The sequence below is a fragment of the Leifsonia sp. NPDC080035 genome, assembly GCF_040050925.1.
Lineage (GTDB): Bacteria > Actinomycetota > Actinomycetes > Actinomycetales > Microbacteriaceae > Leifsonia.
This window is the reverse complement of the sequence record NZ_CP157390.1, coordinates 3,423,024-3,476,716: the sequence shown is the minus strand read 5'-3', so window position 1 is coordinate 3,476,716 and position 53,693 is coordinate 3,423,024. Positions and strand designations below refer to the sequence as shown.

General features: G+C 72.0%; 64 protein-coding genes (2 of these 64 cut by a window edge). 32 read left to right on the top strand and 32 right to left on the bottom strand.

From position 1 onward, the window contains the following. The 4 genes from AAME72_RS16930 to AAME72_RS16915 all read left to right on the top strand — a co-directional run. Positions 1-487: the 3' portion of a 3-oxo-5-alpha-steroid 4-dehydrogenase gene (locus AAME72_RS16930; protein WP_348787702.1), read on the top strand. Its footprint begins 266 nt before the window's first position; only the last 487 of its 753 coding nucleotides appear in the window; its start codon lies off the left edge, out of view; its stop codon occupies positions 485-487. A 138-nt stretch (positions 488-625) separates the two neighbouring features. Next, complete coding sequence (locus AAME72_RS16925; RefSeq protein WP_348787701.1) at positions 626-1,693, top strand: zinc-ribbon domain-containing protein; 1,068 nt, start codon at positions 626-628, stop codon at positions 1,691-1,693. A gap of 96 nt (positions 1,694-1,789) precedes the next feature. Further along, positions 1,790-2,218: a VOC family protein gene (locus tag AAME72_RS16920; RefSeq protein ID WP_348787700.1), complete on the top strand. Its 429-nt coding sequence runs from the start codon at positions 1,790-1,792 to the stop codon at positions 2,216-2,218. Then, positions 2,215-2,724, top strand: coding sequence for a universal stress protein (locus AAME72_RS16915; protein WP_348787699.1), 510 nt, complete (start codon positions 2,215-2,217; stop codon positions 2,722-2,724). The genes AAME72_RS16920 and AAME72_RS16915 overlap by 4 nt, the downstream gene beginning before the upstream one ends. Before the next feature lie 34 nt (positions 2,725-2,758). On the opposite strand, the gene AAME72_RS16910 is transcribed toward AAME72_RS16915, so the two are convergent. After that, positions 2,759-2,992, bottom strand: coding sequence for a hypothetical protein (locus AAME72_RS16910; protein WP_348787698.1), 234 nt, complete (start codon positions 2,990-2,992; stop codon positions 2,759-2,761). 118 nt (positions 2,993-3,110) lie between these two features. Between AAME72_RS16910 and AAME72_RS16905 the strand changes: the two genes are divergently transcribed. The 6 genes from AAME72_RS16905 (at position 3,111) to AAME72_RS16880 (ending at position 9,180) form a co-directional block, all read left to right on the top strand. After that, complete coding sequence (locus AAME72_RS16905; RefSeq protein ID WP_348787697.1) at positions 3,111-3,953, top strand: class II glutamine amidotransferase; 843 nt, start codon at positions 3,111-3,113, stop codon at positions 3,951-3,953. Positions 3,954-4,017: 64 nt separating this feature from the next. Continuing rightward, a complete protein-coding gene (locus AAME72_RS16900) occupies positions 4,018-5,055 on the top strand; it encodes an alpha/beta fold hydrolase (protein WP_348787696.1) in 1,038 nt (345 codons plus the stop codon). Next, positions 5,052-6,560 (top strand): NAD(P)/FAD-dependent oxidoreductase, encoded by a 1,509-nt coding sequence (locus tag AAME72_RS16895; protein ID WP_348787695.1) that lies wholly within the window; start codon positions 5,052-5,054, stop codon positions 6,558-6,560. Before AAME72_RS16900 ends, AAME72_RS16895 begins: the two co-directional genes overlap by 4 nt. 4 nt (positions 6,561-6,564) lie before the next feature. After that, entirely contained in the window at positions 6,565-8,193 is a 1,629-nt protein-coding gene (locus AAME72_RS16890) for a hypothetical protein (RefSeq protein WP_348787694.1), read from the top strand. Positions 8,194-8,269: 76 nt separating this feature from the next. Next, a complete protein-coding gene (locus AAME72_RS16885; protein WP_348787693.1) occupies positions 8,270-8,737 on the top strand; it encodes a hypothetical protein in 468 nt (155 codons plus the stop codon). Between the two features lie 50 nt (positions 8,738-8,787). Beyond that, positions 8,788-9,180, top strand: coding sequence for a RidA family protein (locus AAME72_RS16880; RefSeq protein ID WP_348787692.1), 393 nt, complete (start codon positions 8,788-8,790; stop codon positions 9,178-9,180). Between the two features lies 1 nt (position 9,181). On the opposite strand, the gene AAME72_RS16875 is transcribed toward AAME72_RS16880, so the two are convergent. Beyond that, complete coding sequence (locus AAME72_RS16875) at positions 9,182-9,655, bottom strand: DUF805 domain-containing protein (RefSeq protein ID WP_348787691.1); 474 nt, start codon at positions 9,653-9,655, stop codon at positions 9,182-9,184. A gap of 128 nt (positions 9,656-9,783) precedes the next feature. Then, on the bottom strand, positions 9,784-10,998 hold the full coding sequence (locus AAME72_RS16870) for a cytochrome P450 (protein WP_348787690.1): 1,215 nt from the start codon (positions 10,996-10,998) through the stop codon (positions 9,784-9,786). An 86-nt stretch (positions 10,999-11,084) separates the two neighbouring features. Here AAME72_RS16870 and AAME72_RS16865 point away from each other — a divergent pair, with 86 nt between their 5' ends. From AAME72_RS16865 to AAME72_RS16855, 3 genes are read left to right on the top strand one after another with little or no spacing between them, the layout of a single operon-like run. After that, entirely contained in the window at positions 11,085-12,170 is a 1,086-nt protein-coding gene (locus AAME72_RS16865; protein WP_348787689.1) for an acyl-CoA dehydrogenase family protein, read from the top strand. Further along, positions 12,167-13,441: a PIG-L family deacetylase gene (locus tag AAME72_RS16860; RefSeq protein WP_348787688.1), complete on the top strand. Its 1,275-nt coding sequence runs from the start codon at positions 12,167-12,169 to the stop codon at positions 13,439-13,441. The genes AAME72_RS16865 and AAME72_RS16860 overlap by 4 nt, the downstream gene beginning before the upstream one ends. Continuing rightward, positions 13,438-14,121: a glycosyltransferase gene (locus AAME72_RS16855; protein ID WP_348787687.1), complete on the top strand. Its 684-nt coding sequence runs from the start codon at positions 13,438-13,440 to the stop codon at positions 14,119-14,121. Before AAME72_RS16860 ends, AAME72_RS16855 begins: the two co-directional genes overlap by 4 nt. Positions 14,122-14,213: 92 nt before the next feature. On the opposite strand, the gene AAME72_RS16850 is transcribed toward AAME72_RS16855, so the two are convergent. Beyond that, positions 14,214-14,801, bottom strand: coding sequence for a DNA starvation/stationary phase protection protein (locus AAME72_RS16850; RefSeq protein WP_348787686.1), 588 nt, complete (start codon positions 14,799-14,801; stop codon positions 14,214-14,216). Between the two features lie 137 nt (positions 14,802-14,938). Between AAME72_RS16850 and AAME72_RS16845 the strand changes: the two genes are divergently transcribed. Both AAME72_RS16845 and AAME72_RS16840 read left to right on the top strand, forming a co-directional pair. Further along, a complete protein-coding gene (locus AAME72_RS16845; RefSeq protein ID WP_348787685.1) occupies positions 14,939-15,535 on the top strand; it encodes a dihydrofolate reductase family protein in 597 nt (198 codons plus the stop codon). Continuing rightward, positions 15,532-16,083, top strand: a complete 552-nt coding sequence (locus AAME72_RS16840) for an isochorismatase family protein (protein WP_348787684.1) — start codon at positions 15,532-15,534, stop codon at positions 16,081-16,083. Before AAME72_RS16845 ends, AAME72_RS16840 begins: the two co-directional genes overlap by 4 nt. A gap of 31 nt (positions 16,084-16,114) precedes the next feature. Here the strand turns inward: AAME72_RS16840 and AAME72_RS16835 are convergent, their stop codons facing one another. The 9 genes from AAME72_RS16835 to AAME72_RS16795 form a co-directional block, all read right to left on the bottom strand. Then, positions 16,115-17,401: an MFS transporter gene (locus tag AAME72_RS16835; RefSeq protein WP_348787683.1), complete on the bottom strand. Its 1,287-nt coding sequence runs from the start codon at positions 17,399-17,401 to the stop codon at positions 16,115-16,117. Between the two features lie 95 nt (positions 17,402-17,496). Next, on the bottom strand, positions 17,497-18,354 hold the full coding sequence (locus AAME72_RS16830) for an endo alpha-1,4 polygalactosaminidase (RefSeq protein ID WP_348787682.1): 858 nt from the start codon (positions 18,352-18,354) through the stop codon (positions 17,497-17,499). A 9-nt stretch (positions 18,355-18,363) separates the two neighbouring features. Continuing rightward, a complete protein-coding gene (locus AAME72_RS16825) occupies positions 18,364-20,403 on the bottom strand; it encodes a heavy metal translocating P-type ATPase (protein WP_348790165.1) in 2,040 nt (679 codons plus the stop codon). A 201-nt stretch (positions 20,404-20,604) separates the two neighbouring features. Further along, positions 20,605-22,881, bottom strand: a complete 2,277-nt coding sequence (locus AAME72_RS16820; protein WP_348787681.1) for a heavy metal translocating P-type ATPase — start codon at positions 22,879-22,881, stop codon at positions 20,605-20,607. 128 nt (positions 22,882-23,009) lie between these two features. Further along, positions 23,010-23,219 carry a heavy metal-associated domain-containing protein gene (locus AAME72_RS16815; protein ID WP_348787680.1) on the bottom strand — a complete coding sequence of 70 codons (210 nt, stop codon included), beginning with the start codon at positions 23,217-23,219 and terminating at the stop codon, positions 23,010-23,012. Between the two features lie 364 nt (positions 23,220-23,583). Further along, entirely contained in the window at positions 23,584-23,799 is a 216-nt protein-coding gene (locus AAME72_RS16810) for a CDGSH iron-sulfur domain-containing protein (protein ID WP_348787679.1), read from the bottom strand. Beyond that, positions 23,796-24,833, bottom strand: a complete 1,038-nt coding sequence (locus AAME72_RS16805; RefSeq protein WP_348787678.1) for an iron-containing redox enzyme family protein — start codon at positions 24,831-24,833, stop codon at positions 23,796-23,798. The genes AAME72_RS16810 and AAME72_RS16805 overlap by 4 nt, the downstream gene beginning before the upstream one ends. Positions 24,834-24,865: 32 nt before the next feature. Beyond that, positions 24,866-25,858 (bottom strand): glycosyltransferase, encoded by a 993-nt coding sequence (locus AAME72_RS16800; protein WP_348787677.1) that lies wholly within the window; start codon positions 25,856-25,858, stop codon positions 24,866-24,868. A 31-nt stretch (positions 25,859-25,889) separates the two neighbouring features. Continuing rightward, the gene (locus AAME72_RS16795) at positions 25,890-26,138 is read right to left on the bottom strand and encodes a hypothetical protein (RefSeq protein WP_348787676.1); all 249 of its coding nucleotides are present in this window, start codon (positions 26,136-26,138) and stop codon (positions 25,890-25,892) included. A gap of 183 nt (positions 26,139-26,321) precedes the next feature. Between AAME72_RS16795 and AAME72_RS16790 the strand changes: the two genes are divergently transcribed. The 3 genes from AAME72_RS16790 to AAME72_RS16780 are packed head-to-tail and all read left to right on the top strand — an operon-like array spanning position 26,322 to position 27,705. After that, positions 26,322-26,465 carry a hypothetical protein gene (locus AAME72_RS16790; RefSeq protein ID WP_348787675.1) on the top strand — a complete coding sequence of 48 codons (144 nt, stop codon included), beginning with the start codon at positions 26,322-26,324 and terminating at the stop codon, positions 26,463-26,465. Continuing rightward, a complete protein-coding gene (locus tag AAME72_RS16785; RefSeq protein WP_348787674.1) occupies positions 26,462-27,229 on the top strand; it encodes an alpha/beta hydrolase in 768 nt (255 codons plus the stop codon). Before AAME72_RS16790 ends, AAME72_RS16785 begins: the two co-directional genes overlap by 4 nt. Further along, positions 27,226-27,705, top strand: a complete 480-nt coding sequence (locus AAME72_RS16780; RefSeq protein WP_348787673.1) for a GNAT family N-acetyltransferase — start codon at positions 27,226-27,228, stop codon at positions 27,703-27,705. Before AAME72_RS16785 ends, AAME72_RS16780 begins: the two co-directional genes overlap by 4 nt. Here the strand turns inward: AAME72_RS16780 and AAME72_RS16775 are convergent. After that, on the bottom strand, positions 27,692-27,970 hold the full coding sequence (locus AAME72_RS16775; protein ID WP_348787672.1) for a hypothetical protein: 279 nt from the start codon (positions 27,968-27,970) through the stop codon (positions 27,692-27,694). The genes AAME72_RS16780 and AAME72_RS16775 overlap by 14 nt on opposite strands. A gap of 186 nt (positions 27,971-28,156) precedes the next feature. Next, complete coding sequence (locus AAME72_RS16770; RefSeq protein WP_348787671.1) at positions 28,157-28,378, bottom strand: hypothetical protein; 222 nt, start codon at positions 28,376-28,378, stop codon at positions 28,157-28,159. A 45-nt stretch (positions 28,379-28,423) separates the two neighbouring features. Between AAME72_RS16770 and AAME72_RS16765 the strand changes: the two genes are divergently transcribed. The 3 genes from AAME72_RS16765 (at position 28,424) to AAME72_RS16755 (ending at position 29,580) form a co-directional block, all read left to right on the top strand. Next, the gene (locus tag AAME72_RS16765; RefSeq protein WP_348787670.1) at positions 28,424-29,191 is read left to right on the top strand and encodes a nucleotidyltransferase domain-containing protein; all 768 of its coding nucleotides are present in this window, start codon (positions 28,424-28,426) and stop codon (positions 29,189-29,191) included. A 124-nt stretch (positions 29,192-29,315) separates the two neighbouring features. Further along, positions 29,316-29,438 (top strand): hypothetical protein, encoded by a 123-nt coding sequence (locus tag AAME72_RS16760; RefSeq protein ID WP_348787669.1) that lies wholly within the window; start codon positions 29,316-29,318, stop codon positions 29,436-29,438. After that, entirely contained in the window at positions 29,428-29,580 is a 153-nt protein-coding gene (locus AAME72_RS16755) for a hypothetical protein (protein ID WP_348787668.1), read from the top strand. The genes AAME72_RS16760 and AAME72_RS16755 overlap by 11 nt, the downstream gene beginning before the upstream one ends. On the opposite strand, the gene AAME72_RS16750 is transcribed toward AAME72_RS16755, so the two are convergent. Then, the gene (locus AAME72_RS16750) at positions 29,577-30,269 is read right to left on the bottom strand and encodes an alpha/beta hydrolase (protein WP_348787667.1); all 693 of its coding nucleotides are present in this window, start codon (positions 30,267-30,269) and stop codon (positions 29,577-29,579) included. The genes AAME72_RS16755 and AAME72_RS16750 overlap by 4 nt on opposite strands. 49 nt (positions 30,270-30,318) lie before the next feature. On the opposite strand from AAME72_RS16750, the gene AAME72_RS16745 reads away from it, so the two are divergent. After that, positions 30,319-31,017, top strand: coding sequence for a WYL domain-containing protein (locus AAME72_RS16745; protein ID WP_348787666.1), 699 nt, complete (start codon positions 30,319-30,321; stop codon positions 31,015-31,017). A 30-nt stretch (positions 31,018-31,047) separates the two neighbouring features. On the opposite strand, the gene AAME72_RS16740 is transcribed toward AAME72_RS16745, so the two are convergent. Continuing rightward, entirely contained in the window at positions 31,048-31,617 is a 570-nt protein-coding gene (locus AAME72_RS16740) for a GNAT family N-acetyltransferase (protein ID WP_348787665.1), read from the bottom strand. A gap of 144 nt (positions 31,618-31,761) precedes the next feature. Between AAME72_RS16740 and AAME72_RS16735 the strand changes: the two genes are divergently transcribed. Together AAME72_RS16735 and AAME72_RS16730 are read left to right on the top strand one after the other, a co-directional pair. After that, complete coding sequence (locus AAME72_RS16735; protein ID WP_348787664.1) at positions 31,762-32,652, top strand: universal stress protein; 891 nt, start codon at positions 31,762-31,764, stop codon at positions 32,650-32,652. 214 nt (positions 32,653-32,866) lie between these two features. Next, positions 32,867-33,613, top strand: a complete 747-nt coding sequence (locus tag AAME72_RS16730; RefSeq protein WP_348787663.1) for an alpha/beta hydrolase — start codon at positions 32,867-32,869, stop codon at positions 33,611-33,613. Positions 33,614-33,707: 94 nt separating this feature from the next. Here the strand turns inward: AAME72_RS16730 and AAME72_RS16725 are convergent, their stop codons facing one another. Beyond that, positions 33,708-34,703 carry a transporter gene (locus AAME72_RS16725; protein ID WP_348787662.1) on the bottom strand — a complete coding sequence of 332 codons (996 nt, stop codon included), beginning with the start codon at positions 34,701-34,703 and terminating at the stop codon, positions 33,708-33,710. A 74-nt stretch (positions 34,704-34,777) separates the two neighbouring features. Between AAME72_RS16725 and AAME72_RS16720 the strand changes: the two genes are divergently transcribed. Next, positions 34,778-35,233, top strand: a complete 456-nt coding sequence (locus tag AAME72_RS16720) for a CGNR zinc finger domain-containing protein (protein WP_348787661.1) — start codon at positions 34,778-34,780, stop codon at positions 35,231-35,233. On the opposite strand, the gene AAME72_RS16715 is transcribed toward AAME72_RS16720, so the two are convergent. Continuing rightward, positions 35,206-35,805 carry a dihydrofolate reductase family protein gene (locus tag AAME72_RS16715; protein ID WP_348787660.1) on the bottom strand — a complete coding sequence of 200 codons (600 nt, stop codon included), beginning with the start codon at positions 35,803-35,805 and terminating at the stop codon, positions 35,206-35,208. The two genes, AAME72_RS16720 and AAME72_RS16715, sit on opposite strands and share 28 nt — an antisense overlap. 128 nt (positions 35,806-35,933) lie before the next feature. On the opposite strand from AAME72_RS16715, the gene AAME72_RS16710 reads away from it, so the two are divergent. Next, positions 35,934-36,470 (top strand): MOSC domain-containing protein, encoded by a 537-nt coding sequence (locus tag AAME72_RS16710; RefSeq protein ID WP_348787659.1) that lies wholly within the window; start codon positions 35,934-35,936, stop codon positions 36,468-36,470. A 104-nt stretch (positions 36,471-36,574) separates the two neighbouring features. Here AAME72_RS16710 and AAME72_RS16705 read toward each other — a convergent pair whose 3' ends face one another. From AAME72_RS16705 to AAME72_RS16695, 3 genes are read right to left on the bottom strand one after another with little or no spacing between them, the layout of a single operon-like run. Further along, positions 36,575-37,174 (bottom strand): N-acetyltransferase, encoded by a 600-nt coding sequence (locus AAME72_RS16705; RefSeq protein ID WP_348787658.1) that lies wholly within the window; start codon positions 37,172-37,174, stop codon positions 36,575-36,577. A 29-nt stretch (positions 37,175-37,203) separates the two neighbouring features. Next, positions 37,204-37,974 carry a CPBP family intramembrane glutamic endopeptidase gene (locus AAME72_RS16700; protein WP_348787657.1) on the bottom strand — a complete coding sequence of 257 codons (771 nt, stop codon included), beginning with the start codon at positions 37,972-37,974 and terminating at the stop codon, positions 37,204-37,206. A gap of 31 nt (positions 37,975-38,005) precedes the next feature. Next, positions 38,006-38,602 carry a dihydrofolate reductase family protein gene (locus AAME72_RS16695; RefSeq protein WP_348787656.1) on the bottom strand — a complete coding sequence of 199 codons (597 nt, stop codon included), beginning with the start codon at positions 38,600-38,602 and terminating at the stop codon, positions 38,006-38,008. 288 nt (positions 38,603-38,890) lie between these two features. Between AAME72_RS16695 and AAME72_RS16690 the strand changes: the two genes are divergently transcribed. Continuing rightward, entirely contained in the window at positions 38,891-39,784 is an 894-nt protein-coding gene (locus tag AAME72_RS16690; RefSeq protein ID WP_348787655.1) for a hypothetical protein, read from the top strand. Between the two features lie 61 nt (positions 39,785-39,845). Here the strand turns inward: AAME72_RS16690 and AAME72_RS16685 are convergent, their stop codons facing one another. Next, the gene (locus tag AAME72_RS16685; protein ID WP_348787654.1) at positions 39,846-40,382 is read right to left on the bottom strand and encodes a hypothetical protein; all 537 of its coding nucleotides are present in this window, start codon (positions 40,380-40,382) and stop codon (positions 39,846-39,848) included. Positions 40,383-40,504: 122 nt separating this feature from the next. Here AAME72_RS16685 and AAME72_RS16680 point away from each other — a divergent pair, with 122 nt between their 5' ends. Further along, the gene (locus AAME72_RS16680; protein WP_348787653.1) at positions 40,505-41,143 is read left to right on the top strand and encodes a DUF308 domain-containing protein; all 639 of its coding nucleotides are present in this window, start codon (positions 40,505-40,507) and stop codon (positions 41,141-41,143) included. Positions 41,144-41,188: 45 nt separating this feature from the next. On the opposite strand, the gene AAME72_RS16675 is transcribed toward AAME72_RS16680, so the two are convergent. Together AAME72_RS16675 and AAME72_RS16670 are read right to left on the bottom strand one after the other, a co-directional pair. Next, complete coding sequence (locus AAME72_RS16675; protein ID WP_348787652.1) at positions 41,189-43,186, bottom strand: S9 family peptidase; 1,998 nt, start codon at positions 43,184-43,186, stop codon at positions 41,189-41,191. Continuing rightward, on the bottom strand, positions 43,183-43,953 hold the full coding sequence (locus AAME72_RS16670) for an SDR family oxidoreductase (protein ID WP_348787651.1): 771 nt from the start codon (positions 43,951-43,953) through the stop codon (positions 43,183-43,185). The genes AAME72_RS16675 and AAME72_RS16670 overlap by 4 nt, the downstream gene beginning before the upstream one ends. Positions 43,954-44,061: 108 nt before the next feature. On the opposite strand from AAME72_RS16670, the gene AAME72_RS16665 reads away from it, so the two are divergent. The 4 genes from AAME72_RS16665 to AAME72_RS16650 all read left to right on the top strand — a co-directional run bounded on the left by AAME72_RS16665 (position 44,062) and on the right by AAME72_RS16650 (position 46,738). Next, complete coding sequence (locus AAME72_RS16665; RefSeq protein ID WP_348787650.1) at positions 44,062-44,562, top strand: NfeD family protein; 501 nt, start codon at positions 44,062-44,064, stop codon at positions 44,560-44,562. Then, positions 44,559-45,521: an SPFH domain-containing protein gene (locus AAME72_RS16660; protein WP_348787649.1), complete on the top strand. Its 963-nt coding sequence runs from the start codon at positions 44,559-44,561 to the stop codon at positions 45,519-45,521. The genes AAME72_RS16665 and AAME72_RS16660 overlap by 4 nt, the downstream gene beginning before the upstream one ends. Beyond that, positions 45,518-46,270: a glycerophosphodiester phosphodiesterase gene (locus AAME72_RS16655; RefSeq protein WP_348787648.1), complete on the top strand. Its 753-nt coding sequence runs from the start codon at positions 45,518-45,520 to the stop codon at positions 46,268-46,270. The genes AAME72_RS16660 and AAME72_RS16655 overlap by 4 nt, the downstream gene beginning before the upstream one ends. Positions 46,271-46,366: 96 nt before the next feature. Continuing rightward, positions 46,367-46,738, top strand: coding sequence for an RNA polymerase-binding protein RbpA (locus tag AAME72_RS16650; protein ID WP_348787647.1), 372 nt, complete (start codon positions 46,367-46,369; stop codon positions 46,736-46,738). Between the two features lie 31 nt (positions 46,739-46,769). Here the strand turns inward: AAME72_RS16650 and lnt are convergent, their stop codons facing one another. The 7 genes in view from lnt to AAME72_RS16615 are tightly spaced (at most 43 nt apart) and all read right to left on the bottom strand, a layout consistent with a single transcriptional unit that may run on beyond the window. Beyond that, entirely contained in the window at positions 46,770-48,320 is a 1,551-nt protein-coding gene (gene lnt / locus AAME72_RS16645) for an apolipoprotein N-acyltransferase (RefSeq protein WP_348787646.1), read from the bottom strand. A gap of 37 nt (positions 48,321-48,357) precedes the next feature. Continuing rightward, the gene (locus AAME72_RS16640; RefSeq protein ID WP_348787645.1) at positions 48,358-50,790 is read right to left on the bottom strand and encodes a DEAD/DEAH box helicase; all 2,433 of its coding nucleotides are present in this window, start codon (positions 50,788-50,790) and stop codon (positions 48,358-48,360) included. A gap of 43 nt (positions 50,791-50,833) precedes the next feature. After that, entirely contained in the window at positions 50,834-51,625 is a 792-nt protein-coding gene (gene tatC / locus AAME72_RS16635) for a twin-arginine translocase subunit TatC (protein WP_348787644.1), read from the bottom strand. A gap of 4 nt (positions 51,626-51,629) precedes the next feature. Further along, positions 51,630-51,878, bottom strand: coding sequence for a Sec-independent protein translocase subunit TatA (gene tatA / locus AAME72_RS16630; protein WP_348787643.1), 249 nt, complete (start codon positions 51,876-51,878; stop codon positions 51,630-51,632). Between the two features lie 2 nt (positions 51,879-51,880). Then, positions 51,881-52,231: a hypothetical protein gene (locus tag AAME72_RS16625; protein WP_348787642.1), complete on the bottom strand. Its 351-nt coding sequence runs from the start codon at positions 52,229-52,231 to the stop codon at positions 51,881-51,883. Positions 52,232-52,240: 9 nt separating this feature from the next. Then, positions 52,241-53,215, bottom strand: a complete 975-nt coding sequence (locus AAME72_RS16620) for a WYL domain-containing protein (RefSeq protein WP_348787641.1) — start codon at positions 53,213-53,215, stop codon at positions 52,241-52,243. Next, positions 53,208-53,693 carry the end of a WYL domain-containing protein gene (locus AAME72_RS16615; RefSeq protein ID WP_348787640.1) on the bottom strand. 567 nt of this gene lie beyond the right edge of the window, so only the last 486 of its 1,053 coding nucleotides appear in the window; its start codon lies beyond the right edge, outside the window; it ends in the stop codon at positions 53,208-53,210. The genes AAME72_RS16620 and AAME72_RS16615 overlap by 8 nt, the downstream gene beginning before the upstream one ends.

The following is a 53,693-nucleotide window of genomic DNA, read 5'->3' as shown; positions in this document are numbered from 1 at the left end:
GCGGGCGTTCGTCTACCCGTTCCTGATGCGGTCCGGCTCGCGGATGCCCGTGCTCGTGATGCTGCTGGCCATCCTCTTCAACCTGCTGAACGCGTGGATCAACGCGCGCTGGGTCTCCGAGTACGGGACGTACGCGCTGACCTGGCTCGCCGATCCGCGGTTCTGGATCGGTCTCCTGCTGTTCGGCTGCGGGTATGCGCTCAACGTCGGCTCCGACCGCATCCTGCGCGCACTGCGGCGCGGGGGCGAGGGCTACCGCATCCCGTCCGGCGGCGGGTTCCGGTACGTGTCCAGCCCGAACTACCTGGGCGAGATCGTCGAGTGGATCGGCTGGGCCATCGCGACCTGGTCGGTCGCGGGGGCCGCATTCGCGCTGTACACGATCGCGAACCTGGCCCCGCGGGCGATGGCGAACCACCGCTGGTACACGGAGACGTTCCCCGACTACCCGCGCGACCGCCGGGCGCTGGTGCCCTACCTGCTGTGACCCGCCGAGCGCGCCGAGCGTGACTGCGGCGCCGCGGAACGTCTGCTGGTGCGCGCGCGGCCGCAATCATGACATGGGGGCGCAGTCGCCTTCGCATCGGCCGAGACCGCTGTCGGCGGCCGCGGTTAGCCTGGCGGCGTGACGGAGAGCGTCGAACTGTGGTGGGCCAGACGGCAGTGGTCCAAGGGCACGCCCGTGCCCTACGCCGTCGGGCGTTACCGCGGTGACTGGGAACGGTATCCCGTGCTGATCCGCCAGTACCACCCGGACCTGAATCACGGGATCGTGCTCAGCCAGGTGCCCCCGGCCGCCGACGTCTACCTGCTCTGGGAGTGCGACGCCGGACACCGCTTCGTGGCCACGCCCGACGAGCAACGCTCGCGGCCGGGAGGGACGCGGCGCCGGTCCGCGTGGTGCCCGGACTGCGCAGCGGGAGCCGTGCCGCGGCGGATCCGGCGGCCGGAGCCGGACGCGGGCGTTCACACCTGCGGCCACGCGCGCGACCCGCGCCGCATCGAGAACGACCCCGACGACGACCGCTGCTACCTGTGCCGTCGCCTCGACCGGTCCGGGCTCAGCCGCGAGGCGCTGGTGACCCTGGCGGCCCCCGGTTCCCGCGTCGCCGTGTCCGCCGAGAACGGCACGGCCGGGCGCTACTCGTGGCAGTGCGCGGAGGGCCATCCCGCCTACCAGGCGACCATCGAGAAGATCCTGGGCGGGCGGCGCTGCCCGGTGTGCAGGCACGCGGCGGGCGGCGCGGCCCTGGTCCCGGCCGGGGAGGCGTTCCTCAGCCGGTGGGCGCCGAGGGCGGCGTCCGCAGCCGAGCCGGAGCTGAAGCGCCGGATCGGCGACCGGCTCGACGTGGACCTCGGGATGAACGCCGTTCGGGTCGCGACGCCGTTCTACTCACACCTGGAGGTCTGGCCCGACATCGTGCTGCCGGAACTGCGGGTGGCGATCGAATACGACACCGTCGGCCGGCACGGCCTGGAGCACGTGGGTCCGCGGGAGGCCTCCGACCGGAGGAAGGACCGGCTGCTCCGCGCCGTCGGCTGGGAGGTCGTACGCGTGCGCTGCGGCAAGCTGCTCCCGATCGGCCCGTACGACGTGTCCGCGGGCGGCGTCACCGACGCGGTGGTCGATCGGATCGTGGAGCGGCTGGAGGAGATCCGCGGCGCGCTGTTCGTCTCCGCGTACCTGCGCTGAGCACGGATGGCTGGGCGCCACCGACGAGGGGCTCGTGCACGCGGACATCGATCGCTACGCTGGCCGCGTACGGGCAGCGCGACGAAGGGAGCCCCCATGCCATCGATCCTCAATCCGTACCTGAACTTCCGGGCGAAGGCCCGCGAGGCGATGGACTTCTACCAGTCGGTGTTCGGTGGCTCGCTGCAGCGCAGCACCTTCGCCGAGTTCGGCATGGCCGAAGACCCAGCGGAGTCCGAGCTGATCATGCACTCCCAGCTGACCACGGACTCCGGCTTCACCATCATGGCCGCCGACGTCCCGCAGCGGATGGAGCTGAAGGAGGGCGGGCAGATCTCGATCTCGCTGAGCGGTGACGACGAGGCCGAGCTCTCCGGCTACTACGACCGGCTCGCCGACGGCGGCACCGTGATCGAGCCGCTCGCCAAGGCGCCCTGGGGTGACAGCTTCGGGATGCTGGTCGACCGGTACGGCATCCAGTGGCTGGTCAACATCGCCGGTTCGCCGCCGCCGCAGGCCGGATGAGCGCCCCGGGAGACGGCGGTCCCGTGATCGCCGCCGTCCACCCCGGACAGTCGACCGCGGTCGTCGCCGAGGGCGCGCGCCTGGCGGCGGCGCTCGGACGGCCGCTGCTCTGCGCCCACGTGGCCGAGGACAGCTACCTGACCGAGTGGGACCGGCCGGAGGTACGCGAGGAGGCGTCCCTGCATCCCCCGACGGCGGCGGAGTCGGACGCGCAGACGGCCCGCGCGGAGCTGGAGGCGAGCATCGCGGCGGTCATCGACGGCGCAGACGCGGCGTGGTCGCTCCGCGTGCTCGGGGGCGACCCCGCGAAGGCGCTGGCCCGCGTCGCGGAGGAGCTCGACGCCCGGCTCCTCGTCGTCGGCACCCGGCAGAAGGGTTTCGGCGCCGCGCTGGAGGAGTTCCTCACCGGCTCGGTCGCGGCGAAGCTCGCCCACGAGCAGGACCGCCCGGTCGTCGTCGTGCCGGTGTCGAACGCGCAGACGGAACGGCTGACCCGGCGGCGCTGATGTGTCGAGCCAGGCGTGCCGCGGGCGTGCGGCGTCAGCGACGCGAGGGGGAGAGGTCGCGGAGCGCCGCATCCAGGCTCCGGAAGTAGCTGCGCCGCCCCGGCTGTCCGAAGCGGGTGACCTCGTACATCCCGTCGAGCGCGCGCACGTAGCCGCGCACGGGCGGTGCCCCGGTCCTGCTCACCGTGAGGTCGCAGACGCGCCAGTGCTGTTCGGCGATCTCCTGCAGTTCCAGGCCGAGGCGCTGGAACGTCGCGTGCGTGGTCACAGGACGATCGAAGCGTCCGGCGGGCCCGCGCGGGAAGGGGTTGACACGGGCATTCCCGCGACCCCGGCCCTGGCGTTATGGTCGGGCTGGACCGCCGGGGTCCGTGGAGGTGGTCGTCATGTGTCGTTGGCTCGCTTACTCCGGGGAGGCCATCAAGCCCTCCCTGCTCGTCCTGGACGCGCAGCACTCGCTGGTCGCGCAGTCGCTGAACTCGCCGCTCGGCGCCGAGACGGTGAACGGGGACGGCTTCGGGTTCGGCTGGTACCCGGAGGGATCGAAGGCGGGAAGCACGCCCGCGCTCTTCCACAGCATCGAGCCGGCCTGGAACGACGAGAACCTGCGCGAGCTCACCGAGTCGATCGCGAGCCCGCTGTTCTTCGGGCACGTCCGCGCAGCGGGCGGCCCGCCGATCCAGCGCACCAACTGCCACCCGTTCCGGCACGACAACTGGATGTTCATGCACAACGGCTTCCTCGGCGGCTTCCGCGAGATGAAGCGCGACCTCACCTTCGCCGTCGACCCGTCGCTGTATCCGGACATCCTCGGCACCACCGACTCCGAGGTGCTGTTCCACCTGGCCCTGACGCTCGGGCTGAAGGACGACCCGATCGGGGCGATGGCGAAGACGGTGCGGATGGTCGAGGAGGTCGGCGAGAAGCACGGCGTGAAGTTCCCGATGCAGGGCACCCTCGCCCTCTCCGACGGAGCGACGCTCTGGGCGTTCCGCTACTCGACCGCGCGCCGCAGCCGCAGCCTGTACCACTCGGTCGCGCTGCCGGAGATGCGGGAGATGTACCCGGAGGCCGCCCAGCTCGCGCAGTTCGGCGACAAGGCGAAGGTTGTCGTGTCCGAGCCGCTGAACGACCTGCCCGGCGCATTCGTCGAGGTGGGGGAGTCGACCGTGGCCATCCTGAGCGACGAGGGCTACCACCACGAACCCTTCCTCGACGACGGCGAGTGAGGCGGACCGGGGGTTCGGTGGAATCCCCGATGCGCCCGTGCCGCCGCCGGCGCATCCTGGCGGTATGACACTCACGAGGACCCTGTCGGTTCAGCAGCGGATCGCACACACGGAGGCGGACGGCCAGCCGGTCGCCTTCGCCGAGAGCGGCGACGGACCGGTGCTGGTGTGCGTGCCGGGCTGGATCAGCGACATCGAGCTCGGCTGGGCGATCCGCCCGGAACGGGCCGTCGCCGAGGCGCTCGGGCGCGGGCGGCGGGTCGTGCGGTACGACCTGCCGGGCTGCGGGCGGTCGCGGCCCGCCGGCGCCGTCCCGTCCTTCGAGCTCGCACTCGCCGCCCTCGACGCGGTGATCGCCGCGTCCGGCGCGGACCGGGTCGACCTCTACGGCATCTCGTTCGGGACGGCCGTCGCGCTCGCCTGGGCGGCAGCGCATCCCGGCCGCACCCGTTCGCTCGTGCTCTACGGCGGCTGGGCGGACGGCGCAGCGCTCGCCCCGCCGGAGCTGCGGGAGCGCATCCCGGCGCTCGTCCGCGCGCACTGGGGGCTCGGCTCCGACGTGCTCGCCGACATCTTCGCCGCGGACGCCGACGCGACCGGCCGCGCCTCGTTCGCCCGCTACCAGCGCGCCGCCGCCAGCGCGGAGACGGCCGCGGACATCCTCGCCCTCTCGTACCGGGTGGATGCGGCGACGGACGCGCACGCGGTCGACTGCCCCGCCCTGGTCATCCATCGGGGCGAGGACCGCGCGGTCCCGGTCGCGGAGGGCAGACGGCTCGCCGCGCTGATCCCCGGCGCGCGCTTCGAGGCGCTGCCCGGCCGCTCGCACATCCCGTACCTCGGGGATGTCACGGCGCTCAGCGCGCTGATGCTTCGGTTCCTCGGGATCGCAGGGCCACCGGCGGTGCCACCCGCGCTCACCCCGCGCCAACGGGAGGTCGCCGCCCTCGTGGCCGACGGACTGACCAACCGCGAGATCGCGCTCGCACTGACGATCACGGAGAAGTCGGCCGAGTCGCACATCGAGCACATCCTCACCCGGCTCGGGTTCCGCTCGCGCGCGCAGATCGCCGCCTGGTTCGCGTCGGGGAGCGGGTCGTGAGCGCCGCTGCCCGGGAGGCGGCGACGGCGGCCTCGTTCGACGTGGCGATCATCGGGACGGGCTTCGCCGGGATCGCCGCCGCGGCCCGCCTGATCGAGCAGGGGCGGGACGACGTGGTCGTCCTGGAGCGCGCGTCCGACCTCGGTGGAACCTGGCGCGACAATACGTATCCCGGCGCTGCCTGCGACATCCGCAGCGACCTCTACTCGCTCTCGTTCGCACCGAACCCCGACTGGCGGCACGCATACGGGCGCCAGGAGGAGATCCTCGCCTACCTGCACGACGTCGCGCGCACGCACGGCGTGCTCGCGCACGTGCGATTCGCGGCCGAGCTGCTGCGCGCCTCCTGGGACGCCGACGCGGGGCGCTGGCACCTGCACACCTCCACCGGCGACCTCACCGCGCGGGTGCTGCTGAGCGGCCACGGGCCCTTCGGCGACCCGCACCTCCCGCGCATCCCGGGAGCAGAGACGTTCGCGGGGACGGTGCTGCACTCCTCGAGCTGGGACGCGTCCGTCGCGATCGAGGGGGCGCGCGTCGGGGTCATCGGCACGGGCGCGTCCGCCATCCAGCTGGTCCCCGAACTGGCGCGCCGGGCCCGAGAGCTGACCGTGTTCCAGCGCAGCGCGCCGTGGATCATCCCGCGCCACGACCGGCCGACGAGCGCCGCGCGCCGCGCGCTGTTCCGTCGCGCCCCCTGGCTGCAGCGGCTCGCGCGCGGGCTGGAGTTCACACTGGACGACGCCCGCTGGTTCGGCTTCGCGTCGCCCGCGCTCGGCGCCGTGATCGCCGGCTACGCCCGGGCGCACCTGCGCCGGCAGGTGCGCGACACGGAGCTGCGCCGGGCGCTCACGCCGGGCTACCGGATCGGCTGCAAGCGCGTGCTCGTCTCCGACGACTACTACCCGGCCCTCACCCGCCCGGACGTCCAGCTGGTGACCGACGGCATCGCGCGGCTGGAGCCGGAGGGCGTCGTCACCGATTCGGGCAGGCGGATCCCCCTCGACGTGCTCGTGTACGCGACCGGATTCGACGCCACCCGCCCGAGCATCGCCGCCCGCATCGTCGGCGTCGGCGGCAGGAGCCTCGCGGAGGAGTGGGAGGACGGGATGTACGCCCTGCGCGGGGCGACCGTTCCCGGCTTCCCCAACCTGTTCCTGCTGCACGGGCCGAACGCCGCGCTCTCGCACAACAGCGCCGTCTACATGATCGAGCGCCAGGTGCACTACGCCGTGCAGGCGATCGCGACCTCGCCGGAGGATGCGGTCATCGAGGCCAGGCCGGAGGCCGTCGCCGCGTACCGGGACCGGATCGCCCGCGGCCTCGCCCGCGGCGTCTGGTCCACCGGAGGCTGCACCAGCTACTACCTGGACGCCGGCGGCGCGAACACGTTCCTCTGGCCCTACCGCGCCGCGCGGTTCGCCCGGGTCACGCACCGCTTCGACCCCACCGAGTACACCGTCGGACGGAGCCTTGCCACGGCGGCCGGGGTGCGCGCATCCTGAGCGCATGGATGAACTCCCGATCGTCTACGTCCGCGGGTACGCGGGCCCCAGCAGCCAGATCGACGTCACGGTGGACGACCCCTTCTACGGGTTCAACGAGGGCGCGACGCATGTGCGCATCGGCGGCGACGGGGACCCGATGTTCTACCAGTTCGAGGGCCCGCTGCTGCGGCTGATGACCGAGCACGGCTACCGGTTCCTTGTGCGCGGCGATCAGAAGCGCTACCTCGAGACGGCCGCCGAACCGCTCCCGCCGGCGTCCATCTGGGTGCACCGCTACTACGACGAGGTCGCGACGACGTTCGCCGCTCCGAAGAAGCGGAACTTCCTCGAGGGCATCGTCGACGCCATCACCAGCCACGTCGACGACAACGGGTTCGACATCGAGAGAGCGGCCGCCGAGCTCTACGACCTGGTCGTCCTGGTGCTGCAGCGCACCGGCGCGCCGAAGGTGAACCTCGTCGCGCACTCGATGGGCGGGCTCGTCGCCCGCTGCATGATGCAGAAGGTCTGCGAGACTCCCGTGGACGGCACCCCACGGCGGCACGCGAAGGACATCGTGGCGAAGCTCTTCACGTACGGGACGCCGCACGGCGGCATCCAGCTCGCCCTGGGCGCCGCGAACTGGGCGATGGACGCGTTCGGCCCGGCCGGCTCCGACGTGTTCTCGCCGGCCAAGATGTACGGCTACCTCACCCCGGGGAAGACCTTCGGCGACCGGCCGCCCGCCGGCTCGGGGTGGGACCCGCAGCGGATCCCGCCGGACATCTTCGACGCGGACGACGTCTTCTGCCTCATCGGCACCGACCCGAACGACTACACGCTGACGCGCGTGGCGGTCGGCCCCAAGAGCGACGGCCTGGTGCTGATCGAGCACGCGTACGTGCGCGGCGCACACCGCGCGTACGTCTACAAGTCGCACTCGGGACGCTACGGCGAGGTGAACTCGGAGGAGGGATACCAGAACCTGTCGCGCTTCCTGTTCGGCACCTGGATGGCCGCCATCGCCTTCGCGGGGCTGCCCGGCAGCACGGAGGCGCTTGCCCCCGGCGACGCATGGCAGGCGGACATGGGGCTGTCCATCCGCGGCCTGCCGATCGTGATGTCGGAGCAGCAGGCGGCGCACTGGTGCCCGATCCAGCTCAACGAGGAGATCCTGCACGAGAAGGACACCGTGGATGCCCCGATCCCGATCGTGCGGACGTTCCTGATGAAGAAGGAGCCGCCGACGGGCGGCGCCATCGCCTCCGACGCGGACGTCCTCGTGCGCTACGCCCTGCGGCTGCGGGTGTACAAACTGACCGAGAACAACGGCGGCTTCGACTTCGCCGACCACCTGGAGCAGATCTCGGACTGGAGCGACACGCTCATCGTCGACATCGGCCCCGAGCCCGACGGCACCGGGTTCGGCGCGTGGACGGCGTGGAACAGCACGCTCCCCGGGCCGATCGATGCGACACCGCGGATGCCGGTCCGGCTCGAGCTGCACCAGCGCGACGACGGCACCCTGACGGGGACCGTTGCGCTTCCCGACGTCGCCCGCGGTCTGCCGGTGTTCGGCGAGAACGCCTCGCTCGCGGTGACGGTCGCCAGGCGCGTCCCGGTCGAGGCGGCGCCGGCCGTGGCGGGCTGAGGCCCCGCGTCTCGACTCTCGCGCGGGCGGCGCGTTCGTGCCAGGATCGACTCGACGTCGACGCGAGGGGGACAACATGCCGACGAGGGAATACGCGCACGTGGACCCGGGGGTGGCCTCGCGGCTGCCTGCGGGGCCGATCCTGATGCGGCTGCGGCGCGTGCTGCTGAGCGCCGCCGCGGCCGCCTTCGTCTACACCGCCCTGGGCAACGGCAGCAGGATGGAGTGCGTCGGCGGGGGAGACACGCAGCCCGGGACCTGCGTCGGCCTGAGCGTGCACCCGGGCTGGCCGGTGTACGCGGCGCTTGCGGTCATCCTGTTCGTCGCGATCGGCCGGGTCGCGCGGCGCGCGAGCACGACCCCGGAGGCGCTGCGCATCCTGGACAGGGCGGCGATCCTGATGATCGCGATCGTCCTGGTGTCGGTGGTCGTCGGTACGGTCTGGATGTTCCTGGTGCCGCTGGACGCGGTGCACGAGACCCGCACCGTGATCTTCCCGTTCCCGTTCCTGAGCGGGGAGGTCACGTTCACCCCGGCACCGTGAGCGCCGATGCGTCACCGACCGTGCATATCGAGACCCGCAAGGAGGCAGGCATGTCCGCAGAACCGATCCCCGTCGACCCGCCCGACCTGTTCACGAGCCCCGCGTTCGCGCAGGGGATGATCCTTCCTGCCGGCCCCGTGCTCGTCGTGGGCGGCCAGAACGGGGTGGACTCGGAGGGCGCGCTGCTCGACGGCCTGCAGGCGCAGACCGAGCAGGCCCTGCGCAACGTGCTGAGCGTGCTCGCCGCCGCCGGCTGCGGCCCGGAGCACGTGGCCAAGCTCACCATCCACCTGGACCCGTCCGTCGACCCGACCGAGGCCTACGGCGCGACGCGCACGGTGTGGGGCGACCACCGGACGGCGGTCACCGTGCTCGGCGTCGCCCCGGCGCGCCCGGGCGCCCTCGTCGAGATCGACGCCATCGCCGCGGTGCCGCAGGGCTGAGTCAGCGCGGCGGTGTGACGGCGGGCTCGCGCCGGTCGAAGCGCACCCCGGCCGGGTTCGGCGGCAGCAGCGTGAGCACCAGCACCACGATCCAGCCGACCAGCGGCACGAAGGCGAACAGCCAGAACGCGCCGCTGAAGTTCGCGTCGTGCAGGCGCCGCCACACCAGCGCGAGCGTCGGGACGATGGTGGCGAGGCCCCAGATTGACGCCACGATCGCGGCCACGACGATGCCCGCATCCAGGTGGAAGCCGCCGCCGCGCGGCCGGAGAAGCAACGACGGCACGTAGAGCGCCTCGATCGCGATGCCGACGATGGCGGAGAACAGCACCCACCACCAATACTCGCTGCGGCTTGCGCGGCCGCTGAACACCGCGTACTTGCGCCAGAACCGGACGAAGGCGGTCGCAAACGACGCGCCGTAGTAGGGGAGCTCCAGCGGGACAGCGTCCCGCGGGGATACAGCTGCAGACATGGCCGCCTCCCAGCCCGGTCCGCCGTGGACCGTGACCAGAGGATAGCGCCGGGGGCTGGTATCCGGCTCGGACCGGCTGAAGGAGTTCACCGGTCCGCTCAGGCGAACCTCCGTTTCGGCGCGGCGGGTCAGTCGCGGAACGAGAGCCTGCCGACGATGAGACCGCTGCGGGGGAGAGCGGGGAACCGGCGCAGACTCACCCGGAGATCCTGCTCCGGGACCGTGTATGCGATGCGCCGGGTCAGCCGGCGCACGCCCTCGTCCATCAGCTCCAGGGTGACGGGCTCGCCGGGGCAGCGGTGGTCCTCAGCGTAGCGACCTCCACCCTGGGGGATGAGCGTGTTCGGCTCGACCACCAGGCCGTCGAAGCGCTCGGGGTCGAACCGGCCTGGCTCGTCCCAGAGTGCGGGATGGTGGTCGGTCGCGTAGAGGTCGAGCGCCACGCGCGAGCCCTCCGGGAACGTCCGGCCGCCCCACTCCAGCTCGCGCGACGCGCGTCCGGCGACGAACGGGAAGAACGGGTAGAAGCGCCGGACCTCGTTCGAGAACCAGCGCACCTCCTCGTCGGTGCCGTTCGCGAGCCGGTCCTGCCAGGCGGGCCGCCGGTGCAGGGCGAGCGCGGCGAAGGTCAGGAACCAGGCGACCGCCACGACGGGTCGCAGGATGTTCAGGAGCTCGACCGCGGCGACCTCGAGCGAGAGCGGGTCCGGCTCGGTGTGCGCGGCCAGCACGGCGAGCGCCGACCCGTCGGGAGCGAACGGCGCGTGGCGCTGCCGGGCGACGGTGTCGGCGAGGAGCCGTTCGGCCCTGCGCCTGCGCAGCCGGGCCTCCCAGTTCAGCGGCCCGATCGTGCCCGCTCCGGCGATCATCCGCTGCAGGGCGTGCGACCGCTCGAGGTCGGCGGCGACCGCGTCGGGCAGGCCGGACCACGCGCAGACGGCGCGCAGCAGGGCGACGGAGAACAGGTCGATCAGCCGCACCTCGCCGCCGGCGGAGGCGCGCGCGGCCATCCACAGCTCCCGCCCGAACCGCTCGACGAGTCCGCTCTCCGCGCCGCCGGTGAGCAGGTCGAGGAAGACCGCCTTCCGCGTGCGGTGCGCCTGGCCCTCCAGCGACTGCACGCTGCCCTCGTCCTGCAGCAGGTGCTGGACGGAGGCGGGCATCGCGCCGGAACGGTGGAACCGGCCGCCCTCGTAGAAGAACCGGGCCGCGTCGGCCCCGCGCAGCAGCGTCAGCGGAACCCCCGCCAGGCGGGTGACCGCCACGTCAGCGCCGGCGCGCTGGAAGCGGCGCGTGCCGAACAGGTAGCCCTCGCGCGCGAACGCCAGGGTCTCATCGCGCATGCGCATCCCCTCCCGTCGTCACCCGACACCCGATCCGGCCGCGCTGCAAGGGGTTGTGCCGGCTCGGCCGCGGTCAGACCGTTTCCATGACGAAGCGGACGATCGACGAGCGCATGCCACGCGCCGCTGCCGCCCGTCAAGGCCTCGCCCGTCCGGTCGAGCGGGAGGATGCTCGAATGGTGACCTCTGCTCTCGACCAGTACATCGCGACGGCCGGGGAGTGCGGCGGCCGCATCGCACCCCTGCTCGACGCCCTCGCCGACATTCCCGGCGCCGACCTGCTCCCGCTGCCCGCCTCGGGCGGAACCGCCGAGCGGTTCAGCGGTCTTGCACGGGTGGCCGCGGCCGATGTGACGGCGGCGCGGGTGCTCGAGCCGCACGTCGATGCGCTCGCCATCCTCGCGGAGGCCGGGGAGCCCGCCCCGGCTCCGGGAAGCACCTGGGGCGTCTTCGCGGCGGAGGCGCCCGGCGCCGAGACCCGCGCCGAGAGCGCGGACGGCGGCTGGACGCTGCACGGCCGCAAGGCGTGGTGCTCGCTCGCCGGGTCGCTGTCGCACGCGCTGGTATCCGCCTCGACGGGCGACGGACGCAGGAGGCTGTTCGCCGTCGCGCTGCGGGATCGCGTCACTGTCGAGCCGTCCGGCTGGGTCGCACACGGGCTCGCGGAGGTGGAGAGCGGTCCCGTCCGGTTCGACGCCGCGCCCGCGACGCCCGTCGGCGCGGACGGCTGGTATCTGGAGCGGCCCGGGTTCCGCTGGGGAGGGATCGGGGTCGCGGCCTGCTGGCTCGGGGCGACGCTGCCGATCCTCACCGCCGTCATCGCTCGCGCGCGGTCGCGCCCCGACGACGCCATCACCGGCGCACGCGCCGGTGCGCTGCACCGGAGTGTGCACGCCGCGCGCCTGGCGCTCGACGACGCGGCACGGCGGATCGACGGGGGAGCGGAGCGCGACGGGGCCGCGCTGGCCCACACCGTGCGCGGCCTCGCCGCCGACGCGGCGGTCGAGGCGCTGGCCTGCGCGCGCGACGTGCTCGGGCCGGCGGCGCTGGCCTTCGATGCCTCGCTCGCCCGCCGCTGCGCCGACCTCGAGCTCTACGTGTCGCAGTACCATCGCGGACGCGACGACGCGTCCCTGGCCCGGCACCTGGGTGAGGTGGAGGCGGCGTGGTGACGTTCGATCCGCTCGTGGCCGAGACCTCCGCGTCGGAGTGGGAGCGTTCGGTGCGCGAGGCGGGCGTTCCCGTGCTGTCCGCGGCGGAGCTCGCGGGGTACGAGTCCGTCGTCGTCTTCTCGGCGCATCCCGACGACGAGACACTCGGCGCGGGCGGTCTGCTCGCCGCCTTCGCCGCGCTCGACCGGCCTGTGTCGGTGATCGTCGCGACCTGCAGCGAGCCCGAGCGCGAGGCGGAGCTCGGCGACGCGCTCGTGGCGCTCGGCGTCCACGCGGACGTGACCTGGCTGGGGCTGCCCGACGGCGGTCTGAAGCACCACGAGGACGAACTGGAGGCCGCGGTGGAGGCGGCGCTGGCCGGGGGAGGCGGCGGCCGGCGGCTCGTCCTCGCCCCGTGGCCGGGCGACCGGCACGGCGACCATCGCACGCTCGGCAGGGCCGTCGCCCGGCGGAGCACGGAGCGTGGCGACCGCGTCCTGCTGTACCCGATCTGGCTGTGGCAGTGGGGGAGCCCGGCGGACCTGCCGTGGGAGCGGGCGATCGCCTTCGACGCGGGCGCCGGGGAGCGAGCGCGAGTGGAGGCGGCGCTCGCCGCGTTCGCCTCGCAACGGCACTCGCCGACGAACCCGGACGGCGTGCTCTCCCCGGAGCTGCTCCGGCGCGCGGCCGACGGCCCCGGAATCCTCGTCGAGCCGGTCGCCGGCCGCCTCGCCGACCCCATCAGTGACCACTTCGAGCGGCTGCACCGGGAGGCGGACGACCCCTGGGGAGCACGGACCCGCTGGTACGAGCGCCGCAAGCGCACGCTGCTCGTGGCGTCCCTCCCGCGGGAGAGCTACGGGAACGCCCTGGAGCTCGGGTGCTCGAACGGCGAGACGACCGCGGCGCTCGCCGAGCGCTGCGACGTCCTGCTCGGCGTGGACGCCGCCGCCTCCGCCGTCGCACTCGCGCGCGCCCGCACCGCCGGGATGGCCGGCGTCACGGTCGAGCGGATGCGCGTGCCGGCGCAGTGGCCTCCCGGGCGCTTCGACTTGGTCGTCGTCTCCGAGCTCGCCTACTACCTCGCGCGCGACCAGTGGGCGGAGTGCATCGAGCGCATCGTCGGGGCGCTCGCCCCCGGCGGCGAGGTGGTGCTCTGCCACTGGACCGGTTCCGCGGACGACTTCGCGCAGTCCGGGGCGGAGGCCCATGCCGCGTTCGCCGGGCTCTCCGGGCTCCAGCGCCGGGTGCGGCACGCGGAGGACGCATTCGTGCTGGAGGTGTTCGGGTGAGCGTGCGGCACATCCTGATCGCGGTCCCGGCGCGGGACGAGGAGCTCACGCTGGGCGCCTGCGTGCGCTCGCTCGCGCGCGCCCGGGCCCTCGTCGACGTGCCGTCCACGGTCGTCGTGGTGCTGGACTCGTGCACCGACGACTCGGCCGGGGTCCTCAGGCGGTTCCCGGACGTCCTTGTCCTGGAGCGCGAGCACGGCAACGTCGGGCGGAGCCGCGCCGACGCCGTCGCCGCCGGGCTCGCCGCGATCCGGATTCCGGAGGTTCGTCAGGAGGAGATCTGGCTCGCGTTCACGGACGCCGACGGCACCGTCCCGCCCGGCTGGTTGCGCGAGCACCTGACAGCGGAGCGCGCCGCGGACGCGTACGTCGGCGCGGTCGTCCCCCGGCTCGCGGACCTGGACGCGTCGCGCCGGCACGCCTGGCACCGCAGCCACGGTCCGGGCGCGACGGTCGGGCACGTGCACGGCGCCAACCTCGGGGTGCGGGCGAGCGCATACACCGCGGTCGGCGGGTTCCCGCCGCTTCCCGTCGGGGAGGATGTGGAGCTGGTCGCGCGGCTGCGGGCGGACGGGTTCCGGGTCGTCGCGGACGACGCCGAACCCGTGCGCACCTCGAGCCGCCTCATCGGGCGGGCGCCGGACGGCTACGCCCGCTACCTGCGCGACCTCACCGCGTGAGCGCCGCCCGTTCCGGAGTTCTTCCCGCGCCCACCCGGCGTGTCGCGGGAAGAACTCCGGAGCGGATGGCGGCGCTCACTCGATGACGGGGCTCACTGGGCGGAGGGGGTGCGGTTCTCCGCGCTGACCATCCAGGCCAGCTGCTCGAACCGCTCGATGATCGCGTGCAGCAGGTCGGCCGAGGTCGGGTCCTCCTCGTCAACGTCGTCGTGCACCGACCGCATGGTGCGAACGACGCTCTCGAGGCGGTTGGTGATCAGGTCGACCGCTGCCGCGGTGTCGATCTCGCCGTTCGGGAACTCCTCCAGCGAGGTCTGCTCGGACACCGTGCGGGAGCGCCCGTCCGGAGTCGCGTGCAGCGCGCGCAGCCGCTCGGCGACGTCGTCGCTGAACTCGCGGGCCGCCTCGACGATCTCGTCGAGTTGCAGGTGCAGGTCGCGGAAGTTGCGGCCGACGATGTTCCAGTGCGCCTGCTTTCCCTGCAGGTGCAGCTCGATCAGGTCCACGTGAACCCGCTGCAGGTCGCCGGCGAGCGAGGCGGAGGCGACGAAGCCGCCCTCCGCGTTCTCGCGACGGGTGGAGTGCTCGCCGGCGCTCGCTCCCTTCGGAGAGCTCGTCCGCGGCGCGGACACCTTCGCCGACGTGCTCTTCGTTCCGGACTTCGTGCGCGCAGTGGCCATGGTGGTTCCTCCTTCTGATGGATGGTTCGGCGAGGACGGTAGACCGGGGTGCGCGGTCCGGCAACCGGGTTGACGAGCCGGGGCTGGTGCCGGCGCGGCGAGCGGCGCAGACTCGTCGGTGACCGGAGGGAGACGAGATGGGTTCGATCGTTGTGCAGACCTTCCTGACACTCGACGGGGTCGCGCAGGCGCCGGGCGCCAGCGACGAGGACCGCGAGGGCGGTTTCCCGCACGGCGGCTGGCAGCTGGGCTTCGATGATCAGGAGACGGTTCCGGAGTGGGAGAAGCGCTCAACGGCGCTGCTGCTCGGCCGGAGGACGTACGAGATCTTCGCGAACGCGTGGGGCGTGTGGCCGGAGGATGCGCCCGGGTTCCAGGGTGAGCTGACCCGGCTCTACAACCGCATCCCGAAGTACGTCGCGTCGAACACACTGACGGAGGTCGGCTGGCAGAACTCGTACCTGCTCGGGCCGGACGTGCCGGGCGCGGTGCGCCGGCTGCGCGAGGAGACCGAGGGCGAGATCCGGGTGTGGGGGAGCACGTCGCTGATCCGGACGCTCGCCGAGCACGACCTCATCGACGAGTACCGGCTCATGGTCTTCCCGCTGGTGCTCGGGACGGGTAAGAAGCTGTTCGGGGACGGCTTCCCGGTCTCGCGCCTGACCCTGATCGAGAGCCACACCGTCCCCGCCGGAATCGTCATCAGCACCTACCGCCGGACGGAGGCATCGTGAGCACGCTCGTCGGACGGGAGGGGACGGCGCTGCTGGTGATCGACGTGCAGAACGGCGTGATCGGCGGTGCGCACCGACGCGACGAGGTCGTCGCGAACATCCGCGGTCTCGTCGACCGAGCGCGGGCCGAGGGAACCCCGGTCGTCTGGGTGCAGCACTCGGACGAGCATGTCGAGCGCGGCAGCGACGACTGGCGGTTCGTCGACGAACTCGTCCGCGACGACGCGGAGCCGCTGGTGGAGAAGCACTACCCGGACGCGTTCGAGGGCACCGGACTCGAGGATGTCCTCGCCGGGGCGGGCGTGAGCCGCATCGTCGTGACGGGCTCGCAGACCGACGAGTGCATCCGTTCGACCATCCACGGCGGCTTCACGCGCGGCTACGACGTGACGCTGGTCGAGGACGCGCACACCACCGAGGACCTCAGCGAGTGGGGCGCACCGCCGCCGGAACTGGTGGTCGCCCACACCAACATGTACTGGTCGGGCCACACCGGCCCCGGCCGCACGGCCGACATCGCGCCCGCGGCCACCGTGCCCCTGCGCTGAGGCGGCCCTGCTCCGCTCGAGCGCGAATGCGTCACGGCCGGGATGCGGGGGAGTCGGATGCGGCGGTGTCGGATGCGGCGTGGCGAGCGTACCGGAACGGGGACAGCGCGAGGATGGCCGTCGCAACGACCAGGCCGGCGACGGCGATCCACACGGCCGCCTGGTAGCCGAGTGCTGTGGCGAGCACACCGCCGAGCGGTGCGCCCACGACGATCATCGCGCGGTTCACCGAGCGGATGGTGGTGTTCGTGCGCGCCTGCAACTCGTCCGGCGTGAGCGCCTGGCGGTAGGCCATCTCGTTCGAGTTGCTGAGGCCGAGCCCCAGCCCGTAGAGGAGCTGCCCGCAGCAGAGCAGGCCGGCCGCGAGCCACCCGGACACCCCGGACGGGACCGCCGCGACGACCGCCCAGCCGAGACCCATGACAAGGTTGCTGGCGATGACTGCGCGCCCGGCCCCCCAGCGCCGTCCGATGCGCGGCGCCACCGAACTCCCGATCAGGCCGGCGACCCCCGCCCCGGCGAGTGCGACGCCCAGCTGGAAGGCGTCCAGTCCGAGCTCGATCAGGGCGAAGGAGACGAACGCCGTGCCGAACACGGCATTGAACAGGAACCAGAGGTGCGTCCCGACCGCCATCGGACCGAGCGTGCGATGCCGGTACACCCACCGGAGCCCCTCCGCGATCTCGTGGCCGAGGCGCGCGCCGGCCAGCGGGCGCGACGGCGGCTCATCGAGACGGATCCGCGCGATCGCGACCGCCGAGAACAGGTAACTGAGCGCATCCACGACAACGGCGGTCGCAGCTCCCAGCAGGGACACGAGCGCACCGGCCACCAGCGGACCCGTCGTCTGCGCGACGGCGTCGCTCTGGTCGGTCCTGGCGTGGGCGGGCAGCAGCGCCGTGCGCGGGACGATGCGGGGCAGCAGCGCCTGGGACGCCGCATCCCCGGTCAGCGACAGCAGGCCGACGAGGGCTACCAGCACCAGGAGCAGTGGGATGCCGAGCCAACCGATCCAGCCGAGGACCGCGATCGCAGCGAGCAGCAGGAACCGGCCGAGGTCGCTGCCCACCACGATGGGCCGGCGGCGCCTCCGGTCGACCAGCGCCCCGACCACCAGGCCGAGCACCAGATACGGCGCCCAGCGCGCCGCGCTCACCAGCCCGACGTCCGTCGCGGAACCGTCCAACGCCACCACGAGCACCTGCAGTGCGAGCGAGGTGACGTACGAGCCGAACGCGGAGACCGTGTACGCGCTCCAGTAGGACGCGAAGCCGGGCACGCGGAAGACCCCGGATCGTTCCCCGCCGGTCGCCGACATCCGCGTCCCTCCCCGGTTCAGGCTATCCGCCGAGGGGCACGTCGTTGTCACTTTTCGGCCCCGAAAGGGACAACAACGTGCCCCTCGTCACCAGATCAGGGGCGCGGCGGGCAGGACCGGTAGACGTGGGCAGGGTCCGACGACGCGACGAGGTCGTGGTCGCGCAGGATCATCGCGGAGGGGCGGTCGTCGCTCGCGCACGCGGCCCCGAACCGCGCGGCGCCGAGCTCGTCCGTGTACTCGATGTCCAGAACGACCGGATACACGGACGTGTACGCGTCGCATTCCTGGTACGCGAAGCAGGACTCCGTCACCGCGAAGTCGTAGCCGGCCTTCGCCAGCCGGCGCGTCTGGTCGGCGGTGTTCTTCTGCGCGATCGCGAGTCCCGCGCCGTGGGCGATGCGCGCGTAGTCCGCCGCGAGCGCCAGGTTGTCGTCCACGGTCAGGGCGTCGTGCGAGCGCGTGTACGAGTCGAGGTTGTCGATCTCCACCGCGTCGAAGCCGTCGCGCGCGCAGCCCTCGATCCATTCGCCGACCGTCGCCGCGATGGCGGCGCGTTTGGCCCGGGTGGAGGTGTCGAACAGGTACTCGTCCGGCCAGCCCGGATCCGCCAGCGGCTTCCCGCCCGCCCGCAGCACGAGGTCGGGGTGCCGCTTCGCGAACGCGGCGGAGGCGTCCGGCTGGGTCTGGAAGCCGTTCACGTAGCAGATGTCGTACCCGGCGCCGGCGGGAGGCGCGGTCCGGTCGCGCTCCACGACCGTCACGCCCTCCGGCGGGGACGAAGGGCCGCCGAGCTGGTAGTCGAAGCCGGCGTCCGGATCGGGAAGCGTGGCGGCGGGCGACGACGCGGCCCCATCCGCCGGAGCGGAGGGTCGTGCCGCGCATCCGCCGATCACGGCCGCCACCAGAGCGCACGCCGCGACCGCACCCGCCCAGACCGCACCCTTCCGCACCGCTTCAGCCTAACGAGCGACCGCCGCAGCGCTCTTCTCCGGGCTGAGGTCCAGACGGCGTAGCAACTGCGCGTTCAAGGCGACGACCACGGTGGACAGCGACATCAGGATGGCCCCCACCGACATCGGCAGCACGAACCCGATCGGCGCGAGCACACCGGCCGCCAGCGGCACCGAGAGCAGGTTGTAGCCGGCCGCCCACCACAGGTTCTGCTTCATCTTGCGATAGGTCGCCCGGGACAGCTCGATCACCGACAGCACGCTGCGCGGGTCCGAGCTCGCAAGGATGACCCCGGCCGAGGCGATGGCGACGTCGGTGCCCGCGCCGATCGCGATGCCGACGTCCGCCTGCGCGAGCGCCGGCGCGTCGTTCACGCCGTCGCCCACCATCGCGACCTTCCTGCCCTCCTTCTGCAGCTCCGCCACCGTCTGGGACTTGTCCTCCGGACGGACCCCGGCATACACGCGGTCGATGCCGAGCTCGGCGCCGACCGCGTTGGCGACCGCCTCGGCGTCGCCGGTGATCATCACGACCTGCACGCCGAGCGCGTGCAGCGCATCCACCGCCTGCCGCGACTCCGGCCGCACCGCGTCGGCCAGTCGCAGCGCGCCGATCACCGCGCCGTCGCGGACGACGTGCAGGATGATCGAGCCGTCGCTGCGCCACTCCTCGGCGTGCGGCAGCTCCTCGCCGCCGACCTCCTCGAGCAGCCGGGGGCCGCCGACGCGGATCTCTGCGCCGTCCACGGTCGCGGTCACACCGACCGCGGGTGCGGAGCCGAATCCGGTCGCCCGCGCGACCGGAAGCGACTTCTCGCGGGCGGCCCGCACGATCGCCTTCGCGAGCGGGTGCTCGCTGTCCGCCTCCGCGGCCGCGGCGAGCGCGAGCACGCCGTCCGCATCCATCCCGCCCGCCGCCTGGACCTCGGTCACCGTCGGCTCGCCGGTCGTGAGCGTTCCGGTCTTGTCGAAGAGCACCGTGTCGACCGTGCGCATACTCTCCAACGCCAGCCGGTCCTTCACGAGCACGCCGCCGCGGGCCGCGCGTTCCGTCGCGATCGAGACGACGAGCGGGATGGCGAGGCCGAGCGCGTGCGGGCAGGCGATCACGAGCACGGTGATCGTGCGGACGACCGCGTCGTCCGGGCTGCCGACCAGCGTCCAGACGACCGCGGTGATCGCCGCTGCCCCGAGCGCGAACCAGAACAGCAGGGCGGCGGCGCGGTCGGCGATCCGCTGGGCGCGGGACGACGAGTTCTGCGCCTCCGCCACCAGGCGCTGGATGCCGGCGAGCGCCGTGTCGTCTCCGGTTGCGGTGACCTCCACCCGGATGCCGGAGTCGGTCGCCACCGTGCCCGCCGTGACCGGGTCGCCCTCGCCGCGGGACACGGAGCGCGACTCCCCGGTGACCATCGACTCGTCCATGTCGGCGCGGCCGCTCACGATCCTGCCGTCGGCGGGGATGCTGCCGCCCGGGCGCACGAGCACCACGTCACCGACGCGCAGGTCGGCGGGGGAGACCGGGACGACCTCGTCGCCCTCCACGCGCTCCGCCTCGTCCGGCAGCAGCGCGGCGAGCGAGTCGAGCGCGGAGCTGGTCTGCGCCAGCGACCGCATCTCGATCCAGTGGCCGAGCAGCATGATCACGATCAGCAGCGCGAGCTCCCACCAGAACTCGAGCTCGTGGTCCAGCAGGCCGAGCGTCGCCCCCCACGAGGCGAGGAACGCCACCGTGATCGCCAGGCCGATCAGGAGCATCATGCCGGGCTTCCGCGTCCGCAGCTCGCTGACCGCGCCGGTGAGGAACGGCCAGCCGCCCCAGACGTACATCACGGTGCCGAGCACGGGCGCGATCCAGCCCGCCCAGCCGGGCACGGTGTAGCCGAGGATCATCGCGAACATCCCCGACGTGGCGACGACGGGCACGGCGATGACGAGGTTGATCCAGAACAGCCGCCGGAACTGGCCGACGTGGTCGCCGTGGCCGCCGTGCATGTCGTGGCCGCCGTGCATGTCGTGGCCGGCGTGCGCGTCGTGCCCGGCGTGCATCTCGTGCCCGGCGTGCGCGTCGTGCCCGGCGTGCATGTCGTGCGCGTCGTGCATCTCGTGCGCGTCGTGCCCGCCGTGCAAGTCGTGGCCGGCGTGCACGTCGTGCCCGGCGTGCGCGTCGTGCTCCTGCGTGCCTGCGGTCTGGTGGTGGTGCGCGTGCGGGTCGGTCATGGTGTCGCCTTCCTCTGCTCTCTCACGGTACTAGCGGACGATGCTGCGGAACCCGCGCAGGCGCAGGCTGTTGCCGACGACGAACACACTGGAGAACGCCATCGCCGCGCCGGCGAGCATCGGGTTCAGGAGGCCGAGGGCCGCGACCGGGATCGCCGCCACGTTGTACGCGAACGCCCAGAACAGGTTCGTCCGGATGGTGCCGAGCGTCCTCCGGGAGAGCCGGATCGCGTCCACGGCGCTGCGGAGGTCGCCGCGCACCAGCGTGATGTCCGCCGCCTGGATCGCCACGTCGGCGCCGCCGCCCATCGCGATCCCCAGGTCGGCCTGGGCGAGCGCCGGTGCGTCGTTGACGCCGTCTCCCACCATCGCCACCGCCCGGCCCTCGCGCTGCAGCCGTTCGACCACCGCGACCTTGTCGGCGGGCAGCACCTCGGCGATCACCCGCTGGATGCCCACCTCGGCCGCGATGCGCCGCGCGACCGCGTCGTTGTCCCCGGTCAGCAGCACCGGGTCGAGGCCGAGGGCGCGCAGTCGGGCCACAGCCTCCGCGCTCGTCGGCTTCACCGTGTCGGCGACCAGGAGGATGCCGCGCGGGCGCCCGTCCCAGCCGACCGCGACCACCGTCGTGCCCTCCCGTTCGGCCTCCGCCTTCGCCGCGGCCACGGCCGGGCCGAGCGCGATGGACCAGTCGGCCAGCAGGCTCTCCCGGCCGACCAGCACCGCGTGCCCGTCGACGATGCCGTGCACGCCGCGACCCTCCGCGTTCTGGAAGCCCTCCACGGCGGGAAGCGAACCGGCTTCGCGCGCCGCGGATGCGATCGCCCGCGCGATCGGGTGCTCGGAGGCGTCCTCCAGTGCTCCGGCGAGACGAAGCAGCTCGTCCGCGTCCGTGCCCGGCTCGGTCACCGTCCCGACCAGGCTCATCCGCCCGGTCGTCACGGTGCCGGTCTTGTCGAGCACCACGGTGTCGACGGCCTTCGTGCTCTCCAGCACCTCCGGACCCGTGATGAGGACACCGAGCTGGGCCCCGCGTCCGGTTCCGACGAGCAGTGCGGTCGGGGTGGCCAGGCCGAGCGCGCACGGGCAGGCGATCACCAGCACGGCGACCGCCGCGGTGAACGCCGCGGCCGGGCCGGCGCCGATGAGCAGCCACACCGCGAGGGTTCCCAGGGCGATCGCGATCACGATCGGCACGAACACCCCGGAGACCCGGTCCGCCAGGCGCTGGATCTGCGCCTTGCCGCTCTGCGCGTCTTCGACGAGTTTCGCCATCTGGGCGAGCTGGGTGTCGGCGCCGATGCGCGTCGCACGCACCACCAGCCGCCCGCCCGCGTTCAGCGTGGCTCCGGTCACCGTCGCGCCCGGGCCGACCTCCTGCGGGATCGACTCGCCGGTGAGCAGGGAGGCGTCGACCGCCGAGGTCCCCGAGACGACGACACCGTCGGTGGCGATCTTCTCGCCCGGCCGGACGACGAACTCGTCGCCGACGCGCAGCCGGGCGACCGGGATGCGGTGCTCGACGCCGTCCCGCAGCACGGCCACATCCTTGGCGCCGAGCTCCAGCAGAGCCCGCAGCGCCGCGCCCGCTCGCCGCTTCGAGCGCTTCTCGAAGTAGCGGCCGGCCAGGATGAACGTGGTGACCCCGGCCGCGACCTCCAGGTAGATGTCGAAGGCGCCGTCGGAGCGCGCGAGAGTGAACTCGAACGGGTGCGTCATCCCCGGCATCCCGGCCGTACCGAGGAAGAGCGCGTACAGCGACCAGAGGAAGGCCGCCGTCGTCCCCAGGGAGATGAGGGTGTCCATCGTCGCGGCGCCGTGCCGGATGTTGATCGCGGCCGCCCGGTGGAACGGCCACGCGCCCCACACCACGACGGGCGCCGCGAGCGTCAGCGATGCCCACTGCCAGTACGTGAACTGGAGCGCGGGGATCATCGCCAGCGCGACCACGGGGACGGTCAGGACCACGGAGACGATCAACCGGGTGCGGAGCGCGCTCAGCTCGGGGTCGGCGCCGTCGGCGGGGGCGCCCAAGCTCTCACCATCGGCCTCGCCCTCGGCCGCGGGCGGTGCGGGGAGAGTGGCCGTGTATCCCGCTTTCTCCACCTCGGCCACGAGCAGCGCGGGCTCGTAGCCGTCGGGGATGGCGACCCGCGCCTTCTCCGTCGCGTAGTTGACCGTGGCGTTCACGCCGTCGAGCCGGTTCAGCTTCTTCTCGATCCGCATGGCGCAGGACGCGCAGGTCATCCCGCCGATCTCGAGCTCGATGCTCGATCCCGCGGTGCCCGGCGTTGCCGTTGTGCTCATGGACGTCTCTCCTCGCGTGGGAGCGCACCCGGTGGGCGCAGGCTCCCGTGTCCTGGTGGGATGGTGGCCGCAGCAGTCGCGCCGGTCGTCGGCCCGCACGAGCAGGTCGCCGACGACCGGCGCGGACGCTACGCGCGGACCGCGGTGTAGCCCGCCTCGTCGACCGCGGCGAACACCGCCGCGTCGTCGAGCGGGTCGGCGGAGGTGACAACGAGGGAGCCGCTCTGCGCGCTCACCCGGATGTCCTCGACGCCGGGGATGCGGCCGACCTCTTCGCGCACCGATCGCTCGCAGTGCTCGCAGGTCATCCCGGTCACCTGGTATTCGCTGACGCTCATCGTCCCATCCTTCCGACATACCCCCAGTGGGTATCCTTCGGACAGTGTAGCACCCTACCCCTAGCGGGTATTCCCGCTCGCGTTGCTTCACGCCCGGTGTCTTCATGCGGCATGCGCCGTCTCGGGAACCCGGATGCGGCCGCCTCTTCGTGGTTGCCGGTGGGGGCCGATGTGATGGTGGGATGAAGGAGGGGACGTTGCGTCGCAGGTGGATGTCCCCGCCGTCGTCGTGGATGCCTCCGTACTGGTCATGGTTCAACCCAACCAGACACCACCGACATTCGAACCGACCAGAAATCGCCCCCGACCAGCACTTCCACCTGTGGATAACCCCGCCGAACGCCACACCTGTGGAGGAGTCGGATCAGTGCGCCGTGTCCTCCGTCGTGAAGTGCACGGCCTTGTGCGTCCCGTCGCAGAACGGTTTGATCGAGGACACGCCGCACCGGCAGAGCGCGATCGTGCGCCGGCGCTGCTGCACGGGCTCGCCCTCCGGCGTCACCAGGTCGACGTGGCCGCGGACCAGCAGGGGACCGTTCGGGCAGACGACGACCTCCGGCGGCTGCTCGTCCCTGGTCATGCGCCGACCCGCTCCCGCTCGCGGAGCGAGCTGCGTCCGGCCTCCCAGCTCTCCAGCATGTGCGCCGCGGCCAGGCCGTCGACGTAGAGGCAGGCTTTCGCCCCGAGGATGATGTCCGGCAGCAGCTCGGGATGGTCCTCGGCGAGGCCACCGGCCAGGTCGCGCCCCGCGATCTGCTCGTGCACCGCGTCCGCCTCGACGTGCTCGTCGTAGTAGTCGGTCACCGCGTCGTCGTAGCCGAGCCGCCGGAACCCGTTGCCGTAGAACCGGTTGGGGATGGAGGAGGTCATCTCGAACGCCGCCAGGTGTCCCGCGATCGCCCCGCGCAGCCGCCGGTTCAGGCCGAACATCGACATCGTCGTGAAGGATGCGAGCGTTATCGCGGGCACCGCGTCCACGTACGCGCCGTAGGCGTCGTCCAAGCCGAGTCCGCGCATCGTGCGCCCGAAGATCTCCGCGTGGATGCGCTGCGGGCGGCCGCCGCCGTACTCGTCCGACTGCACCTCCACCAGCGCCGCTTTCGCTCGCCCGGTGAGCCGCGGGATCGCCCAGGAGTGCGGGTCCGCCTCCTTGCGGGTGTAGATGGACCGCTGGATGACGAACTCGTGCGCCTGCTCGTCCGTCGCCTTCTTGGCGATGTACCGCGAGAGGCTGGGACCGCCGTCCTCGGCGGTCAGCTCGAACAGGTACGCCGCCACCGACTCGGCGTCCGGCTGCGGCAGGTCGTCCAGCGGGATGCGCTCGCGCAGCTGCGCCTCCACGGCGCGCTCGATGCGGCGCCGGACCAGCACCACCTGCGGGTCCCACTCCCAGTCATCGTCGGCGTCGACGGTGTCGCCGTAGGAGAGGCCGTGGATCACGTACAGGGTGAGCTGCAGGTCGTCGTCGGTCAGTAGGTCCCCGGCCGCCGCGAGCGCGCGGTCCGCCTCCTCGACGACGCGGCGCATGGCGGGGCTCTCGGGGTCGGGCTCCGTCGCGAGAGCCGCGAGCAGCGCCTCGCTCACCGGCCCGCGCGGTGTGATCTCTGGTGTCATGTCTCCGACCCTGACCGCGGCCCACGGGAGGTTCAAGTGCTTGCGCGGGAGCCGTTTCGGTGCTCGCTCCGCGGCTCGTTCCGATGCTTGTTCCGCAGCACGCGGAGCGGCGTCCCGGCCCGCGCGAGGCGGCCGTCGGAGTAGCGAACACCGCCGCGGGCCCGCTGGACGACCGCCGCCCATGCGCACACCCCGCGCTCGAGCAACCACGCCGGCGCCCAGAGCGCGGAGCTGGGAGGGAACACGCGGCAGCCGCCCGCGCGCCGCCTGCCGGCCTCGGCGAGCGCGACCGCCGCGACGGCGAGCGCGAGCAGCGAGCGCCGCGACCGGAGCAGGCCGAGGAGCACGACCGGCAGGATCAGCAGCTCGGCGGCGAGGCGGACCGGCTGCGCGAGGCTGTCGTACGCCTGGCGCACCCGCTGGCCGGCGAAGTGCCGGAACGTCGGCGGTCTGCGCTCGACATACAGGTCGTCCGCCGCCACCACACGGCCACCGGCGGCGGCCACCGTCCGCAGCAGCTCCAGGTTCTCGAACAGCACGTCGCCGTCGTAACCGTGCTCGGCAAGACGCGAGCGCCGCACCGCGAGGGTGCCGGGGAAGTCGTGGGCGAGCGCGCGGTTGAGCAGGATGCGGCCGGTGTCCCACCGGGCGTGCCAGGGGAGCGGAGCGAAGTGGTTCTGCGGCGCGACGACGTCGGCGTCGTCGAGGCGTCCGACGAGCGCGCCGAGCGCGTCCTCCCGGTAGCGCACGTCGTCGTCCGCGATCACGACGCGCTCGTGGCGTGCGGCCCGCACGCCGGTCACCACTCCGGCCACCTTGCCGTTCCTCCCCGGCCAGGGCTGCACCGGCAGGTGCCGCACCCCGGCGGGCAGGGCGGCGGCGTGCGCCGAGAACCGGTCGGGCCCGGACCCGTCCACCACCGTCACATCGATCCAGCCGGAGAGCACCCGGAGGTACCCGACGAGCTCGTCCAGACCCCGGTCGTCCGCCCAGCGCAGGGGGAGGACGTATTCGGCGTCGATCATCCTCCGGCGACCCATCGCCGCCGGTCGGCCGTCACGCGTCCTCCATCCGCGAGCCGACGAGGGCGAGCGCGGCGGCGAGGCAGTCGGTGCGCACGGTCTCCACCCGGCCGGGACGCAGCAGCATGACCTCGACACCGTGAGCGTCGCGCTCGACATACGCGAGCATCCCGTCCGCGTCCGCCGGGGACCGCCTGCTGTCGCTGACCCGCCAGGAGTGTTCCGAGAGCGCGACGATCTCCAGCTCCGGCCCGACGGGCACGCCCTCGTACATCGTCAGCATGGTGCTCCTCCTCCTGCCGGCCCCAGGGCACGGACCCTGCATTCGTACTGAACCACCCGCCTCGCCGCCGCGGCAGGGCTTGACAGCCGGTGCGGGTCCGGTGGCTGTCAAGCCCCTCCCGGCGCGCTGCGCGCCGGCGGAGAGTGGATGCGGCGCAATCGGCCTGCAGGGAAGGAGACCGCGATGACGTGGCAGCGACGGACGAGCACCGGGACGATGGGCGGAAGCGGCCTGGATCTGCTCGGGCGCGGTGTCGCCGCCGGAGCGGCACTGCTGATGGCCGTGCCGCTGCTCGTCGCGAGCGTGCTGACGATCGTCGCTCGGTGACGCCCGTGCGCGGACGAGCGGCGTGCTCGGAGACCGGCACCGCCTCCGCCGTGCCCGTCGTCACGTTCGACGCCGGGGCGCCGGGCGGTGAGACCTTCCTGCTCGTGCACGGCATCGGCGTGAGTTCGCGCTACTTCGAGCGGCTCGCCCCTGCGCTCGCCGCGAGCGGGCGCGTGATCGGCATCGACCTGCCGGGGTTCGGCCGCGCTCCGCGACCCTCCCGGCCGTACACCGTGGAGGACTACGCGACGGTCGTCGCCCGGTTCCTCGACGAGCGGGACCTCGGCCCCTGCGTCCTCGTGGGGCATTCGATGGGCACGCAGATCGTCAGCCGGCTGGCGGTCGCCCGGCCGGACCTCGTGTCCCGGCTGGTGCTCATCGGGCCGGTGATGGCGCCGCGCGACCGCTCGCCGCTCCGGGCCGCCTGGCGGCTGTTCCTGGACACGCTGCGGGAGCGGCCGCGCAGCAACCGCCTCGTCATCGGCGACTATCTGCGCTGCGGTCCGCGGTGGTACCTCGCTGTGCTGCCGTCGATGCTGGCGTACCGGCTCGAATCGGAACTGTCTGCGATCGCCGCCCCCATACTGCTCGTCCGCGGCGCACGGGACCCGATCGCGCGAGCCTCGTGGATGCGCAGCCTGCTCGCGCTCGCCCGCACGGCGACCATGATCGAGATCGCGGACGCACCGCACGTCGTCATGCACGCTCGCCCGGACGCGGTCGCCCGTGCGATGACCGAGCCCGGGAATAGGGTGGCCGGATGACCGATGTGGAGATCCGGGCCGGCCGGGACGAGGACTGGGCGGTCGTCGGCGGCCTCCGCTGGGATTCGCTGCAGGAGTTCGGCGGCGAGGCGCTGGAGGACCGCGCGACGTTCGCCGAACGGTTCGCAGACTGGGCGCGCGGAACCGGCGGCGCGCACGAGTGCTTCGTGGCGACCGCCGAGGCCGGAGTCATCGGGATGATGTGGCTCGCGGTGGTGCGACGGGTGCCCGCCGCCCGGGCGTTCGACCGGTTCTCCGGGGACCTTCAGTGCGCGTACGTGGTGCCGGAGCATCGAAGTTCCGGTGTCGGGGCGTTGCTGGTCCGCGCCGTCCTCGACCGCGCCGCGGAGCGCGGGCTGGAACGGGTGACCGTGCACTCCAGCCCGCTGGCCGTCCGGTTCTACGAGCGCAACGGGTTCGCCGTCGACGGCAAACTGATGCACGTGGTGCTGCAGCGGCCCGTCAGCACGCGCTGATCGCGGCGCGGCGCTCTGCCTCCGCGAGCGCGGCGAGCCGGCCGAGCAGCACGGCCGTCATCCCCGCCGCCGACGCCTGAAGCAGGAAGGGAAGGCCGGTCGGCGCCGTGACGACCGTCGCGCGCCTGGCGGGGACCGGCTCGAACAGCACGGCATCGCCCATGGCCCTGGCGACGATGCGCCGTGCGTCGGCGTCGTCGTCCGCGACGACGCGCACAAGCATCCTGGCCCCGCCCCGGGTGACCGCGATCTCGAATTCCGCCATCCGCACACGTTATGCGTGCATATCAAGACCGATCGTTCCACGGGGCCTCAGACCGCGAGATGCTGCACCGACTTCCGTGCATTCGGTCATCGCGTGCGCGTCGAAACCGAGCACGAGTCCGGTCGGCCAGTGCGTCCGCGAGAACGCCTCGGTCCCGCGCTGCGTGTTGCCGACCGGCGGTTCCCGTCAGCCGCCGGACGGTGTCGCCCATCCGGAGAGGGCCACCAATTCCTCCGCGATCTCGCGAACAGTGCGGCCGTCCGTCGGGATGCGATGCACGGAGGGAGGCGCCTGCGCCGCGAGAGCATCCGCGGCGGCTGCACTCCGGCCGAGCGCCACCTCGAACCCTCCGCCGATCTCCCGGCGGGCCAGCCTGGCCGCGGCGGTGGAGTGCTCCGCGGTCAGCAACGCGTCCAGCCTGACACAGTCCGGCCGGCGCGCTAGCATCGCCGGATGGACGATGCCCTGCGACGACTCGTCGACCGGCTGGCGGAGCTGCCCGGCGTGCAGGCGGTGGCGCTCGGCGGCTCCCGGGCGAGCGGAGACGCGCGCGCGGACAGCGACTGGGACCTCGGGGTGTACTACCGGGGAGCCTTCGACCCGGCCGGTGTGCGGGCGCTCGGCCATCCGGGCGAGGTGTCGGAGCTGGGCGCCTGGGGCGGCGGCGTCTTCAATGGAGGCGCCTGGCTGCGGGTCGACGGCGTCCCTGTCGACCTGCACTGGCGCGACCTCGACGTCGTCGACCGGGAGATCGCGGACGCCGAGGCGGGTCGCGTCCGCATCGAGCCGCTCTCCTTCCACCTCGCCGGCATCCCCGGGTACATCCTGCTCGCCGAGCTCGCGATCGCCGAGGTGCTGATCGGCGACCTACCGCGTCCGTCCTACCCGGCGGCGCTCCGCCGCGCCGCACCGGCCGTCTGGACGAACACCGCGCGCCTGCACGCGGCGTACGCACGATCCCACGCCGCGGCCGGGCGCCAGGCGCAGTGCCTCGCCACCCTGACCGTCGCGACCCTGCAGACGGCGCACGCGGCACTGGCGGCGCGAGGGGAGTGGGTGACCAACGAGAAGCGCCTGCTCGACCGCGCCGGTCTCCGGGCGCTGGACGGGATCGTGGACGCCGCGGAGGCGGCGCCAACGTCGCTCGCCGTGACCTGCGACCGCGTCGAAGACCTGTGCGCGCCGGTCTGGGCCGCGGCCGACCCCGTTCGGCACGACTGACCCTGCTCGAACAGGTGCGCGACGTACCGGACGGGGACGGTCGCGCCGTGCACCCCTGGCGGCCTCCGCTGCCGCGGCGTAGTGTCGCGCGACGGCCGCACCGAGGCCGGGAACGAGGTGGACGATGACCGCAGACGAGAAGGACCGACCGAACGCCGAGGAGCTGCCCGACGGCTCCGGCACCCAGAGCGAGCAGCCGGACGACGGCGAGGACACCGCGTCGGGCGGCGGCGCCGATGACCGCTGACGACACGACAGTCGACGAGCGCCCGGGCAAGCCGGGCGGGCCGGGCCCGGATCATCCGACGTCGCCCTCGCACCCCGAGACGGTCGACCCCGCGACCGGCACCGATCCCGACGGCACCCCCGTCGAGAACCCGGGCGGCTAGGGAGAGGGAACCGCCGCGGCGAACGCGGCGATCGCCGAGGCCAATCCCGCCGGGTCCTCGAGCATCGGCAGGTGGCCCGTGGGCAACGTCCGGCGCCAGGTGCCGCCCACGCGCTCCGCGGAGGCTCGCTGCATGCCGAGCGGGACCTCCCGGTCCCGTGCCGTGAAGACGTAACCGCGCGGTCGGCCGGACGGTATCCGCCCCGCCCGATCGGTGTAGAGCGACCTGGACTCCGGCGTGAAGTCGCCGACGAGTCGCTCCACGGTCGCCTCCGGCAGGCCGGCCGCGATCCCGGCGCGGATCGCCGCATCCGGAGGGCGGGTGCCGGCGACCCGGATCGCCGCAGAAACCAGCCAGCGACGCGGCGCGGGCAGTGCGCCGATGAACGAGCGGCCGGGCCTCGGGACGACCGCGGAGACGCCGAGCAGCCCGGCGACCCGCGTCGGCGCCGTGGCCAGCAGCTCGGCCGCGATCACCCCGCCGACGGAGTGGGCGACGATGACGAGCGGGCCCTCCGGGGCCGAACGCATTGCCGCCGCCGCATAGTCCGCCAACCGGGCGGAGCCGGTCGGGCGCGCCGCGACCGCCGTGTCCCGGTCGGGGTCCAGCCGTGACCGCACCTCGTCCCAGATCCAGGCAGGGAGGCCCGCGCCGCTGACGAGGAGGATGGATGCGCGAGAGCTGGTCATCTGTCGACCTTCGCATCCTGAGATGTCACCGGTGTGTCACCATTGGGCGATGAATCGCACCGATCGTCTGTACGCGCTCCGCGAGGAGCTGCGCCGCGCCGGGTCCGCCGGCCGCTCCGCCGAGCAGCTCGCCGCGCGGTTCGAGGTCAGCGCGCGCACCGTGAAGCGCGACATCTCGTCGCTCCAGCAGGGCGGCTTCCCGGTGTGGGCGCGGCCCGGGCGCGGCGGCGGCTACACGGTCGATGCCGAGGCGACGCTGCCTCCGGTGAACTTCACCGCGGCCGAGGCGTCCGGCCTCGCGGCCGCCGTCGCCGCGCACCGCGGCCAGCCGTTCGACGCCGACGCGCGCGCCGCCCTCGGCAAGGTGCTCGCGGCGATGCCCGGCGCCGCCCGCCGCCGGGCATCCGCGACCGCCGCCCGCATCTGGCTCGACCAGCAGGAGCGTCCCGGCGACGCGCACGTCCGGCGTGCCGTCGAACAGGCGCTGCACGAGTCGCGCGTCCTCACCGTGCGCTACCGCGACGCGGACGGGGCCCTGACGACGCGCGAGGTCGACCCGGCCTTCCTCGCCCGCGCCGACGGCGCCTGGTATCTGGTCGGGCACTGCCGGCTGCGTGACGCGATCCGCTGGTTCCGGATCGACCGGATCGCCTCGGCGAACGTGACGTCGCGGGCGGCAGCGCCGGTCCCGGTGGCCGCCGCCGGCACGCCGCCCGACACCGCGCGTCCCGTCGACCCCGCCCTCTGACCCCTACCGCTGCCCCGGAGCGTCACCCCGCTACCAGGGTCGGCCGCGCAGATCCACCGGCCCGGTCGGCCACTCGACCACGGCACGCGACGCCGGAGCGATGAGGATGGGCGGCCCCGCCTCCTGATGCACAGGCCGCCCGTCGCGCGCGGAGACCGATCGCTCCGCAACGCGGACGCGGGTCCAGCCGACCGATTCGTAGAACCCGGCGACCTCCTCCCGGCAGCCGAGGTAACCGAAGTCGACCGGGAGGGCGTCCCGCATCGCCGCGAGCGTCGCCCGCATCAGGCGCCGCCCGAGCCCGGTGCCCCGCTGCTCGGGCGCGATCAGGACCCCGCCGGTACCGCCGACGACCACCTCCGCGTCGCCGACCGCGATCACGCGGCGCTGGAAACCGGCATGGCCGACGACCGCGGTGCCCATCCGCGCGACCACCCGCACGTCGAAGGGGGCGTAGCCGTACGGCTGCTGCGGCTCCCACGCCCCGAACTCCGCGTTGTACTCCGCGTCGAAGAACGGGCCGAGCGCCGCAAGCAGCGCAGCGGTGTCGTGACGGTGCACCGCGATGGCCGGCTCCGGCCGGTCCGGACCACGTGTCATGCTGCACCTCACCCTTCCGCCGCCATTCCATCACGGACGGAGGACGCACCCGCCACCGTTCGCCGCATTTCGACCCTTACGTCCGGGGTCCCGCGTGGCTAGGGTGGTCCGGTTGGTAGCCCCGGGAGATTGGTGGGTGGATCCATGGCTGGTCGTATCGTCGTCGGAATCGACGGCTCGTCGCAGAGCAGTGCCGCACTGGAGTGGGCGATCGGGAGGGCGCACGCCGGCGGCGCCGCGCTGCACCTGGTCAGCGCATACACGCTGCCGGCCATGGAGTTCTACGGCTTCGTCGCTGATCCGACCGCGGTCGACTGGGCGCGGGAGTACAGCCTGCAGATCCTCGCCGCCGGCGCGGCGCGGGCGCGCGAGGCCGACCCCGCGATCTCCGTCACGGAGTCCGCGGAGATCGGTCCGGCCGGTGCCGTGCTCATCGCGGCGGCGGACGGCGCAGACCTCCTCGTGGTCGGCCGCCGCGGGCTCGGCACGGCCATGAGCGCGCTGCTCGGCTCCGTCAGCGACCGGCTCAGCGTCCAGTCGCCGTGCCCCCTCGTCGTCGTCGGCCCCGAGGAGCAGCCCGGGGACGACGGGCCGATCGTCGTCGGTGTCGACGGCTCCGAGTTCGGCTCCGCCGCGCTCGCGTTCGCGCTCGCCGAGGCCAGGGTGCGCGGGGTCGGTGTCCGCGTCGTGTCCGTGACAGAGTCGCATCCCGCCGTCAGCGCGTCCGATCCCGAGCTGGCCGAGCGGATGAGCGCGGCCGCCGCTGTGGATGCGGACGCCGTGATCGCCCGTGCGCTCGAGTCGGTCCCAGCGCTCGGCGGCTCCTCCGACGTGGAGACGATCGTCGCCGACGGGCACCCCGCCGAGGCCATCGTCGCGAACGCGCAGGACGCGCAACTGATCGTCGTCGGCTCGCACGGCAAGGGCTTCATCCGCCGCGCCCTGCTCGGCTCGGTCAGCCGGGAGGTGTTGCGCAACGCCGAGCGCCCGGTCGCGGTGGTCGGCCACAAGGTGGAGCGGGACCGGGCCGAGTAGTCCTTGTCCGCGTGTGCGCAACTCCGGAGTCTTGGGACGAACTGGCTCGAAGACGCGCCGATGCGATGACGCTGCTATGCTTCCCGAGGCCGTGAACAGCAGAGGCGAGGAGGTGATACCCGTGAACGATTCGACATGGGTGCTCCCGTCTGGAGTAACGGTCGGGCGATAGATCGTCCGGGAGCGCCACAGAGCACTCCCGAAAGGCACGATCATGAACATCACCTTCACCTCCGAGCAGCGCATCGACGACAGCGTCCTCGAGCGCGCGTTCACCATCGACGGCATCCCCGGCGTCCTCTGGACCCCGGAGGGCGCGTCCGCCTCCACCCCCGTCCCACTCATCCTGCTCGGCCATCCCGGCGGTCTCGACCCGATGCTTCCGCGGCTGCGGGGGAGAGCCCTCGGCTCCGCCTCCCTCGGCTTCGCCAGTGTCACCCTCGAGCTGCCGGGAAGCGGCGACCGGCCGCGACTGACCGCGGTGGAGGATGCGCGCCGCGACATGCGCGCGGCGATCACCGCCGGCGAACCGGTCGGCCCTGACGTCATCGACCGGCTGGTGCTGCCGCTCGTCGACGCGGCCGTGCCCGAGTGGCAGGGCGTGCTGGATGCCGTCCTGGCGCTCCCGGAGATCGGCGGCCCGGTCGCCTACTCCGGAGGCATCATCTCCATCGGCGTCCGGTTGGCGCTGGTCGAGCCGAGGATCGTGGCGGCCGGCCTGTTCGCCGGCAGCTTCGTCCCCGGCGTCATCCTCGACGAGGCGCGGCGGGTGACCATCCCGCTGCACGTCCTGCTCCAGTGGGACGACGAGGGGAACGACCGCCGGATGGCGCTCGACCTCTTCGATGCGTTCGGTTCGGCGGAGAAGACGCTGCAGGCGAACCTCGGCGGCCACCGGGGAGTACCCACCTGGGCCGGCGAGGACGCGTCCCGCTTCTTCGCCCGCCACCTGACGCGCTAGCCGCCGCGTCGAACGGTCGCGACACGCCGCGTCGACGGACGCATGACGGCGCGTCGCGACCGCTCGGCCACCGCCAGGCGGGCGCGGAGAGGGGTCAGCGTGTCTCCACGGCGTCGTCGGCGTGGCGCAGCACGTTCTCCGCGCGCCGAGCGCCCCGCCGCACGCTCGCGACGAGTACGAGCGAGCGCGCTGCCACCGCGAGGATCACCACGGTGACCACCGCCACGAGCAGCCAGGCCACCGGCTGCCAGCCGGGGAAGGCCGCGACCGACGCCCACTCCACGCCGTAGCCGCCGGCGGCGGCCAGCGGGAACGTGAACGACCAGAAGCCGAGCGTGAACGACAGCCGGCGGTAGCGGGGGAGGAGGGCGACCTGCTGCAGAACCATCAGCACCAGCAGCCCGAGCAGCGCAAGCGAGATCGTGTCCGCCCGCTCGCCGTTGATGGTGAACCACGCGGTCCCCGCCACGGCGGGCGGTGCGAGCAGGATCGCGCACGTGGGCGTGAGGGCGTCCGGGAGCGGCGCGAAGAACGCCAGCCGCGCCAGCAGGACGGTCGAGATGACGACCCAGAAGAAGATCCCCACCGCGAACGCGCCGATCGCGAGCGCAGGCAGCCCGACGCGGTACGAGGTGGTCGCCGCGACCAGTCCTGCGGCGACCGTCGGCAGCAGGTAGCCGCCGTGGAACGCCTCCGGGGGCAGGGATCCGCGGTGCCAGAACGCGAGGATCCAGCCGGCGAACAGCGCCGCGGCCACGATCGAGACGACGACGACCGCCTCGCCCACTACGGGGAGGAACGGGTACAGGTCGGCGCCGAGCAGCATCCCGACCACGGGTACCAGTGCCGCGATCGGCCCCTGCGCGGGATGCCGCAGCTGTTGAGCGAGCGACTCGGCGCTCCGCGCACCGCGGCGCAGGTGCGCCACGATCAGCCAGATCCACGCGACCGCGACGACGACCCACAGCGCCTGACCGACGCCGGCGGGGACGCCGAGCAGCCGGCCGGCCACCGTCCAGATCGTGGCCAGCCCGGCGAGCCCGAAGGCGATCGCCAGGGTGTTCAGGGGGATGCGCTGCGCGGGGCTCATGGTGGCGTCCTTTCGGTGACCGGCCGACTCTAGCGAACGACTATCTAACCTGTCAAACGTGTTAGACTGGTTAGGTGACACCGAGCGAACAAGCCCTTCTCGACGTGCTCAACAGCGCGCCCGTCGTCGACGGCCGCATCGTCGAGACGCTGGCCGACCCCGAGACGGCCCGCCTCCGCGACGAACTGCACGCCGTCATCCGCGGCGAGACGGAGGCCGCTGTGCTCGCACACCACCTGGACGGTGTGCGCAAGCGCCCGACGCTCACCAGCACCGGCATCGAGTGGATGCTCGACGCGCCGGAGGGGGAGCGGGGGAGGGCGGAGCTCGTGCTCGAGTGGGCGCGCATCCAGGAGGAGCTGCCCGGCCGGCTCCGGCCGTGCGCGAATCCGGAGTGCAACAAGTTCCTGATCGACCACAGCAAGCCGAACTCCGCTCGCTGGTGCTCGATGTCGCAGTGCGGCAACCGGATGAAGGCGCGCCGGCACTACGCCCGCGCCGGTCAGGGCGCGACGTCCCGCACGCGGTAGCGCGCGATGACGACGCCCGTCTCCGTGGCGGCGGACGAGAGGCGTTCGACTGCCAACGGCGCTGCCCCTTCGGCGGGGAAGAGCCGCCGGCCGGACCCGAGGAGCAGCGGGTGGATGAAGAGCAGCAGTTCCTCGGCGAGCCGGCGACGGAGCAGGGTGTCGACCAGTTCGCCGCTGCCCATGACGCACAGCTCCGGACCCGGCTCCCGCTTCAGGGCACGGATGGCGTCGACCACGTCGCCGGTGATCGGTGTGGAGTTCGGCCAGGGGAGTGGGGTGCCCGTTTGACGCGAGACGACGTACTTGGGGGCGGCGTTGAGGCCCTCCGCGAACGGGCCGCCCTGCGCGTTCCAGTACGAGAGCATGTCGTCGTAGCTCCGGCGGCCGAGGAGCAGACGCATCCCGCCCGCCTGGCCGACGCGGTCTGCGAGTGCCGAGGTGACCTGCCCGTTCGCCCCGGCGGTCGCCCAGCCGCCGCCGCGGAAGCCGCCCCTCGTGTCCTCGTCGGCCCGGCCTGGCGCCTGCATGACGCCCTCGAGACTGATGTGCTCGGCGATGAAGATCGCACTCATTCGAAGCCCCTTTCCGTTCTCGTGCTTCGCGTCCTACACGAATGGCGGGAGCCGATTTCGACTGCCGTGCTCGTCCCGTCCACGCGCGCCGTTGGACGGACCACCGGCCGGTGCGCAACGATGGTCGCATGACGAGCGCACGGGTGGTGGGGGTCAGCCGCGACGCGCGGCACCGTTTCTCGAAGGCCCCGGAGGATGCGATCACGCTCGTGGCCGGGCTCGGAGTAGAGGGGGATGCCCACTTCGGCGCGACCGTTCAGCACCTCTCCCGGGTGCGGCGCGACCCGACGCAGCCCAACCTCCGCCAGGTGCACCTGATCCACAGCGAGCTCTTCGACGAGGTCACCGCGGACGTGGAGCCGGGACAGCTCGGCGAGAACGTCACGACGGCGGGTGTCGACCTGCTCGGGCTGCCGCGGGGGACCGTGCTGCGCCTGGGGGATCGGGCCGTCGTCGAGCTGACGGGTCTGCGCAATCCGTGCGTGCAGATCGACCGCTTCCGCCCCGGGTTGCTCAAGCAGGTCGTCGGAACCGATGAGGATGGCGCGACCGTGCGCAAGGCGGGCGTCATGGCGGTCGTCATCGAGGGCGGCGTCGTGAAGGCCGGCGACGTCATCGAGGTGACGCTGCCGTCCGGCCCGTTCGAGGAGCTCGCCCCGGTCTGACCCGCGTCAGCGCGCCCGGCGGCCGCGCAGCCGGGACGACGCCAGCGCTGCGGCGCCGACGACCAGCAGATGGTGGCGAGGGCACGAGTCGAACACGTCGAGCATCATCCGAACGCCAGGTAGGACCCCGGGTGCGTCGGCTTGGTGATGCGGAAGAGGAGCTGCAGCTCCGTGCCCTTCAGCATCGCCACCTGCTGGTCGACCCGCTCGTTCGTGACGTAGAGCGGCCTCCCCAGGCGCGGATACTGCGCGAGCCAAGCCCGCACGCTGTCGAGCAGCGCCACGTCGAGTCCGCTCGCCAGTCGAGACGTGCGCACCCAGAAGCTCACCAGCGCGCCGACGTCCTCCCATTCCGCATCGCCGGCCGGCGCAACGGTGGCCTCGCGGTAGTGCCGTGCGTCGGGCGGCAGGATGTAGACGCACCCGAGGCACTCGGATTCGTCGGGGGAGAGCACCGTATAGGTGAACGCCTGACGCTCGTCATGCCGATGCTCCAGCATCGTGACATCCTCGAGATCCTCGGCGAACGTGAAGTCGTCGGCCGGCCACCCGGTCTGCTCCCACGGCCGCAGATACACCCGACTCTCCATCACGGCGTCGTAGTCGAGCGCCGTGTCGGCGACGCGCAGCGGGCGCAGGGTGAACGCGTCCGTGACAAGCCGGTCCGGGATGCCGGACGGCGGCACGTGAGTGAAGTGCGACATGGATCCTCCCGGATCGGTGTGCTGCGGAGTCATCGGAGCGCGTGAGGAGCGAATCGTGGTGCGAGGAGGAGAACGCCCGTCGCGATGAGTACTGCCAACACAACCACAGTGACGACATCGCCGGGGCGGCCGGGGGAGAGCACCGATAGCCAGTCGGAGAGCGCGTGCAACACGATCAGCGGCAGCACCCAGCCGAACCGTGCCTGATACGCACCGTAGGCGAACCCGAAGCAGGTCGCAGTGACGATCAGCCATATCATCTCACCGGGATCGGACGTGGCCCCGGTGAGCAGTTGCGACAGGTGTTGCAACCCGAACAGCACGGCGCCGATCAGCACTGCGGGCACGGCTGTGAAAGCGCGACGCAGAACCGAGAGAACGACGACACGACTGATCAGTTCCTCATTCACGCCGACGAGCAGCATCGAGAGGGCCCACCACGCTGCGCCAGGCGGCGCATCCACCAGGCCGGCCGGGAGAAGCCAGGAGACGGCCTCGACGACCAGAGGTATCAGCGCCAGAACAGCGATCGGGGCGACGCGAACGCGTGCGATGCCGGACGCGCGCCACAGTCGGCACCCGGTCACGAGGACCACCGCATAGATGCAGCACAGCGCGTTCACAACCAACCCGACATCCCAGCCGCGCACCCCGAGCACGGGCAGCACGAGGGATGCCGAGACGATGAGGACCAGGCGCCCGAGCTGCACCCCGATCCCACCAGCGAGTCCCCGCCATGTGGAGGTGGTCCTCTCCGGATCCACGCCGAGCGCGGCCGATCCGTCGCGTTGCGCAGTCACGTCGTGCTCCGCTTCTCCGAGTGCAAGCAGCTCACGCGAGCCGCGGGCTGCCCCCGACGCCGTAGGTGAGGGCCACGATCCCGCTGGGGAAGACGCGCGAGTCCCGTAGCTCCAGCGAAATGGCGCGACCCTCGCGCGGAAGGAACGACGTCCCCTGACCGATGATGACGGGGAACTGGATGAGATTCAGCTCGTCGACGAGTTCGTTCTCGAGGAGCCATCGAGCCAGGGCCACGCTGCCGACGAGGAGGAGCTCACCCTCGGAACCGGCCGTGACCTCCCCGATGCGCGCGGCGACATCGCCCGAGAGGACGGTCGAGTGCTCCCACCGCGGGTCCTCCAGCGTGTTCGAGACGACGAATTTCGGTCGCGAACTGATCGCCTCCCCGAATCCTCCGTCATCCCGGCGCGCGCCCCAGTACGTCGCGAACAGATCGAAGGTCTTCCGTCCCAGCAGGAAGGCATCGGCACGACGCCAGGTCTCCAAGATGTAGTCGCCGCACTCGGCGTCGTCGAACGCGATCGCCCACCCGCCTCGGGTGAAGCCCGGATCCAGTTCCTCGTCGTTCCCTCCGTTGGCCTGGGCGACGCCGTCGAGCGTGACCTGCAGACTGACCGTGAGTTTCATGCCGTGCGTTCCCTCCGTTGCGATCGACAACACACAGTTCAGCGGATGAGGTCGCTCGGTGTCGAGGGGCCTCCCAGGACCACAGACCCGCACGCCGGGTACGTGGCCGCGTCCACGGCGACTCCACGTCGCGCGGCGGCGACGTGTCCGAGCAGATCGGTTCGTCGTGAGCGAGTACGCTCGCGCCATGGATCACGGCCGCGGGCACCTCGATGACGTGCGCGCCGCCACCCGGGCCGAACGGCCTGACGCGGAGGAGCGGACGGGGGAGGGCGAGTGACGGTCCGCTTGGTCATCGAGACCGACATCTTCGACGACGTGGACGACGTGGGCGCGCTCGTGGTCGCGCATGCTCTGGCCGATGAGGGAACCGTGGAGATCGCCGCGGTGCTCGTGAACACTCCGAGCCGCTGGGGTGGGCTCGCTGTCGCCGCGATCAATCGAGCGTTCGGGCGTCCCGGCATCCCCGTGGGGTCGCTCGCCGAACTCGACGATCGCGTCGCTCGGAACGACTTCGCACACGCCCTCGTGCAGGCGCACGGCCGTGAGGACGATTCGCGCGCGATCGAGCCCGCTGGGCGCCTCTGGAACCGGGTGCTGGACTCAGCCGCCGACCATTCGCTCACCCTCGTCTCGCTCGGGTTCTACGGGATCCTCGTGGGCCTTCTCGATGACGCGGGCGCGGACACTGTGGCACGGAAGATCGAACGCGCGGCGGTCATGGGGGGCCGTTTCCCGAGCGGCGTCGAGTACAACTTCGCCGCGGCCCCCGAGCTGACGCGCGCCATGCTCACTCGATGGCCGACACCGCTGGACCTTCTCGGGTGGGAGATCGGTGCAGAGATCGAGACGGGCAGGGGTCTGACCAGCTCCGACCGGGTCGACCTGGTCTCGTCGGCGTATCGCGCCTTCTGCGGCAGGCGCGGCGGGCGTCCCAGCTGGGACCTCCTGGCGGTCCTGCTGGCTGTGGACCCGGAGCGGTGGGGGTTCGAGCTCAGCCCACCCGGCAGCGTGGCCGTCGAAGCCGACGGCCACAACACCTGGACACCCGAGGCTGCCGGACGGATGCGATACACCACGGCCATCCGTAACCCGATCGAGGTTGCGCGTGCCCTGGACGCCATGCTCGAGGGGGCGATCGATCGACGCTTCCGTCCTAGAGCGGTGCGTGACCTGACATAATGTGCATTATCAGCGCTTCACCCGCGAGGGCCGCGATGGCTGCAACTCGATCCGCGTGAGTTCACCGAGCGTCGAACGTGAGCCCGTTGTCTCGGTAGAACTCTCGCAATGCCCCGCGGCTTGGCACGAACGTCTTGGGTCCCGCGAAATCCTCGAACACGACACGATTGCGGCGCCGACCTGCTCGGGCCGGCCCGAGGATGAACGTGATCATCTCCATCCCGATCCGGTCCCGGGTGCCTTCGAGGGCGCCCACTCGGTGACCGCTTCCCAACGTGCGGCGAAAGTAACGGATCATGCTGGCCGCCGTCGACGCGTCCAGCAGCACCAGCCCCGTGGCTCGTTCGAGCCGAGTCGGCAGCCAGCGCGAATAGTTCCCGTCGATGACCCAGCGCTCGCCGGCGACCGCGGCATCGTGCAGTGCCTCGAACTCGCCGTCCGGACGCTCCACCCACTGTGTGCCCGGCTGGAACCGGTACTGGTCGAGGTGCACCACGGGTAGCGAACGCCGGGCGCCGATGGCCGCAGCGAGCGTCGACTTGCCGCTGTTCGACGGGCCCAGGATGCAGATCCGTTCGCCGAGTCTGTCGAGGTCCACACCACAATCCTGGCAGCACGCCGACGCCACGCAGAACGGCACTGACGCACGCGGCACCCGCATCGCTAGTGTTCGAGTGACGCCACGGCCCGCGCGGCCCCCGAGAGATAAGGATGTTCCGGATGTCCTCCACCGATCCGCTCGCCAGAGCCGTCCACGAGTTCTCGCTCGACGCCACCGACATGACGCGATCCGCCATCAACGGCATCCGCGCGGTCCTCGGCGTCAGCGGCGTCGTCGCCGTCATCCTCGGCGTCGTGCTGCTGCTCTGGCCGGCCAAGACGATCGCCGTCTTCGCGATCTTCCTCGGGATCTATTTCGTGGTCTCCGGGATCATGCGGCTCGGCGTCGGGATCTTCGCGCGCGGCATCAGCGGCGGCATCCGCACGCTCAACATCATCCTGGGGGTCCTGCTGGTGATCGCGGGCGTCATCGCGCTGAAGAACGTCGCGGAGGCCGCCACCGTGCTCCTGATCCTCGCGGTCGCGTTCATCGGTGTCGGCTGGATCATCGAGGGCGTGATGGCGCTCGTCGAATCCGGACGCGCTCGCTCGTCCGGCTGGGCCATCGCCTACGGCATCCTGAGCATCATCGCCGGGCTCGTCGTGCTGATCATGCCAGCCTCGTCCACGTTCTTCCTGATCATGTTCGCCGCCGTCGCGCTGATCGTGCTCGGGATCATCGGCATCGTCCGCGCCTTCACCTTCGGGCGGGAGGCGCTTGCCGCCGTGTCCTCCCCCGGCACGCCCCGGACCGCGTGAAATATCACCGGCGGGGAAGCGGCCTGCTCCCCCGCCGGTGACGGCTCAGACCCGGTTGCTGCCGCTCGGCAGGTGGCGCGCCCACCAGTCGAGGATGATGTCGAAGCGCTCCCTGCGGTGCCGCGGGCGTCCGCTGCGGCTCAGCTCGTGGTCCTCGCCGGGGAAGATCACCAGTTCCGCCTCCACACCGTTGCGCTTGAGCGCCGTGTAGTAGCGCTCGGCCTGCCCCAGCGGGCACCGCAGGTCCGCCGACGAGTGCAGCACGAGCGTGGGCGTCGTCACCTGGCCGACGACCGCCTGCGGACTCTGCGCGCGCATCCGCTCGGGGTCGGTGCCGGTGTACTCGTCGCTGAAGAAGCTGCCGATGTCGCTGGTGCCGACGAACGCCTCCGGGTCGAGGTAGCCGCGCTCGACGATCGCCGCGGCGAAGCGGTGGTCGTGCGCGATCGTCCACGCGGTCAGGTAGCCGCCGTACGACCCGCCCATGACGCCGACGCGCTCGCCGTCGAGGCCCGGGACCTCGGCGATCGCGCCGTCGAGGAACGCGAGCACGTCGTCCAGATCGACGGTCCCCATGCGCTGGCGGATCACGCGGCCGTGCTCCTGCCCGTAGCCGGCGGAGCCGCGCGGGTTGCACAGCAGCACGGCGTATCCGGCGGCCGCGTAGACCTGCGCCTCATCGAACAGCGCGGGCGAGTACGCGGCGAACGGGCCGCCGTGGATGTCCAGCAGCACCGGGTGCGGGCCCTCGCCCTCCGGCACCACGACCCAGCCGTGCACCGGGTAGCCGTCGCGGCCGCTCACGGTGAGCTCGCGCGGCGCGATGACGCCCGCGGCGCGGAGGTCGCGCGAGAAATCGGTGAGCCGGGTGAGGCCCGCGTCGGTGACCAGCGCCACATCGCCCGCTGTGGTCGCATCGGCGATGCTCGCCACGATGACCTCGCCTGCTGTGGCAACGCCGGAGACGACGGTCGCCTCGTCGGTGAGCCGCTCGATCGTGCCCGAAGACGACACCCGCGTCAGCACCAGCGCGCCCCGGCGGCGGTCGCGCACCAGCACCGCGTCGTCGCCGTACGCCACGATGTCCGACTCGGTGAGGTCGACGGTCTCGGGATCGGTGAGGATGCGCGGCGCGGAGCCCGCGCGGTCGATCGCGTAGAGCGCGGTGTTGCGGGCGACGAAGTCGCGGCCGGTCTCCCCCACGTCCTGCGCGCTGACGTACAGGACGCCGTTCAGCCCGTACTGCACCGCCACTACGGAGAAGGAGCCGTGCTCCCCCGTCGCGTCCACCGGCTCGCGCGAGCCGTCGACGGGCACCAGGAAGACGTTCGAGCGCAGGTCGGTGTCGCGCGTGGCGTGCCGCTCCGAGACGAACGCGAGGGTCGCACCATCCGGCGAGAACGCGATCCCTCCGTCGTCCCACTCCCCCGTCGTCAGCTGCCGCGCGTCCGGCACGCCCGGCTTCACGCCGGTGGACCCGTCCGCCAGCGGTGCGGGAGCGACGGCGGGCTCCGCCCACACGTCCGGGACGGACACCAGGAAGACGTGCGCGCGACGATCGGTGATGTAGCCGAGTCCGTTCGCCTGATATTTCAGTGTGTCGATGCGGCGGGCGGGCTCCGCGTTCGGGTCGATCCCCTCCACGGTGCCATAGCGGCCCTGCTCGGGTTCGCGGCTCACGAACGCGAGGGAGCGGCCGTCCGGCGCCCAGGCGAACTCGCTCACGCCGAGCGTGCGATCGGTGACCTGCACCGGCTCGCCGCCGGCCGCGTCCACCACATACAGCTGGGGGGCGGCCTTCGGCGCGGCGCGCAGGAACGCGATCAGCCGACCGTCCGGCGAGAACCGCGGAGCGGTGTCGCGGAAGCCGCGCGTGATCCGGCGCGGCGCTGCGTGGCCGGAGAGCGGGATGCTCCAGAGCTGGCCGACCGCGGCATCCGCCTCCAGAGACGGGTGCGTCACGGAGACGACAGCCCGCGACCCGCCCGGGTGGACGGTGGGCGTGGAGACGCTTGTCAGGAGCCCGAGGTCGGCGGCCCTCATTCGGCGACCGGCTCGAAGCTCGAGACGTCGCCGACCAGGCGGGTGTGATCGGCCGGCACGGGGTCGACGACCGCGGCGGCCACCTCGGCGGCGAACTCGCTCACGTTGTAGAGCTTGCCCGCGGCCTCCTTGCGCGCGTCGATCGCGCCCGGGTTCAGCCGGTTGAGCAGCGTCGCGGTGATCGTGCCCTCGATCATGTCGCCGGAGACGACGACGAACTCGACGCCCTTCTCCGTCAGGGCCGGGATCAGCTCCCGCAGCGCGTCCTCTCCGGCGCGCTTGCTGAGCGCGACGGCCTCGTACTCGGGCATCGTCGGCGTGGTGCGGATGAAGTGCGCCTGGTGGCTGGTGACGAACACGACGCGGGCGCCCTGCCCGAGCAGCGGCAGCGCGGCCTGCAGCACATTCACCTGCGCGTCGCGGTTCAGCTGCATGGCGTAGTCCTCCGCCATGCCGGACTCCATGCCGCCGGAGGCGTTCAGCACGAGGATGTCGAGGCCGCCCCACTCGGAGGCGACGGTGTCGAACATGGCGGAGACCGACGCGGGGTCGGTCAGGTCGGCGCCGACGGTCAGCGCGGTGCCGCCAGCCGCGCGGATCTGGTCCGCGAGCTTGACCGCGCGGGCCTCCTTGTTGCGGTAGTTGATGACGACCGACGCGCCGGCCTCGGCGAGGTACTGGACGGTGTCGGCGCCGATGCCACGCGAGGAACCGGTGACGAGGGCGCGCTTGCCGGCGAGGGACGCGGCGGCGAGGGGGTTGGACACGAAGACTCCTAGATCCGAAGAAAACTCTCGAATCTGAGACTACCAAGTGGGTTCCGTGCGCCCCGGCGCGATGCTGGTAGCGTCATCAGTGACACTAAGGGGGCTGCTATGGACATCGCATCCTTCGCCTGGATCGCGTGGCTCGTCCTCATCCTCGTCTTCGTCATCATCGAGATGCTGACGCTCGACTTCGTGTTCCTGATGATCGCCGTCGGCAGCCTGGGCGGCCTGTTCGCCGGTCTGTTCGGCGCGCCCTGGTGGCTGCAGCTCATCATCGCGGCCGCGCTGTCGGTGATCCTGGTCTTCTTCATCCGGCCGCCGCTGCTGCACGCGCTCAAGCGCGGCGGCGATCCCGCCAAGAGCAACGTGGATGCGCTGATCGGGATGGGCGCCGTCGTCGTCTCCACGGTCTCCCGCACCAGCGGGCAGGTGAAACTCACCATCGGGGAGACGTGGACCGCGCGGCTCTCCCCCGCCCCGTCCGGCCCCGCCGAGCTCGTCCCCGGCGAGCACGTCGTCGTCGTGAGCATCGAGGGCGCGACCGCCGTGGTCGCCCCGTACCCCGTGTCGGCGGGAGCCGACGGCCTGACCGAGAGGAGCGCCACGTGACCGATGTCACCCAGCTCGTCGTGACCATCGTCGTCTCGATCATCATCCTGGTGATCGCGATCTTCGTTCTGGTCACTCTGTTCCGCGCCATCCGGATCATCCCGCAGGCGCGGGCGGGGGTCGTCGAGCGACTGGGCCGGTACCACAAGACGCTCAACCCGGGCCTGAACGTGGTCGTCCCCTTCATCGACAAGGTGCGTCCGCTGATCGACATGCGCGAGCAGGTCGTCTCCTTCCCGCCGCAGCCCGTGATCACCGAGGACAACCTGGTCGTCTCGATCGACACCGTCGTCTACTTCCAGGTGACGGACGCGCGGGCCGCCACGTACGAGATCGCCAACTACCTCGGCGCCGTCGAGCAGCTGACAACCACCACGCTCCGCAACGTGGTCGGCGGCCTCAACCTCGAGGAGGCGCTGACCAGCCGCGACAACATCAACGGCCAGTTGCGCGTCGTGCTCGACGAGGCGACCGGCAAGTGGGGCATCCGAGTATCCCGCGTCGAGCTGAAGGCGATCGACCCGCCCGTCTCCATCCAGGACTCGATGGAGAAGCAGATGCGCGCCGAGCGCGATCGCCGCGCGCTCATCCTCACCGCCGAGGGAACCAAGCAGTCCGAGATCCTCAACGCGGAGGGGCTGCGGCAGGCCGCGATCCTGCGCGCAGAGGGCGACGCGAAGGCCGCGGTCCTCCGCGCCGAGGGCGAGGCGAAGGCCATCACCACGGTGTTCGGCGCCATCCACGAGGGGAAGCCGGACACGCTGCTGCTCGCCTACCAGTACCTGCAGACGCTGCCGAAGCTGGCCGACGGCCCCGCGAACAAGCTCTGGATCATCCCAAGCGAGCTCACGGAGGCGCTCAAGGGAATCGGGCAGGCCTTCGGCGAGCGGGGCGCCGCCGCGGCCGACGCCGCAGCCTCCGCCCCGGCCGAGCAGACGCCCCCCGCTCCGCCGGCGTGACCTTCCTCGACGGACGCCGCCCACGGATCATCGCGCACCGCGGGCTGGCGCTCGACGCGCCGGAGAACTCGCTCCTGGCCTTCCTGCGCGCCCTCAACGCCGGCGCGACGCACCTGGAGACGGATGTGCACGCCTCGGCGGACGGGGTTGCGGTGATCAGTCATGACCCGGACCTCGGCCGCGTCGCCGGCCGCTCGGTCGCCGTCGGCCAGCTCACCATGCCGGAGCTGCGCCGGATCGACCTCGGACACGGTCAGGGCTACTGCTCGCTTGCGGAGGCACTGGACGCCTTCCCCGAGGCCCGGTTCAACATCGACATCAAGGACGAGGCGTCCGCGGCGCCCGCCGTCGAGGCCATCCGCGCCGCCCGCGCGCAGGGCCGCGTGCTCATCACCAGCTTCTCGAAGGCGCGGCGGCGTGCCGTCGTGGATGCGCTGCCCGGCGTCGCAACCTCGCCCTCGGTCTCCGAGTTCGCCCCCGCGCTCCTCGGAGCGAAGCTCGGGATCGCGCCGCTCACCCGGCGCGCACTGCGCGGCTTCGCCGCCGTGCAGGTCCCCGAGCGCCGGGGCCCGCTGCGCATCGTGACCGCGCGTTCCGTGCGGGCGATCCAGGCGGCCGGGGCCGAGGTGCACGTGTGGACGGTGAACGACGCGGGCGACATGATCCGGCTGCTCGAGACCGGCGTCGACGGCATCGTCACCGACCGCTGCGACGTCCTGAAAGCGCTGGTCGACACGCGGATCCCCTGACTGTGAGGGCACTGAGAGAACGGCTCCCGCGGAAAGAGAATCCCCAGTTTGATGGTTTATAACTGGTGACGATTCGCGCGAAGAGGAGACCACACAATGGCAGATCGCAGCTTGCGCGGAATGAGACTTGGCGCCCAGAGCTTACAAAGCGAAGAGGGCGTCGTCTATTCTCCGCGTTCCCGTTACATGTACCAGTGCACCGTCTGCGGCAAGGACACTGAAATGGTGTTCTCGGCCGAAGCCGATGCCCCCGAGACCTGGGAGTGCCGCCACTGCGGGCACGAGGCCAGACTGCTCGTCGACGACGTTCCCGTCGAGGTCGACCACTCCGATGCCAAGACTCCGCGCAGCCACTGGGACATGCTGCTGGAGCGTCGCACCCGCGCCGAGCTCGAGGAGCTCCTGGAGGAGCGCCTCCAGTACCTGCGCGCACGCCGCGGCACCGCGGAGCACAAGCACAGCGCCTGAGACACGACGCACGGCACAGCCGAGGCCGCTCTCACCGAACGGGTGGGAGCGGCCTTCTCACGTCCGGGGCCGGGTTGCGTCGGCCGCCGAACGCCACCAGCAGGCCGAACAGGCCGAGGCCGGCGACGAGGAACTCGATGCCGCGACTGAGCAGCGTCGCGGGCGTCGTCGTTGTGCCGAGCGGCACGTCCGCGACCATGTGACCCGGCCGGAACGGCGGGATCTCCGAGATCGTGCTCCCGTCCGGCGCGATGATCTGGCTGCTGCCGACGGTGGAGATGTTCACGAGCGCGCGCCCGGACTCGATCGCCCGCAGCCGCGCGATGGCCAGCTGCTGCTGGTTCTCGTCCGTCTCGCCGAAGTCCGCGTTGTTGGTCTGGGCGAGGATGACCTGCGCGCCGCCCTGCATCATGTCGGTCAGCAGCTGGTCGTCCACGATGTCGAAGCAGATCGAGATGCCGGCGCGCACGCCGTTCACGTCGAAGACGTTGTCGCGCGTGCCTGGCGTGTAGTCGCGTCCGATCAGGTCGATGAGCGACGGCGCGAAGGGGCGCCAGAACGACCGATCGGGCACGTACTCGCCGAAGGGCACGGGATGCTTCTTGTCGTAGTAGTCGACGACGCCCTTCCCCGCCTCCCACTGCAGCGACGTGTTGAAGAGCCTCCCGCCGCGCTCGGTGATCGTGCCGACGATGAACGGCGCGTCCATCCGGCGGCTGAGCGCATCCAGGATCGCCGCGGTGTCGGGGTCGCGGGTCGGGTCCGGCTGCGCTGAGCCCTCCGGCCAGACCACCATGTCGACCTTCTCGTCCTCGATCTTCTGGGTCTCGGCGATCTGGGTGTTCAGCACGGCCGTCGGCGGGGCGTTGTCGAAGTAGCCGGCCGGACCGTTGCCCTGCACCGCGGCGATCCTCGTCGTCCCGTGCGTCGGTGTCGGCCACGCGGGGACGACCAGCACCAGGGCGATCGCGCCGACGGCGACGGCGCCGCGCCAGACGACCGCCGCATCCACGGCGAAGCACAGCTCGATGACGAGCGCGACGAGCCACACCATCACGAAGCCGAGCCCGGAGATGCCGAGCCAGGCCACGAGCGGAGCGAGCGGGCTCTGCGACTGCGACTCGGCGACCCGGCCCCAGGAGAACCCGCCGTACGGCCAGGTGCCCGTGACGAACTCGCGCAGCACCCAGAGCCCCGCGACGACCACCGGGAGCAGCCCCAGCCGGCCGGGAAGCGACGGCCACGCCCGCGGCACCCAGCGGTACGCGAGGGTGATCAGGATGCCGCCGACGCCCCAGAACAGCGCCTCGAACGTGGACAGGGCCACCCACGGCACCGGGCCGAGGTACAGCGCCGTCCAGGCGACGTGGACGAGGTAGAAGGACTCCCCCGCGACGAACCCGACCAGGAATGCGGCACCCGCCCGCCGGCCGCGCAGCGCGAGCAGCACCATCGCGATCCCGGCGAAGATCAGCGGCCACCAGTCCCGGTCGGGGAAGGCGGCGTCCAGCACCGGACCGGCGGCCGCCGCGAGCAGCACCGCGAGCCAGAGCGGGAGCGGGGCGCGCGGGGACGGGGTCACGAAGGGAGAGCCTAAGGCATCCCGCTCGGTGCGCCGCTCAGGCAACGGACGAGTACGCCACGATGCCGCGGCGGATCGCCTCCAGCGCCTGCCTGGCCGTCCTGCCCACCTGGCCCTGGGCCACCAGCGAGAGCTGGTCGAGCAGGTCGATCGTCTGCTTCGACCAGCGCACGAAGTCGCCGGCCGCCATGTCCGCCTCCCGCAGCACGGCATCCAGCCCCGCGCCCTTCGCCCACAGGTGCATGGCGAGGGCGAGCGCCGTGGAGGGCGGTTCGCTGCCCGGAAGACGGTTCTCGCGCTCCAGGTCGTCCAGCCGCGCCCACAGGTCGGTCGTCTTGTCTAGCGCGGGCCGGAAGGCGCCCCGCGGGAGGTTCCTGTCGTGCGCGAGACCCTCGTCGCGGCGCGGCTCGAAGACGAGGGCGCACGCCATCGCCGCGAGGCTCGGCGCGTCCAGCTCCTTCCAGACGCCGCGGCGCAGGCACTCGGCGACGAGCAGGTCGCGCTCGCCGTAGATCCGCTTCAGCGTCCTGCCGTGGACGGTGAGCGCGGTGCCGCCGTCCTCCTCGGTCAGGTAGCCGAGCTCCAGCAGCACGTCCGACACCCGGTCGAACACCTTCGCGACGGCGCCCGTCCGCGACTGGATCTGCGCGCTCAGCCGGTCCGTCTCGCGCTTCAGCTTCCACCAGCGCTCCGCCCAACGCGCGTGCTGCTCCCGGTCCGGGCAGCGGTGGCAGGGGTGCTCGCGCATCCGCTTGCGCAGCGCGGTCAGCTGCCGCTGCCGCCGGTCACGGTCGGCGCGGGAGGCGTGCTCCATGCGCTGACCCTTCTTCTCCAGGTCGCTCAGCTCACGGCGGATGCGGGAGTACTCCCGGAAGTCGCCGAGGTGGCACTGCATCGCCTTCTCATAGCCGGCGAGCGACTCCTCCTGCTGGCGCACCTTGCGGGCGAGGTCGACCACGGCCCGGTCGGCCTGGAACTGCGCGAACGAGGACTCGAGGATCTCGCGGGTGCGCTGCCGGCCGAACTGGTCGATCAGGTTCACGGCCATGTTGTACGTGGGCCGGAAGCTGGAGTTCAGCGGGTAGCTGCGGCGGGAGGCGAGGGAGGCGACCGACTGCGGATCCAGCCCGTCCTCCCACTGGATGACCGAGTGGCCCTCGACGTCGATGCCGCGCCGCCCGGCGCGGCCGGTGAGCTGGGTGTACTCCCCCGGCGTGATCGGCACGCGGGACTCGCCGTTGAACTTCTCCAGCTTCTCCAGTACCACGGTGCGGGCGGGCATGTTGATGCCGAGCGCGAGCGTCTCGGTCGCGAAGACGACCTTGACGAGCTTGCGACGGAACAGCTCCTCCACGACCTCCTTGAACGCCGGCAGCATCCCGGCGTGGTGGGCGGCGACGCCGCGCTCTAGCCCCTCCAGCCACTCCCAGTAGCCGAGCACCGCGAGGTCCTCGTCGAGGAGGGTGCGGCAGCGCTCCTCCACGATCGCGCGGATCTCGTCCCGCTCCTGGCGCTCGGTGAGCCGCACGCCGGCGCGGAGCACCTGCTTGACCGCGGCCTCGCAGCCGTTGCGGCTGAAGATGAAGAAGATCGCGGGCAGCAGGTTGCGCTCGTCCAGCAGCGCCACGAGCTCGGCACGGTTCATCCGGAACGAGTCGGGGCGGCCGCCCTTCGAGTGGTAGCGCCCGACGTCGCGCATCTGCCTGCTGCTGAGCACCCGGCCGCCGTAGCGCGCCATCTGCACCAGCTCGGGGTTGACGCGGTTGGTCGCCGCGAGGCCCGAGGAGTCGAACAGGTCGATCAGCTTCGAGCGCATCAGGATGTGCTGCTCCAGCGGGACCGGCCGCTCCTCGGAGACGATCACGTCGGTGTCGCCGCGGACGGCCTGCAGCCAGTCGCCGAACTCCTCCGCATTCGACACGGTTGCGCTGAGCGACACCATCCGCACCGCGGCAGGCAGGTGGATGATGACCTCCTCCCACACCGCTCCCCGGAACCGGTCGGCCAGGTAGTGCACCTCGTCCATCACGACGTACGCCAGGTCCCCGAGCAGGTCGGAATCGGCGTACAGCATGTTGCGCAGCACCTCGGTCGTCATCACGACGATGCGGGCGTGCGAGTTGATGTTGGTGTCGCCGGTGAGGAGACCCACGGACTCCGGCCCGTACGCCTCCACGAACTCCTGGAACTTCTGGTTGCTGAGCGCCTTCATCGGCGTGGTGTAGAACACCTTCGCGTTCGCCTCGCGCATGGCGAGGAAGACCGCGAACTCGGCCACGATCGTCTTCCCGGCGCCGGTGGGGGCTGCGACCAGCACGCTGCGGCCGTTCTCCAGGCTCGCGCACGCCTCCCTCTGGAACGGGTCGAGGTCGAAGCGGAGGCCGTCGCGGAAGGTCTCCAGCAGCGGCTGCCTGGCGCGCTGCCGCGACGCCGCGAACCGCTCGGACGGGGAGAGCTGCTGGTCGGTCACTCGACAACCCTATGCTCTCGCAGCGCCCGAAGTCCGGGTCGGCTCAGGTGGCGAGCTCGGCCTCCAGCCGGTCCGCCGCCTTGGCCGCGCGCCGGTCGTGCAGCCAGGCAACGCCGTAGGCCGCGAAGTACAGCACGACCATCGGGATCGCCAGCAGGAACATCGACAGCACGTCCGCCGCCGGGGTGGCGATGGCGGTGAACAGCGCGATCAGGATGAGCGCCCACCGCCACGAGGCGATGATCGACTTGGCGCTCAGCACGCCGACGAAGTTCAGCAGCACGAGGAAGACCGGGAGGACGAACGCGATGCCCACCGCGATCACCAGCTTCATGATGAAGTCGAAGTAGGTCTTCGCGGCGATGATCGCCGAGTCCTGCTCCTGCGCGAAGCTCGTGAGCAGGCTCACGATGTGCGGCACCAGCAGCCAGCCTGCGACGCCGCCGGCGATGAACAGCGGCACCGCGGTGAAGAAGAAGCCGAACGCGTACTTCAGCTCGCGGCGGGTGAGCGCCGGCACGAAGAACGCCCAGATCTGGTAGAGCCAGACCGGGCTGGAGATGATGGCGCCGATCGTGATCGCCATCTGCATCTTCAGGTCGAACGCACCGGTGATGCTGTCGTAGTTCAGCATCGCCTCGCGGCCCTGCTGCTTGGCGATCTCCGTGATCGGCCCGCGCATCGCATCCATCACCGGACCGGCGATGAACCAGCCGATGATCGACCCGGCGACGAGGCCGATGGCGGAGCGGAAGAGGCGTTTGCGAAGCTCGATGAAGTGCTCGGCGAGCGTCATCCGTCCTTCGCGGTTCTTGCCTCGCTTCGTGGAGGCCACCGGCTCAGGAATTCGGCTTGGACTCTGTCGAGTCGCTGCCGGCGGGGGCCGACGAGGAGGCGGAGGGGCCGGCGTCCTTGGCGCCCTTCTCGTCCTTGTCGTCGTCCTTCTTCATCTCGTCGACCTCGCCCTTGAAGATGCGCATCGACTGGCCGATGCTCCGGGCGAGCGCGGGCAGCTTCGGCGCACCGAAGAGAAGCAGGATGATGGCGAGGATGATGAGCAGGTGCCATCCGGTGAGGCCACCGAACATGATCAGGTCCTTTTGGTTAGGTGGGCGTAGCGGAACGGGTCCGCTTCGACCAGCAGTTTACCGCGCCGCACCCGGGCATCCCTGCGAGCTTGCCGTGCGACGGCCCGATCGGCGATGGTCTGCTCGCGCGCCGCGCGAAGTTCTCCGGCATCGGCCAGGACGGCAGGATGGAAGGCTTCCTCCTGCAGTTCCTCGGCACGCCGGCTCAGGATCTCCGTCTTCTCCAGCAGCGCTGACGCCTCGTGGGCTGCCGCCATGAGCTTCCGGAACAGCCACCAGGCGAAGAACGCGAGCATCGCGAGCAGACCGAGCACGAGCACGATCCAGATCAGGAGCCACGACCACCAGGGCATGGGGGAAGCCTACCGGTAGCGCTCGGCGCCGGCGCGCGCCCAGTCCGCGACGACACGCCGCGCCTCGGGCGGGTCGAGCACCGTGAGCACGCCGGAGAGCCCCGCCACGAGCCGCTTCAGCCCGTGGAAATGGGCGACGCGGACGCTCGTGGTGATCAGGCCGTCCCGCTCCGTGCGCGCCGCACCCTCGGGGATGTAGTCCTCGATCAGCGGCACGGCCGACGCCGACACCTCGATGGTGACGAGCAGGTCGTCCGGCGTGCCCTCGAACAGCGTCTCCGGAAGACTCACGTCGCCCGGCCGGTAGGTGATCGGCTCGTCGGAGGCGACCAGCCCGTCGATCCGGTCGAGGCGGAAGGTGCGGATGGCGGTGCGCAGGTGGTCCCAGCCGCGCAGGTACCAGTCCTGGTCGATGGATTCCACGCGCAGCGGGTCGACGCGGCGGCGCTCGCGCTCTCCCCGCGAGTTCAGGTAGTCGAACTCGAGCTGCGTGCCGGCGACGACAGCGTCCCGGATGGTCGCGAGCGCCTCGTCCGCCTCCGACCGCGCGACCGCCACCTGGCTCGGCGCGGCGGACGCACCCCGCGCCAGCTTCGCCATCAGGGAGCCGATCACATCGCGGTCGGCGTTCTCCGGCAGCGCCGTCAGGTACTGGAGGCCGGCGATCAGCGCCGCCGCCTCACGCGCAGAGAAGCGCGGAGAGTCGTCGATCGCGACCTGGTGGGTGAGGACGATCTGGTCGTTGTCCTCGAAGTCGTCCCAGGCGATGTCGAACAGGTCGCCCGGCTGGTAGGCGTTGGTCTCCCCCGGCACGCCGGACACCGCGATCAGCCGCACCGCCTCCCGCATGCTCTCGGCATCCACGCCGAAGTGCTCCGCCGCCTCCGCGACGCTCACCCGGTCCCTGTCCATGAGGTACGGGACGAGCGCCAGCAGGAACGCGAGCTTGTCCTGCGCCTGCATCGGCCGACGTCGCTCAGCCATGGCTCTCCCCCGTGTCGTCGCGCGCCGCATCCCCCTCGTGCGCCCTCGCCGTCGCCTCCAGCCGGTCCAGGACCTTCTGGCGCAGCTCCTGCGGAGAGAGGACGAGAACCTCGGGCCCGAAGCTCGCGAGCTGGTCGGCGAGGATGTTGATGTCGGAGAAGTTCACGGTCAGGCGGAACGGCCGGCCGTCGAGGCCTGACGGGACCGCATCCCCATAGCGCTTGCCGAGACGCGTCGCGGCGTCGGTCCCCGCCGTCACCTCGATCTCGGCGACGTTCGCCTCCCAGATCCGCTGCAGCTCCTCCAGCGCCTTCTCCGCGAAGTCGTCACCCTCCGGGCGGAACGTGCGGGAGGTGACCTTGACCGGCCCGACCATGCGCGAGAGCAGGAAGGTGCGCGACCCGCCCGCGTCCTGGTCGATGCCCTGCAGGTGCCAGCGGCCCTGGTGCTGCACGAGCGACAACGGCGCGACCGTGCG

What these genes read in the sequence shown, in the direction of transcription:
- AAME72_RS16715 (WP_348787660.1), bottom strand. Translation starts at nt 35,805, where the DNA reads ATGAGTGCGATCTTCATCGCCGAGCACATCAGTCTCGAGGGCGTCATG.
- AAME72_RS16825 (WP_348790165.1), bottom strand. Translation starts at nt 20,403, where the DNA reads ATGCACGCCGGGCACGACGCGCACGCCGGCCACGACATGCACGGCGGC.
- AAME72_RS16905 (WP_348787697.1), top strand. Translation starts at nt 3,111, where the DNA reads ATGTGTCGTTGGCTCGCTTACTCCGGGGAGGCCATCAAGCCCTCCCTG.
- AAME72_RS16780 (WP_348787673.1), top strand. Translation starts at nt 27,226, where the DNA reads ATGACCGATGTGGAGATCCGGGCCGGCCGGGACGAGGACTGGGCGGTC.
- AAME72_RS16890 (WP_348787694.1), top strand. Translation starts at nt 6,565, where the DNA reads ATGGATGAACTCCCGATCGTCTACGTCCGCGGGTACGCGGGCCCCAGC.
- AAME72_RS16775 (WP_348787672.1), bottom strand. Translation starts at nt 27,970, where the DNA reads ATGGCGGAATTCGAGATCGCGGTCACCCGGGGCGGGGCCAGGATGCTT.
- AAME72_RS16820 (WP_348787681.1), bottom strand. Translation starts at nt 22,881, where the DNA reads ATGAGCACAACGGCAACGCCGGGCACCGCGGGATCGAGCATCGAGCTC.
- AAME72_RS16675 (WP_348787652.1), bottom strand. Translation starts at nt 43,186, where the DNA reads ATGAGGGCCGCCGACCTCGGGCTCCTGACAAGCGTCTCCACGCCCACC.
- AAME72_RS16880 (WP_348787692.1), top strand. Translation starts at nt 8,788, where the DNA reads ATGTCCGCAGAACCGATCCCCGTCGACCCGCCCGACCTGTTCACGAGC.
- AAME72_RS16620 (WP_348787641.1), bottom strand. Translation starts at nt 53,215, where the DNA reads ATGGCTGAGCGACGTCGGCCGATGCAGGCGCAGGACAAGCTCGCGTTC.
- AAME72_RS16865 (WP_348787689.1), top strand. Translation starts at nt 11,085, where the DNA reads ATGACGAAGCGGACGATCGACGAGCGCATGCCACGCGCCGCTGCCGCC.
- AAME72_RS16735 (WP_348787664.1), top strand. Translation starts at nt 31,762, where the DNA reads ATGGCTGGTCGTATCGTCGTCGGAATCGACGGCTCGTCGCAGAGCAGT.
- AAME72_RS16755 (WP_348787668.1), top strand. Translation starts at nt 29,428, where the DNA reads ATGACCGCTGACGACACGACAGTCGACGAGCGCCCGGGCAAGCCGGGC.
- AAME72_RS16800 (WP_348787677.1), bottom strand. Translation starts at nt 25,858, where the DNA reads ATGATCGACGCCGAATACGTCCTCCCCCTGCGCTGGGCGGACGACCGG.
- AAME72_RS16875 (WP_348787691.1), bottom strand. Translation starts at nt 9,655, where the DNA reads ATGTCTGCAGCTGTATCCCCGCGGGACGCTGTCCCGCTGGAGCTCCCC.
- AAME72_RS16765 (WP_348787670.1), top strand. Translation starts at nt 28,424, where the DNA reads ATGGACGATGCCCTGCGACGACTCGTCGACCGGCTGGCGGAGCTGCCC.
- AAME72_RS16850 (WP_348787686.1), bottom strand. Translation starts at nt 14,801, where the DNA reads ATGGCCACTGCGCGCACGAAGTCCGGAACGAAGAGCACGTCGGCGAAG.
- AAME72_RS16710 (WP_348787659.1), top strand. Translation starts at nt 35,934, where the DNA reads ATGACGAGCGCACGGGTGGTGGGGGTCAGCCGCGACGCGCGGCACCGT.
- AAME72_RS16750 (WP_348787667.1), bottom strand. Translation starts at nt 30,269, where the DNA reads ATGACCAGCTCTCGCGCATCCATCCTCCTCGTCAGCGGCGCGGGCCTC.
- AAME72_RS16915 (WP_348787699.1), top strand. Translation starts at nt 2,215, where the DNA reads ATGAGCGCCCCGGGAGACGGCGGTCCCGTGATCGCCGCCGTCCACCCC.
- AAME72_RS16650 (WP_348787647.1), top strand. Translation starts at nt 46,367, where the DNA reads ATGGCAGATCGCAGCTTGCGCGGAATGAGACTTGGCGCCCAGAGCTTA.
- AAME72_RS16790 (WP_348787675.1), top strand. Translation starts at nt 26,322, where the DNA reads ATGACGTGGCAGCGACGGACGAGCACCGGGACGATGGGCGGAAGCGGC.
- AAME72_RS16695 (WP_348787656.1), bottom strand. Translation starts at nt 38,602, where the DNA reads ATGAAACTCACGGTCAGTCTGCAGGTCACGCTCGACGGCGTCGCCCAG.
- AAME72_RS16900 (WP_348787696.1), top strand. Translation starts at nt 4,018, where the DNA reads ATGACACTCACGAGGACCCTGTCGGTTCAGCAGCGGATCGCACACACG.
- AAME72_RS16665 (WP_348787650.1), top strand. Translation starts at nt 44,062, where the DNA reads ATGGACATCGCATCCTTCGCCTGGATCGCGTGGCTCGTCCTCATCCTC.
- AAME72_RS16920 (WP_348787700.1), top strand. Translation starts at nt 1,790, where the DNA reads ATGCCATCGATCCTCAATCCGTACCTGAACTTCCGGGCGAAGGCCCGC.
- AAME72_RS16815 (WP_348787680.1), bottom strand. Translation starts at nt 23,219, where the DNA reads ATGAGCGTCAGCGAATACCAGGTGACCGGGATGACCTGCGAGCACTGC.
- AAME72_RS16810 (WP_348787679.1), bottom strand. Translation starts at nt 23,799, where the DNA reads ATGACCAGGGACGAGCAGCCGCCGGAGGTCGTCGTCTGCCCGAACGGT.
- AAME72_RS16625 (WP_348787642.1), bottom strand. Translation starts at nt 52,231, where the DNA reads ATGCCCTGGTGGTCGTGGCTCCTGATCTGGATCGTGCTCGTGCTCGGT.
- AAME72_RS16745 (WP_348787666.1), top strand. Translation starts at nt 30,319, where the DNA reads ATGAATCGCACCGATCGTCTGTACGCGCTCCGCGAGGAGCTGCGCCGC.
- AAME72_RS16805 (WP_348787678.1), bottom strand. Translation starts at nt 24,833, where the DNA reads ATGACACCAGAGATCACACCGCGCGGGCCGGTGAGCGAGGCGCTGCTC.
- AAME72_RS16705 (WP_348787658.1), bottom strand. Translation starts at nt 37,174, where the DNA reads ATGTCGCACTTCACTCACGTGCCGCCGTCCGGCATCCCGGACCGGCTT.
- AAME72_RS16795 (WP_348787676.1), bottom strand. Translation starts at nt 26,138, where the DNA reads ATGCTGACGATGTACGAGGGCGTGCCCGTCGGGCCGGAGCTGGAGATC.
- AAME72_RS16740 (WP_348787665.1), bottom strand. Translation starts at nt 31,617, where the DNA reads ATGACACGTGGTCCGGACCGGCCGGAGCCGGCCATCGCGGTGCACCGT.
- AAME72_RS16870 (WP_348787690.1), bottom strand. Translation starts at nt 10,998, where the DNA reads ATGCGCGATGAGACCCTGGCGTTCGCGCGCGAGGGCTACCTGTTCGGC.
- AAME72_RS16730 (WP_348787663.1), top strand. Translation starts at nt 32,867, where the DNA reads ATGAACATCACCTTCACCTCCGAGCAGCGCATCGACGACAGCGTCCTC.
- AAME72_RS16760 (WP_348787669.1), top strand. Translation starts at nt 29,316, where the DNA reads ATGACCGCAGACGAGAAGGACCGACCGAACGCCGAGGAGCTGCCCGAC.
- AAME72_RS16725 (WP_348787662.1), bottom strand. Translation starts at nt 34,703, where the DNA reads ATGAGCCCCGCGCAGCGCATCCCCCTGAACACCCTGGCGATCGCCTTC.
- AAME72_RS16835 (WP_348787683.1), bottom strand. Translation starts at nt 17,401, where the DNA reads ATGTCGGCGACCGGCGGGGAACGATCCGGGGTCTTCCGCGTGCCCGGC.
- AAME72_RS16885 (WP_348787693.1), top strand. Translation starts at nt 8,270, where the DNA reads ATGCCGACGAGGGAATACGCGCACGTGGACCCGGGGGTGGCCTCGCGG.
- AAME72_RS16845 (WP_348787685.1), top strand. Translation starts at nt 14,939, where the DNA reads ATGGGTTCGATCGTTGTGCAGACCTTCCTGACACTCGACGGGGTCGCG.
- tatA (WP_348787643.1), bottom strand. Translation starts at nt 51,878, where the DNA reads ATGTTCGGTGGCCTCACCGGATGGCACCTGCTCATCATCCTCGCCATC.
- AAME72_RS16680 (WP_348787653.1), top strand. Translation starts at nt 40,505, where the DNA reads ATGTCCTCCACCGATCCGCTCGCCAGAGCCGTCCACGAGTTCTCGCTC.